At 60.5% G+C, this 56,233-nt stretch carries 57 protein-coding genes; 32 read left to right on the forward strand and 25 right to left on the reverse strand.

Annotated features, from left to right (window positions below; translation table 11 throughout):
* Positions 1–405 (forward strand): plasmid pRiA4b ORF-3 family protein (locus tag K288_RS46830; RefSeq protein WP_043160987.1); only part of this gene is annotated, 405 nt, incomplete at its 5' end.
* A 227-nt stretch (positions 406–632) separates the two neighbouring features.
* A complete protein-coding gene (locus tag K288_RS49755; RefSeq protein ID WP_027582658.1) occupies positions 633–1,550 on the forward strand; it encodes an AraC family transcriptional regulator in 918 nt (305 codons plus the stop codon).
* Between the two features lie 59 nt (positions 1,551–1,609).
* Here K288_RS49755 and K288_RS0128680 read toward each other — a convergent pair whose 3' ends face one another.
* Positions 1,610–2,296 (reverse strand): hypothetical protein, encoded by a 687-nt coding sequence (locus K288_RS0128680; RefSeq protein WP_152535721.1) that lies wholly within the window; start codon positions 2,294–2,296, stop codon positions 1,610–1,612.
* Positions 2,297–2,721: 425 nt separating this feature from the next.
* Between K288_RS0128680 and K288_RS46840 the strand changes: the two genes are divergently transcribed.
* From K288_RS46840 to K288_RS0128695, 3 genes are all read left to right on the forward strand, one after another.
* The gene (locus tag K288_RS46840; RefSeq protein WP_043160989.1) at positions 2,722–4,356 is read left to right on the forward strand and encodes a GMC family oxidoreductase N-terminal domain-containing protein; all 1,635 of its coding nucleotides are present in this window, start codon (positions 2,722–2,724) and stop codon (positions 4,354–4,356) included.
* Between the two features lie 345 nt (positions 4,357–4,701).
* Positions 4,702–5,445: a winged helix-turn-helix domain-containing protein gene (locus K288_RS46845; RefSeq protein WP_051334786.1), complete on the forward strand. Its 744-nt coding sequence runs from the start codon at positions 4,702–4,704 to the stop codon at positions 5,443–5,445.
* Positions 5,446–5,656: 211 nt separating this feature from the next.
* Complete coding sequence (locus tag K288_RS0128695) at positions 5,657–6,460, forward strand: alpha/beta hydrolase (protein ID WP_027582660.1); 804 nt, start codon at positions 5,657–5,659, stop codon at positions 6,458–6,460.
* A gap of 52 nt (positions 6,461–6,512) precedes the next feature.
* Here the strand turns inward: K288_RS0128695 and K288_RS0128700 are convergent, their stop codons facing one another.
* The 3 genes from K288_RS0128700 to K288_RS0128710 all read right to left on the reverse strand — a co-directional run bounded on the left by K288_RS0128700 (position 6,513) and on the right by K288_RS0128710 (position 10,621).
* Positions 6,513–8,039 carry a class I adenylate-forming enzyme family protein gene (locus tag K288_RS0128700; protein ID WP_027582661.1) on the reverse strand — a complete coding sequence of 509 codons (1,527 nt, stop codon included), beginning with the start codon at positions 8,037–8,039 and terminating at the stop codon, positions 6,513–6,515.
* A 44-nt stretch (positions 8,040–8,083) separates the two neighbouring features.
* Positions 8,084–9,397 (reverse strand): MFS transporter, encoded by a 1,314-nt coding sequence (locus K288_RS46850; RefSeq protein ID WP_051334787.1) that lies wholly within the window; start codon positions 9,395–9,397, stop codon positions 8,084–8,086.
* A 432-nt stretch (positions 9,398–9,829) separates the two neighbouring features.
* Positions 9,830–10,621 carry an SDR family oxidoreductase gene (locus tag K288_RS0128710; RefSeq protein WP_027582662.1) on the reverse strand — a complete coding sequence of 264 codons (792 nt, stop codon included), beginning with the start codon at positions 10,619–10,621 and terminating at the stop codon, positions 9,830–9,832.
* A 295-nt stretch (positions 10,622–10,916) separates the two neighbouring features.
* Here K288_RS0128710 and K288_RS0128715 point away from each other — a divergent pair, with 295 nt between their 5' ends.
* On the forward strand, positions 10,917–12,104 hold the full coding sequence (locus tag K288_RS0128715; protein ID WP_201449743.1) for a saccharopine dehydrogenase NADP-binding domain-containing protein: 1,188 nt from the start codon (positions 10,917–10,919) through the stop codon (positions 12,102–12,104).
* A 197-nt stretch (positions 12,105–12,301) separates the two neighbouring features.
* On the opposite strand, the gene K288_RS0128720 is transcribed toward K288_RS0128715, so the two are convergent.
* The 3 genes from K288_RS0128720 to K288_RS0128730 all read right to left on the reverse strand — a co-directional run bounded on the left by K288_RS0128720 (position 12,302) and on the right by K288_RS0128730 (position 14,793).
* Positions 12,302–13,426: a putative sulfate exporter family transporter gene (locus K288_RS0128720; protein WP_244443290.1), complete on the reverse strand. Its 1,125-nt coding sequence runs from the start codon at positions 13,424–13,426 to the stop codon at positions 12,302–12,304.
* A 63-nt stretch (positions 13,427–13,489) separates the two neighbouring features.
* The gene (locus K288_RS0128725) at positions 13,490–14,191 is read right to left on the reverse strand and encodes an SDR family NAD(P)-dependent oxidoreductase (protein ID WP_027582665.1); all 702 of its coding nucleotides are present in this window, start codon (positions 14,189–14,191) and stop codon (positions 13,490–13,492) included.
* A gap of 2 nt (positions 14,192–14,193) precedes the next feature.
* Complete coding sequence (locus tag K288_RS0128730) at positions 14,194–14,793, reverse strand: 2-hydroxychromene-2-carboxylate isomerase (RefSeq protein ID WP_027582666.1); 600 nt, start codon at positions 14,791–14,793, stop codon at positions 14,194–14,196.
* Between the two features lie 204 nt (positions 14,794–14,997).
* Here K288_RS0128730 and K288_RS0128735 point away from each other — a divergent pair, with 204 nt between their 5' ends.
* The 10 genes from K288_RS0128735 (at position 14,998) to K288_RS46870 (ending at position 24,211) form a co-directional block, all read left to right on the forward strand.
* Positions 14,998–15,846, forward strand: a complete 849-nt coding sequence (locus K288_RS0128735; RefSeq protein ID WP_084799766.1) for a TetR/AcrR family transcriptional regulator — start codon at positions 14,998–15,000, stop codon at positions 15,844–15,846.
* Positions 15,794–16,837 (forward strand): Phenylacetic acid catabolic protein, encoded by a 1,044-nt coding sequence (locus K288_RS0128740; protein WP_244443293.1) that lies wholly within the window; start codon positions 15,794–15,796, stop codon positions 16,835–16,837. The genes K288_RS0128735 and K288_RS0128740 overlap by 53 nt, the downstream gene beginning before the upstream one ends.
* Complete coding sequence (locus K288_RS46855) at positions 16,834–17,145, forward strand: iron-sulfur cluster assembly protein (protein ID WP_256378852.1); 312 nt, start codon at positions 16,834–16,836, stop codon at positions 17,143–17,145. Before K288_RS0128740 ends, K288_RS46855 begins: the two co-directional genes overlap by 4 nt.
* A gap of 11 nt (positions 17,146–17,156) precedes the next feature.
* Positions 17,157–17,411 (forward strand): phenylacetic acid degradation b, encoded by a 255-nt coding sequence (locus K288_RS0128750; protein WP_051334796.1) that lies wholly within the window; start codon positions 17,157–17,159, stop codon positions 17,409–17,411.
* Positions 17,411–18,181 (forward strand): Phenylacetic acid catabolic protein, encoded by a 771-nt coding sequence (locus tag K288_RS0128755; protein ID WP_152535723.1) that lies wholly within the window; start codon positions 17,411–17,413, stop codon positions 18,179–18,181. The genes K288_RS0128750 and K288_RS0128755 overlap by 1 nt, the downstream gene beginning before the upstream one ends.
* A 249-nt stretch (positions 18,182–18,430) precedes the next feature.
* Complete coding sequence (locus K288_RS49760; protein ID WP_051334790.1) at positions 18,431–20,014, forward strand: class I adenylate-forming enzyme family protein; 1,584 nt, start codon at positions 18,431–18,433, stop codon at positions 20,012–20,014.
* Positions 20,015–20,120: 106 nt separating this feature from the next.
* Positions 20,121–21,335 (forward strand): ABC transporter substrate-binding protein, encoded by a 1,215-nt coding sequence (locus K288_RS46865; RefSeq protein ID WP_084799768.1) that lies wholly within the window; start codon positions 20,121–20,123, stop codon positions 21,333–21,335.
* A gap of 175 nt (positions 21,336–21,510) precedes the next feature.
* Positions 21,511–22,308 carry an enoyl-CoA hydratase/isomerase family protein gene (locus tag K288_RS0128770; protein WP_084799769.1) on the forward strand — a complete coding sequence of 266 codons (798 nt, stop codon included), beginning with the start codon at positions 21,511–21,513 and terminating at the stop codon, positions 22,306–22,308.
* 1 nt (position 22,309) lies between these two features.
* Positions 22,310–23,575, forward strand: a complete 1,266-nt coding sequence (locus tag K288_RS0128775; protein ID WP_027582672.1) for a CoA transferase — start codon at positions 22,310–22,312, stop codon at positions 23,573–23,575.
* Positions 23,576–23,713: 138 nt separating this feature from the next.
* Entirely contained in the window at positions 23,714–24,211 is a 498-nt protein-coding gene (locus K288_RS46870; protein WP_084799770.1) for a helix-turn-helix domain-containing protein, read from the forward strand.
* On the opposite strand, the gene K288_RS0128785 is transcribed toward K288_RS46870, so the two are convergent.
* From K288_RS0128785 to K288_RS0128795, 3 genes are read right to left on the reverse strand one after another with little or no spacing between them, the layout of a single operon-like run.
* The gene (locus K288_RS0128785) at positions 24,194–25,042 is read right to left on the reverse strand and encodes a xanthine dehydrogenase family protein subunit M (protein WP_027582673.1); all 849 of its coding nucleotides are present in this window, start codon (positions 25,040–25,042) and stop codon (positions 24,194–24,196) included. The genes K288_RS46870 and K288_RS0128785 overlap by 18 nt on opposite strands.
* A complete protein-coding gene (locus tag K288_RS0128790; protein WP_043160993.1) occupies positions 25,039–27,408 on the reverse strand; it encodes a xanthine dehydrogenase family protein molybdopterin-binding subunit in 2,370 nt (789 codons plus the stop codon). Before K288_RS0128790 ends, K288_RS0128785 begins: the two co-directional genes overlap by 4 nt.
* 5 nt (positions 27,409–27,413) lie before the next feature.
* Positions 27,414–27,896 carry a (2Fe-2S)-binding protein gene (locus K288_RS0128795; RefSeq protein ID WP_027582675.1) on the reverse strand — a complete coding sequence of 161 codons (483 nt, stop codon included), beginning with the start codon at positions 27,894–27,896 and terminating at the stop codon, positions 27,414–27,416.
* Positions 27,897–28,055: 159 nt separating this feature from the next.
* Between K288_RS0128795 and K288_RS0128800 the strand changes: the two genes are divergently transcribed.
* Positions 28,056–28,553: a helix-turn-helix domain-containing protein gene (locus K288_RS0128800; protein ID WP_027582676.1), complete on the forward strand. Its 498-nt coding sequence runs from the start codon at positions 28,056–28,058 to the stop codon at positions 28,551–28,553.
* Positions 28,554–28,779: 226 nt separating this feature from the next.
* Positions 28,780–30,057, forward strand: coding sequence for a cystathionine gamma-synthase family protein (locus K288_RS0128810; protein ID WP_027582677.1), 1,278 nt, complete (start codon positions 28,780–28,782; stop codon positions 30,055–30,057).
* A 62-nt stretch (positions 30,058–30,119) separates the two neighbouring features.
* Here the strand turns inward: K288_RS0128810 and K288_RS0128815 are convergent, their stop codons facing one another.
* The 5 genes from K288_RS0128815 to K288_RS0128835 form a co-directional block, all read right to left on the reverse strand.
* Entirely contained in the window at positions 30,120–30,866 is a 747-nt protein-coding gene (locus K288_RS0128815; RefSeq protein ID WP_027582678.1) for an SDR family oxidoreductase, read from the reverse strand.
* Between the two features lie 152 nt (positions 30,867–31,018).
* Entirely contained in the window at positions 31,019–32,224 is a 1,206-nt protein-coding gene (locus tag K288_RS0128820; RefSeq protein ID WP_027582679.1) for an NAD(P)/FAD-dependent oxidoreductase, read from the reverse strand.
* 251 nt (positions 32,225–32,475) lie between these two features.
* Entirely contained in the window at positions 32,476–33,816 is a 1,341-nt protein-coding gene (locus tag K288_RS46875) for an ATP-binding protein (protein WP_051334793.1), read from the reverse strand.
* Entirely contained in the window at positions 33,809–34,252 is a 444-nt protein-coding gene (locus tag K288_RS0128830) for a response regulator (protein WP_201449739.1), read from the reverse strand. The genes K288_RS46875 and K288_RS0128830 overlap by 8 nt, the downstream gene beginning before the upstream one ends.
* Before the next feature lie 54 nt (positions 34,253–34,306).
* Positions 34,307–34,957: a response regulator transcription factor gene (locus K288_RS0128835; RefSeq protein WP_027582681.1), complete on the reverse strand. Its 651-nt coding sequence runs from the start codon at positions 34,955–34,957 to the stop codon at positions 34,307–34,309.
* A gap of 693 nt (positions 34,958–35,650) precedes the next feature.
* Here K288_RS0128835 and K288_RS0128840 point away from each other — a divergent pair.
* Positions 35,651–36,580 (forward strand): AraC family transcriptional regulator, encoded by a 930-nt coding sequence (locus K288_RS0128840; protein WP_043161010.1) that lies wholly within the window; start codon positions 35,651–35,653, stop codon positions 36,578–36,580.
* A gap of 23 nt (positions 36,581–36,603) precedes the next feature.
* Here the strand turns inward: K288_RS0128840 and K288_RS0128845 are convergent, their stop codons facing one another.
* Positions 36,604–37,530, reverse strand: a complete 927-nt coding sequence (locus tag K288_RS0128845) for a catalase family peroxidase (protein ID WP_027582683.1) — start codon at positions 37,528–37,530, stop codon at positions 36,604–36,606.
* A 417-nt stretch (positions 37,531–37,947) separates the two neighbouring features.
* On the opposite strand from K288_RS0128845, the gene K288_RS0128850 reads away from it, so the two are divergent.
* Positions 37,948–38,874, forward strand: a complete 927-nt coding sequence (locus K288_RS0128850) for a c-type cytochrome (RefSeq protein WP_244443291.1) — start codon at positions 37,948–37,950, stop codon at positions 38,872–38,874.
* Positions 38,875–38,910: 36 nt separating this feature from the next.
* Here the strand turns inward: K288_RS0128850 and K288_RS0128855 are convergent, their stop codons facing one another.
* Entirely contained in the window at positions 38,911–39,093 is a 183-nt protein-coding gene (locus K288_RS0128855; RefSeq protein ID WP_027582685.1) for a hypothetical protein, read from the reverse strand.
* Between the two features lie 286 nt (positions 39,094–39,379).
* Here K288_RS0128855 and K288_RS0128860 point away from each other — a divergent pair, with 286 nt between their 5' ends.
* From K288_RS0128860 to K288_RS0128875, 4 genes are all read left to right on the forward strand, one after another.
* Positions 39,380–39,826 (forward strand): host attachment protein, encoded by a 447-nt coding sequence (locus tag K288_RS0128860; RefSeq protein WP_027582686.1) that lies wholly within the window; start codon positions 39,380–39,382, stop codon positions 39,824–39,826.
* A 67-nt stretch (positions 39,827–39,893) separates the two neighbouring features.
* Positions 39,894–40,067, forward strand: coding sequence for a hypothetical protein (locus K288_RS53725; RefSeq protein WP_160169016.1), 174 nt, complete (start codon positions 39,894–39,896; stop codon positions 40,065–40,067).
* Positions 40,068–40,187: 120 nt separating this feature from the next.
* Entirely contained in the window at positions 40,188–40,355 is a 168-nt protein-coding gene (locus K288_RS54250; protein ID WP_201449740.1) for a hypothetical protein, read from the forward strand.
* A gap of 218 nt (positions 40,356–40,573) precedes the next feature.
* Positions 40,574–40,786, forward strand: a complete 213-nt coding sequence (locus tag K288_RS0128875) for a hypothetical protein (protein WP_027582687.1) — start codon at positions 40,574–40,576, stop codon at positions 40,784–40,786.
* A gap of 183 nt (positions 40,787–40,969) precedes the next feature.
* On the opposite strand, the gene K288_RS0128880 is transcribed toward K288_RS0128875, so the two are convergent.
* Complete coding sequence (locus K288_RS0128880; RefSeq protein ID WP_043161013.1) at positions 40,970–41,344, reverse strand: BA14K family protein; 375 nt, start codon at positions 41,342–41,344, stop codon at positions 40,970–40,972.
* A gap of 354 nt (positions 41,345–41,698) precedes the next feature.
* Here K288_RS0128880 and K288_RS0128885 point away from each other — a divergent pair, with 354 nt between their 5' ends.
* From K288_RS0128885 to cutA, 5 genes are all read left to right on the forward strand, one after another.
* Positions 41,699–42,670: a 2-oxoglutarate and iron-dependent oxygenase domain-containing protein gene (locus tag K288_RS0128885; protein ID WP_027582689.1), complete on the forward strand. Its 972-nt coding sequence runs from the start codon at positions 41,699–41,701 to the stop codon at positions 42,668–42,670.
* A gap of 12 nt (positions 42,671–42,682) precedes the next feature.
* Positions 42,683–43,447 (forward strand): alpha/beta fold hydrolase, encoded by a 765-nt coding sequence (locus tag K288_RS46885; protein WP_051334794.1) that lies wholly within the window; start codon positions 42,683–42,685, stop codon positions 43,445–43,447.
* A 138-nt stretch (positions 43,448–43,585) separates the two neighbouring features.
* Positions 43,586–44,464, forward strand: a complete 879-nt coding sequence (locus tag K288_RS0128895; RefSeq protein ID WP_027582690.1) for an FAD binding domain-containing protein — start codon at positions 43,586–43,588, stop codon at positions 44,462–44,464.
* Positions 44,465–44,992, forward strand: coding sequence for a (2Fe-2S)-binding protein (locus K288_RS0128900; protein ID WP_244443292.1), 528 nt, complete (start codon positions 44,465–44,467; stop codon positions 44,990–44,992).
* The gene (gene cutA, locus K288_RS0128905; protein ID WP_027582692.1) at positions 44,992–47,385 is read left to right on the forward strand and encodes an aerobic carbon-monoxide dehydrogenase large subunit; all 2,394 of its coding nucleotides are present in this window, start codon (positions 44,992–44,994) and stop codon (positions 47,383–47,385) included. Before K288_RS0128900 ends, cutA begins: the two co-directional genes overlap by 1 nt.
* Positions 47,386–47,409: 24 nt before the next feature.
* Here cutA and K288_RS0128910 read toward each other — a convergent pair whose 3' ends face one another.
* Genes K288_RS0128910 through K288_RS0128925 form a run of 4 tightly spaced genes read right to left on the reverse strand, consistent with a single transcriptional unit; the run spans position 47,410 to position 52,039 of the window.
* A complete protein-coding gene (locus K288_RS0128910) occupies positions 47,410–48,345 on the reverse strand; it encodes an ABC transporter permease (protein ID WP_201449741.1) in 936 nt (311 codons plus the stop codon).
* The gene (locus K288_RS0128915; protein ID WP_201449742.1) at positions 48,342–49,418 is read right to left on the reverse strand and encodes an ABC transporter permease; all 1,077 of its coding nucleotides are present in this window, start codon (positions 49,416–49,418) and stop codon (positions 48,342–48,344) included. The genes K288_RS0128910 and K288_RS0128915 overlap by 4 nt, the downstream gene beginning before the upstream one ends.
* 22 nt (positions 49,419–49,440) lie before the next feature.
* Entirely contained in the window at positions 49,441–50,943 is a 1,503-nt protein-coding gene (locus K288_RS0128920; RefSeq protein WP_027582695.1) for an ABC transporter ATP-binding protein, read from the reverse strand.
* Between the two features lie 16 nt (positions 50,944–50,959).
* Complete coding sequence (locus K288_RS0128925) at positions 50,960–52,039, reverse strand: BMP family ABC transporter substrate-binding protein (protein ID WP_027582696.1); 1,080 nt, start codon at positions 52,037–52,039, stop codon at positions 50,960–50,962.
* A 237-nt stretch (positions 52,040–52,276) separates the two neighbouring features.
* Between K288_RS0128925 and K288_RS0128930 the strand changes: the two genes are divergently transcribed.
* Positions 52,277–52,951, forward strand: coding sequence for an isochorismatase family cysteine hydrolase (locus K288_RS0128930; protein ID WP_027582697.1), 675 nt, complete (start codon positions 52,277–52,279; stop codon positions 52,949–52,951).
* Positions 52,952–53,055: 104 nt separating this feature from the next.
* On the opposite strand, the gene K288_RS0128935 is transcribed toward K288_RS0128930, so the two are convergent.
* Positions 53,056–53,451: a YciI family protein gene (locus tag K288_RS0128935; protein WP_027582698.1), complete on the reverse strand. Its 396-nt coding sequence runs from the start codon at positions 53,449–53,451 to the stop codon at positions 53,056–53,058.
* Positions 53,452–53,782: 331 nt separating this feature from the next.
* Between K288_RS0128935 and K288_RS0128945 the strand changes: the two genes are divergently transcribed.
* Positions 53,783–54,835, forward strand: a complete 1,053-nt coding sequence (locus K288_RS0128945) for an HAD family hydrolase (RefSeq protein WP_051334795.1) — start codon at positions 53,783–53,785, stop codon at positions 54,833–54,835.
* Between the two features lie 195 nt (positions 54,836–55,030).
* Here the strand turns inward: K288_RS0128945 and K288_RS0128950 are convergent, their stop codons facing one another.
* Positions 55,031–55,264, reverse strand: a complete 234-nt coding sequence (locus tag K288_RS0128950) for a hypothetical protein (RefSeq protein WP_027582700.1) — start codon at positions 55,262–55,264, stop codon at positions 55,031–55,033.
* Positions 55,265–55,592: 328 nt separating this feature from the next.
* Here K288_RS0128950 and K288_RS0128955 point away from each other — a divergent pair, with 328 nt between their 5' ends.
* Positions 55,593–55,949, forward strand: a complete 357-nt coding sequence (locus K288_RS0128955) for a hypothetical protein (RefSeq protein WP_027582701.1) — start codon at positions 55,593–55,595, stop codon at positions 55,947–55,949.
* 8 nt (positions 55,950–55,957) lie between these two features.
* Here K288_RS0128955 and K288_RS0128960 read toward each other — a convergent pair whose 3' ends face one another.
* The gene (locus K288_RS0128960) at positions 55,958–56,221 is read right to left on the reverse strand and encodes a hypothetical protein (protein WP_084799772.1); all 264 of its coding nucleotides are present in this window, start codon (positions 56,219–56,221) and stop codon (positions 55,958–55,960) included.
* Positions 56,222–56,233: the final 12 nt, after the last annotated feature.

A 56,233-nucleotide genomic window follows, 5' to 3' on the forward strand; every position in this document is an offset into this window, starting at 1 on the left:
CACAACGATTACGGCCACCAGCCCATGGATGCCAGCAAAGCGCGGCTTTGCGATGTCGTTCGCGAGACCGGCGCCAAGACGATCCATTATCTCTATGACTTCGGCGACAGCTGGGACCATGTGATCAAGCTCGAAAAATGGTTCGAGAACACCACGACGGAGGGACTTCCCTTCTTGCTCGAGGCCGCCGGTCGTTGTCCTCCGGAAGACGTCGGCGGTGCGCCGGGTTATGCCGAATACCTCGAAGCCATCAGAGACCCCGCCCATCCGGACCACGAACATATGCGCCTCTGGGGTCCGGAGCGGTTCGATCCCAACGTCGTCGACCGGAAGGCGCTCGAAGCCGCCGTCAACGCGTTGTCCGACACATGGAAACCGCGGCGACGCGCCACGCGAACAAAATAGGCGTCAAGCGCCATTCAAGAGGGCCGCAGAGCTCCGCTTACTTTGAAGCTAACGGCATCGTCGTTCGGAAGTCTGATGTTACAAAAGGATCAGGGGACCAGAGTTGTCTTGGCAAGCAATTCGGAATTGGGCCTTGCGGAATTCTAAGCAGTGCGGCGAGGTTCCCGTCGACATTGTGCACTATCGAGGAGACACGTGTTTTAGCCGTTCGTTAAAGAGTGAAGCGCATGTCACAGCTGGTTTCGCGCGCGAGTGGCGCAAGCAATATTGCAATTAATCGCTGCCCGTCGATCAACGTGCACGAATACTCTCCGCTCCTCGCGACCTTCGTCGAGGAAATTGTCGATTGGGACTTCCCGGATAGCGAGACGGCGCGCGGTGTTGCAATCAAAGTGCTGCCCAGTACGCGGCCGTACTTCATAGTTCAATACCGCGACCCAATGATCTCGTTGCGGAGATTTCGCGACACCGAGAACCGACATGGACGTTACCGGAATGTTATTATTCAAATGGAAACCGGCATCACCACGGTACGACCGTCGGGCCCGCTCGGTGCAATAATCGCGCGTTTCAAGCCGGAAGCCGCCGTGCACGTTCTTCGCGAACGCTTGCATTGTTTCGCGGACTCCAAGATCGACCTTGGCAACGTTTTCGACGCTCATGAAGTCGGGCTGCTTGAGGAGAGGGTATCGGAAGCACCGAGCAGCTCTGAGCGACTCGCGGCGGTAGCACAATTTCTCTGCGCTCATGCCTGTTCTCGCGAACCAGATCCCGTCGTATGCCAGGCGGTCGCCTGCCTGCGTCGTGATCCTTCGTTGCAGGTCGGGCGGCTCGCGGCAAAATTGGATGTGAGCGAGAGGCAACTTCTGCGCAAATTTCAAGCTCTATTCGGGGTGAGTCCAAAGCTATTCGCGCGGTCCGCACGCATAGAGAAGGTCTTGGCTGCGCGGCGAAATGGATCGAGATGGGCGGATATTGCCTATGGCTGCGGATTTGCGGATCAAGCGCACATGATAGGAGACTTCAACGCGGTCCTCGGTTCGTCGCCCGAACGCGCATTGCTGCCGGCTTCGGCCGAACAGCGTCGCATCGCGGACAAGGCGAGCGCCGCCGCCCCCATCGCGTACGACTATTTCCTGTGGTGACATCCGAATGCGGCGGCGGGCGACACGCGATGTCGCCGGCGAGTGACTGAACGCCGGCCTCATTCTCCGCTCGCTCCTGCAGTGGACAGGTGACTGGTTCGAAACGCGTTGTGCTCGCCAACATCTCGATCAAACTCGCCTGAGAATCTCAACACGGTCCAGAACGCGAGCCCTCCAAGGGCGCCGAGCAATCCGCAGTATATCAAAGGCGCGATATACCCGCTCCAGGTCGCGGAGCCGATCATCTCGGTTGTAACAATCGGCGCACTGCTGATCCATGAGTTGGCGTGGAACGCCGGGGACTGCGCCGGGTAGGACAAAAAGCCGGTCGCTACGGCCCCGATCAAGCCGCCGAAGAAAACGCACGCTCCGACGGTTAACCGTCTCCGCCACAGATAAACGAAGAAGAGCGGTAACCCGGCCGCAATCGCGTGACTGAGCGCAACAATCAATGTGAACGCGAACACCAGAGGGGCAAGCCTTGCTTCGTGCCAGATCGCTGTCATCACGACCGCCGGAGCGAGACCAGAAGAGAAGAGCGCCAGACCCACGGTTTCCGTGTGGCGAACCCATAAGGAGGTGCGGCGCACTTGGCCGGCCAATCTCGTGCTGTGGTGTGGTGTCGGCTGCGGGTAGGATTCGATCGTCACGTCCGAGCGAAGCGAATGATCGACAGTTGGCGTGTCACGCGGTGGTTGTATCGACGCGGTGCGCAGGGCATCGCTCTGATTTGTCGAAGAACGCATATGACGACCTCCACTTCATTTCTGCAGCATTCGGCCGACCACGATCGACCATGAGTCGTGCGGGACGGCTGATCTCATCATGTGCTGTGTGCTCCTTGGTGAATTGAAGAAATCGGACGCGCCTGTCAGCACGTCGAAGAGGCTCACCTGGCGCGGTCCGTGAGAGCGGCGAAGTCGCCGTGATCGTGACGCAAGATCGAGCTGGCTCGAGTGTTCTCTACGCTCGCGGCGTTCCGACAAGCGTGCTGGTCACCATTCGGGCGACAGGAGCGATCGCCGCAATGTCAGGGACGTGCGAGAGCGGTAGCTCTTGGCGGAAATCTCCAATCCCGCGTGCGAGGCCCTAGTTACAAAGGCAGCACGGATGGTCCTGCCTGAAAGCCGGCTTTCTACGGGTCGGCGATGCGCAACCATAGGGCATCAACATGGATGTAGACTCGGCTGAACTCGATGAAGCCGTAACGGCAAATCAGCTGAAGATTCGCGCTAGTCTTCGGCCGCGCTACGACTTCATCGTATGTGGATCCGGATCCGCGGGCTCGGTGGTCGCTAGGAGGCTGGCCGGGAATCCGGATATCTCGGTGCTGCTGATCGAGGCCGGCGGCAGCGACAGCACGCCGGAGGTGGAGATGGCAGCGGCTTGGCCGCTGAATTTGGGTAGCGCGCGAGATTGGGGTTTTACGGCCTTGCCCAATCCGCACCTCAATGGACGTGCGATCCCGATGAACATGGGCAAGGTGCTCGGCGGAGGATCAAGCATCAATGTCATGGTTTGGGCTCGTGGCCATAAGAGCGACTGGGATTACTTTGCTGCCGAATCCGGCGATCCCGCTTGGAGCTATGAGTCGGTTCTGGCGATCTACCGTGAAATCGAAAATTGGCAGGGCAGGCCAGATCCAGCACGACGCGGACGCGATGGTCTGCTGTACGTTGCGCCGCCGGTCGAGCCGAACCCCGTTGCAACCGCCATGCTCGGCGCCGCCGGCGAACTGGGCATAACTGTTTTCGACGATCATAACGGCCTCATGATGGAGGGCCCCGGTGGAGCTTCCTATGCGAACCTGTGCATTCGCGACGGCCGGCGGCAGTCAATTTTCAGATCCTACGCATACCCGATAATGAACCAGCCGAACCTTACTGTGCTGCCTGACACGCTGGTAAGGCGGGTGCTGTTTGAACGTGGCGCGGCAGCCGGTGTGGAGTGCCTCCTCGACGGTCAGAGCCGGCGCTTCCAAGCTTCGCAGGAAGTCGTCCTGTCTCTAGGGGCCATTAATACACCAAAGGTGCTGATGCAGTCCGGCATTGGCGACGCGGACGCGCTGGCAGCGCTCGACATCCCGGTGATCCAGCATCTTCCAGGAGTGGGTGCTAATTTTCAGGACCACATCATGGTCTCGAGTTGCATTTGGGAATATCCGGAGCCAATCGCTCCCCATGTCAATGGTGGCGAGCTCATCATCTTTGCCAAAAGCGCGGCAGAGCTGGAAAGTCCCGATATTCAACTGCTCCAGATGCAGTTCCCGGTCGTAACCCCCGAACTTGCGGCGCGCCAAACCGTGCCGGCCGGATCGTGGGGAATCTGCCCGGCGCTGGTGCGTCCGCGCAGCGTGGGCCGGCTGCGCCTGACGAGCGCCAGATGCGAAGATCCGATCCTGATCGACTCGCAGATACTTTCCCATCCCGCTGACCTGGTCGCTTTGCGGCGTTGCGTAGCGCTTGCCCGGGAAGTCGGCAACGCTCAGGCGCTTCGCAGCTTCGCAAAGCGTGAAGTCCTGCCGACCGAACTCGGTTCAGCAGCCATGGACGAGTTTATCCGCGACGGCGTGACGACGGTTTGGCATCAGAGTTGTACCGCAAAGATGGGACGGGATCACATGGCCGTTGTCGACAGCCGCCTCAAAGTCTACGGCGTCGAGCGCCTCCGTGTCGCCGACGCCTCCGTGATGCCGCGCACTACCTCGAGTAACACGATGGCCCCCAGCGTGATCATCGGCGAGCAGGCGGCGAGGGCGATCGTTCGTGAACGTAAACTGGCCTGTCCGGCGATCGCGCTCTTATGAGCCTGGCAAACGGATCAAATCAGCCGAAGCGATAGCCTCAGCCCAACACGACCAAGTGAAACTTGTGTCCGAAATATCCAATCGCTTGGTACCGCCAGGAACCAAACTGGTTCTCGAGAGGAGCTGTCTCAAACCGAGGGCACTCCGAGTCAGGTTCGGTACAGTCGTGGAGTGCGCGGCGGTTATAGGACGCGCGCCGGTGGCGTTGATCAAGGAGTAAAGGCATCCCGATCAGGTGCGTATGAGGGAGCCGTGATCGGAATTTCACGTAGCGTGGCGATGCGCTCGCCACGAACAACGACGGATGGAAATGCCGCGCCGTCAACAGGAGGCCGTTGTGTGGCGATGACGGCGTCAATATTCCAGAAGAAATTGGTCATCGTGCTGGCGACGAGACACGCCGAGATTCGACGAGAAGTGACCAACTATCTCGAAAGTTACAATATGCGTGTTGTCGCCGTTCAGGGCTGGCAACTCCTCTTGCAACAACTAACCTCTCTTACACCGAGCTTGGTCGTGCTCGATCTCGAGCCGAGTTGGGAGAACGACCTCGACATGCTGCGTGCGATCCGCGCTAACGACCTCGATATTCCCATCATCATCATAGGTGGCGCGGGGTGCAACGAAAGCTACCGCGCCGCTGTTCTGGACCTTGGTGCGGACGACTGCCTCACAAAGCCGGTCGGACTTAGAGAACTCGTGTCGCGCATACACGCGATACTGCGCAGGCGGAAAACGTCCTCCGTGCAGCCGACCGAAACGCGGAAGAAGAAGTTCTCCTACAGATTCGGCGATTGGAAACTTGACCTCCGCAGGAGGCGGCTGACAAATCCGAGTGGACGGTTGGTCAAGCTAAGCAAGGGTGACTATTCACTCTTGATTGCCTTTCTTGAAAGACCGCAACAGCTGCTCACCAGGTTGCAGTTAATACATGCGATCAGCAAGCATGAGAATCGAACGGACCGGAGCATCGATGTGGGCGTTTTGCGACTACGTCGAAAGCTGGAAGCCAACTCTGCGGGGACGTGTATCATCAAGACAGTGCGCGGCGTCGGTTATGTGTTCGATATGCTGGTCAAGCGCACTTGATCTGCACGAGAGCGTGCGTGGGGACGAGGCGGTTCTCAACACTGCCGGCGAGAGATCGACGGTGGATCCGTTAGCCGGCAATCGTTGAGGAGGTGTCGTCGAGTAAACCCAAGTCGTGTATATTACCGTCGTAATATCATCGTCATTCTCTTTATCAAAACGGCGGGCTATCATCTGCCGTACTATCGCAGGTGCGGATAGAGGATGAGCTATGCCGATCTTTCATCATGGCAATCAGACGTTGGCTTACGACGACACAGGGGGAAACGGCTCGGTGGTCGTGTTTAGCCATAGCTTCGGGATGAACGGCTCCATGTTCGCTCCGCAGTGCGATGCATTTCGGAGTCGATACCGTTGCATCACGTGGGATCAGCGAGGTCACGGCGGTAGCCTGACGGACCGAAACTTTACGTTCTGGGAATCGGCGGCGGACTGTCTCGCATTGCTGGACCATTTGAATATTCAGGCGGCTTCCTTTGTCGGTACCAGTCAGGGAGGATTTGTATCGCTCCGCATCGCTTTGTTGGCCCCGGATCGCGTGCGCTCGCTGGCCGTGCTCGGATCATCGGCGAGTGCGGAAGCGGAAGACCATAAAGCGAGCTACCTGCAGATGAATGCAGTATTCTCAGCTGCGGGCGAAAGCGGTCCACCTGATGAGATACTGGACGCTATGTCCTATATCTGCTTCAGCTCCAAGTCCGGGGCGGGTGGCTGGAGGGAGATTTGGCGTAGATGGCCGGTGCAGCAAGCTACTTTCGCACTTCAGGCACTTGTTCAGCGCGACGATCTGACGGATAGGTTGGGCGAAATCCGCGCGCCAACACTAGTGCTGCATGGAACGGCGGACCATTCCTACGCGGTATCGCATGGCGAAGCGATCGCCGATCGCGTCCCGGGCAGCGAGGGCTGTGTCGTCATCGAAGGTGGCGCACACTTTCTGAGCATCACCAACCCCGAGCCGATCAACGCCGCGCTAGAGCCATTTCTGTCCCGTCACGCCTCACGGCCCGTTTGACCTCACGCTGGACTCTGACGGCCGCGGCTCGAACGACAGATCCTCTATGAAGTTAGTCAATGGACGACGCGTTATTGTCCTCGCGAGCCATCGCTTCCAACCTCCGGCGGTCCACCTTGCTCAGAGCATTGAGCGGCAATGTCTCGAGCACCGTCAGAACCTCGGGAACTTTATAGGGCGCAAGATGCTTCGCCAAATTATGTAATATCTCGTCAACCACAGCGTCGCCGGCGCCTTCGATCAAAGTAATAAAGCCGACCACGCGCTGGCCCAGCGCCGGGTCTGGTTTGCCGACAACAGCTGCCGCTTTGACCGCCGGATGGCACGCAATCAGCGCTTCTTCAACTTCGATGGGTGAGATGTTCGTGCCGCTGCGAATGATAATATCCTTTTTGCGCGAGAGGAACCAAAGCTCGTTGCCTTCACCACGTCGCATCACATCGCCAGTGTGATACCAGCCATTCTTGAGGGTTTGCGCGGTTGCGACAGGATCGTCCCAGTACCTGACGAACACATTAGGCGCACGGATCAAGAGTTCGCCTGCCTCGCCAGGGGCGACATCCACTTCCTGATTGTCGACAAGCCGAATCTGTGCCTCATCGACGACGCGCATGTTAGGGCCTGGTGCCAACCCGAATGCGAGGTTGCCAACTGCCTCAGTTGCGTTCCAAAGATTATACAGGGGGGCGCCAAGAGTGGACGTAGCCTGTTCCTGAAGCTCAATCGGACAGGCATCGCCTCCAGTCGTACAGAACCGCAAAGACGACAAGTTCCTCGATCTTGAGCGTTGAGCCTTGATCAGGGCCGCGTATTGGGCGGGGAAGCCGAGCAGGCAAGTTCCGCGATAGTGCTCTACGTTATCAAGGACGGCATCAGCATCAAAGCCTTCCAGCAGGACGAACGGCGCGCCGCACCGAGCAAGAGCGAGCGACCGGAAGAGACCGCTGGCGTGCACCATGATCAACGATAGAATGACGACATCGTCGGCGGAGAGGCCCCCATGTTTGCAAATGAGGTCGGTTGCTGCCGCCAGCGTGTTGAGGGTGTGCGTGACGAACCGAGGTCGGCCGCTGGTCGTTCCGGATGTGTTGAGTAACACGGCTGGTTCATCGGAAGGTGGCGTCGGCAAATTCGTGAGGGAAGTTTCCCTCAGAACATTCCACTGCCGGTCGCGAGGAGCGCCGGCATCGACGAGTATACAGCTAGCTTGCGGGGGCGATTCGATGTCAAGTGACCTGACATTCTCGTAAAGTGAAGTCTGGCCAATGTAGAGCGCCGGCCGTAATCTCTGGAGGAGAGGCCCCAGCTCGGCCGATGTGAACGCGGTACGCAGTGGAGCGGCGATTGCTCCCAATCTGAAGCATGCGTAGTACGCAACCACAAGTTCGGGGCAGTTCGTCATATGAAGCGCGACACGATCGCCCTGTTTGACACCACGCGCGGCCAGACCACATGCAACGTGTTCGACTTCGGCGGCGAGCCGCCGATAGCGCCACACGTCTTCTTTGAAGACAAAGGCCGTATTTTCGGGACGCTCGCGCGCTTGATGAACCAACACTTCGGTAGGATTCAACGACATAAGCGGACTCCGAAATGTTGTGCTGTCGCGGGCGCCGAGTGTTCTCAGGGCGAATCATTGCTGCGCGCCGGTACAAAAGAGCTTGTACGGCTATTGATTAGCCGCGCTGCAGCGATGACAAAAACGACCGCACATGCGAGCATGACCGCATGGGCGTGCGCGAGCGGATCTACGCGAAGCACCAGCGCTATGAGAGGCGGAGTGGTCCCGCTAAATACGGCATAGGCGACATTGTATGAGAAGGCGACACCGGTGTAGCGCACCGCCGGAGGAAAGCTTTGCACGAACATCGACGGTATACCCGCTATGACCCCGACAGAAGTGCTGGCCAGCGCATAAAGGGCGAATAGCTTGTCCGGATGTTGGGCGAGTTGAGTGAAGAAGATATAGACGCAAGCCGCCAAGACGGGCGTGCCCCCGATCAAGAGTAAATCGACACCCAATATGTTTGCCAGCAGTCCACAGCAGATGCAGCTCACACCAAGGCAGGCTGTTGCCAGACTGACGGCTTGGAACGACTTACTGATACCGATTGAGTAGTTGGTTTGGAGCAGAGTGGGGGTCATGACGAACATGACTACGATCGTCACCGCGGAGAGTGACGTCAGTGCTGCGGAAGCAACAACACCACGTAAATGTCTGCGAAGCACGATCCTCAGAGGCAGCTCGGTGGCGAGCTTTCCTTCGCGTTGCAGCGCACGAAACACGGGGGTTTCAACCAACGAGCGACGCACGTATGCCGCTATAATCGCGATAATCGCGCCGGCGAAAAACGGGAGCCGCCATCCGAAAGCCAGAATCTCTGCAGGCTTGTAAAACCGAGTTAATGTCACTCCAGCCACTGCTGCGAGAAGATTGCCCATCGAGAGAGCGCCGCTCAACACGCTGCAAGCGAAGCCAACGCGATGCGCAGCGACCTGTTCGGCCACAAATGTCCAAGCGCCCGGTAGCTCACCGCCCATCGCAACGCCTTGGATTATCCGCATCGTCAACAATATGATCGGTGCGACGCTGCCAATAGTTGCGTAGGTTGGCGCGCAGGCAATACCCAGGGTGGCAGCGGACATCAGCATCATGCTGAAGACAAACGTCCGCTTCCTGCCAAGTAAATCACCGTAATGGGCCAGGACGAGGCCCCCGAGAGGTCGTGCCAAATTGCCAGCGGCGAAGATGCCAAACGTCTGCGTGATAGCTAACCATTCGGGCATTTGGGGAGGGAAGAACAATTGTCCTATGACTCTTGCGAACAACGCGAACACAATGAAATCATAGTTCTCCAGAACACCGCCTAGTGCGGCAAGCACCAATGCCCGGTATTTGCTCTCATTGGTGAGGTTCAGCGATTCTGACGCGCTCATCTATTCCCATCCAACTGTTGTCGATCGTGCGTTTTCTGGTGATTGGGGGACAGATCGAATTGCATTCAGCGTTCGCTTTTATCGTCACTGGTGGAAAGAACTACGGTCCACTCAGTTACGGCGGTGATAATCCCGCGGGAATTGCGTTACAGCTGTGTTCTGGCGCGACTTCGGGCGCAGGCCGGCTGGGCTAATTCCAGCGATGCTTGTGTTGCAAATGCTCTGCTCGCGAACGATCGCAAGTCAGAGAGATCATGCGGCTGCTTTGCACTCGTGAGTGCAAGCGTTGAGCTTGTAGAGCGTCTCGATCTTGAGTGATGGTGGCTGAGCCACTGGCCGAGAGCGGCGTCTCTACGCCTCGGCATCGGCGACAAGGAATCCGTTTCGAAATCCGGTGCCATTCGAGTTGATCAGGTCGGGAGGGAGCGGTTTTTAGGACCCCGACAACACGGCCGTCAGGCCTCCGTCTACGCATAGTATCTGGCCGGTGATGTGTTTGCCTGCATCGCTGGCAAACAGCAAGGTGGCGCCCTTCAGATCGTCCTCATCACCAATACGCTGAAGCGGCACGTTGGCGGTGAGCTTGCTGATGCCGATTTGATCGATTGTGCCCTTCGTCATTTTCGACGGGAACATCCCGGGGGCCAACGCATTGACCGTGATTACGTAGCGGCCCCATCCCCCAGCAAGCGATCTTGTAAAATTGACGACGGCGCCTTTGCTGGTGTCATACGCGATCGTCTGGATCTCGCCCGTGCTGCCACGCAGGCCGGCTATTGACGCCAAGTTGATGATACGGCCGTATCGGTTGGGTATCATCGAACGTTTTCCAATTTGCTGACTGAGAAGGAATAGTGACCGGACATTCAGGTTCATCACCTTGTCCCACGCTTCGATAGGGTGATCTTCCGTTTTGGCACCCCAGGTCGCACCCGCATTGTTCACCAATATGTCGACCCGACCGAGCCGTTCGATGCTTTGCTCGACGAGCCGTGTAATGTCCTCTTCCTTGGAGTTGTCTGCGGCAATCCAGTCAACAACGATTCCGCGTTGCTTGAGATGCTCAGCTGCGGTTTCAAGGTCTGCAGCCTTGCGGGATGACAATATGATATCGGCACCTTGTTCGCCCAGCGCCTCGGCAATTTGCAACCCAAGTCCGCGGGACCCTCCGGTCACGAGCGCTTTCTTGCCGGTCAGGTCAAACAAGCCTTTCAAACTGGCCATCGTGTTCTCCAAGGGTTGGTTGGGCGGCATCGATTCATCCGCCGCCTTCGAATGTCATCTCGGGCGCGGCTGATCCGTTGATCGACCCCTGCGAACGCTCGAACGCGCTTGATGAGAGGCGACAACAGATTTTCGCGATTGACATCGCAAGTATTTAGCTTACTGTCCAGTCAGAAACTTATCATGTTTGGAAAAATGTAAGTCAGAGCAGCATGTTAAAAGGCATAGCGTTTCTAGCGCTGTGCTCCCGCTGGCGCGGGCCTGTTGTGCTGGTGACCACTGGAGCTCAAGGATGGTGCGCGTGAGCGAATGCGATCTGGTGGTCTTTGGTGCAAGCGGCTTCACGGGGCGCTTGGTCGCCGAATACGTCGCTGCACGATACGGAAATCAACTCAAGTGGGGAATGGCGGGGCGCGACGTCGGCAAACTTGCGTCGGTGCGCGATGAAATTGGTGCCCCCAAGGATGTGCTTCTTATACCGGCAGACTCCTCCGACGAGGATTCGCTGCAAGCGCTGGTCCGAAGTACGCGCGCCGTTATTTCTACGGTAGGACCATTCCAGCTCTATGGATCGAAACTGGTCGCGGCATGCTCGCGTACGGGTACCGACTATCTCGATCTCAGCGGCGAAACGGTGTGGATGAGGAACATGATCGATGCTCACCAAGATGACGCGAGATCGAGCGGTGCGCGTATCGTGTTCTCCTGCGGCTTCGATTCAGTTCCGTTCGAACTTGGGGTGTACGTCCTGCAGAGCGCGGCAAGAGATGCATGGGGCGCGCCTGCGGAGAGTGTGAAGGGATGCGTTCGTCGAATGAAGGGCACATTCTCTGGTGGAACGGCGGCTAGTTCAAAAGCCACGATGGCCGCGGCCAAGGAAGATCCAAACGTATTGGCGCAGCTTAAGGATCCGTTCCTTCTGACGCCGGGCTTTGTGGGTCCGGCACAGCCGCATGGGATGAAGGTCGAAATGGACGAGGACCTCGGTGCGTGGGTGGCGCCTTTCGTCATGTCGACCATCAATACTCGGAACGTCCACCGTTCAAATGCGCTGATGGGGCATCCATATGGAACCGATTTTGTCTACAAAGAGATGATCGTTGCGGGTAGGGGGAGCGAGGGGCAGGCGGAAGCCGCGCGGATCGTTGAAGAGAACAAGACCCTCAGCGGCGCGAATAGCCTGAAACCCGGCGAAGGGCCGTCAAAGACCGAACGAGAAGCGGGATGCTATGACATTCTTTTCCTCGGACATAACAAAGATCACGGCAGGATCTCCGTCGTGGTGCGTGGCGATAGGGATCCAGGCTACGGTTCGACGTCCAAGATGATCGCTGAATGCGCGCTCTGCCTCTTGCAAGATAGTCCCGACGTTCCGCCATGCATCTGGACACCTGGCGCCGCGATGCGGGAAAAGCTCGTAACGCGATTAAGCAGGAACGCCGGCGTTACTTTCGAAGTCGAGCGGATCGACCACGCGCGCTGATATTCAGCCAGGGGTAGGGGACGTATTCAAGAAGGCAGGCGACCTGTAATGATGCATTCTTCCTGAACGCATGCTCTGCACAAAGTCTCCACGGGAGCGATGTGGAGGCGTTCCTGATAAACTCTGGGTTCCTCTCTCCCAGACTTGCCCGAGATGGATCATCTCGGGCATTTTTTTCCAGCGCGAACGGCATTGTGTCAGATTAGCAGCTTGATGGCTGTGAGGCTGAAGACTGCCACGAACAGGCAAGCCAGCGCTCCGACAAGCGCGGGACGAAATCCTCTGGTCCTCAATCTAGCCAGGTCTGTGTGCATTCCCATCGCAGCCAGAGCCGCCGTCAGTAGAAACGTCGTCAGGATCATGAGGTGCGATTTCAACTCGGCGGAGATCGCAACCAAACTGTTGATTCCGACCGCTACGATGAAGCCAACTACGAACCAAGGGATCGCGGAAGCGCGCAACGTTCGGGTCGAGATGTTTCGGTTTCCCGCATCGCGCCTGGCCAGAAAGTCCAGGCCAATGACGAGCGGCGCGAGCATCATCACGCGCGATAATTTTGCGACAGTTCCCATTTCGCCGGCGACCTGGCTTTCGCCGAAGGAGGCGGCGACGACTTGGGCAATCTCGTGAATGGAGGCTCCGGCCCAGAATCCAAATTCGCTGGAGTTGAGATGCAGCAGTCCGGGTAGAACCGGATAAGCAAACATCGCGATTGTCCCGTAGATGGTGACGCACGCTACGGCATAAGTCACATCTTCTTCCTCTCCGCCCACAACTGCGTTGGCCGCAACGACCGCAGACGCACCGCACACAGCTGTCCCCGCCGCGATCAACTGGGCTAATCTCGCTTCCACCTTTAGAACCCGCGCCAGCCGAACGGTGAAGACGAAGGTGAACCCCAATGTCGCCGCCAGAATAAGCAGGCCGATGACGCCTAGTTGCGCGACTTCAGTGAAGGTGAGTTGCAGGCCGAGCAGGATGATGGCGAGCCTGAGTAACCGGCGCTGACTAAACTCAAGTCCGGCATCCATCCAATTCGGCAACTTTGTCGTGTGATGGAGCGTGACGCCGAGCAGCACTGCGGGCATCATCGGGCTGATGGCCGACAATAGGGGAAGTTTATGCAAGCCAAATGCCGCGACTGCAATCGATAACGTGAGGACTAGGCCTGGCGCGAGCCGAAGGGCGCTATCGACCAGCAATCTGAGTGAGACGACAGAGTGGTGAGGCGCCTTGAGCGCCTTCGGGCGGCGGGGCACGTCCAACATGTCTAGCCTTGTCGTGCATGATTGTTCATGGCGAAACGCGAGAACCGTCGCCAAGGTGGGACGGCTCCCGGTTCGATCGGATTCTGCGAACAGGGGGAACTCAGGCTATCCGAATTGTCACCACCTCTCGGCGTAAGGCCGGAGCTCGTAGTTGAAGGACCATGCCGACCGAGGTTGATGAGCGATATGCCAAATCTCGTCCGCAATAGTGACGGGATCGGCGAAGAACTCGTCTGGCTTGTCGTGGAACATCTTGCGTGCCCACGGCACATTGATGATCGCATCGATCATCAAGAATGAAACGTGGACACCTCGGGGGCCACAGTACCGCGCGATCGATTCCGACAGAATGCGCTGGGCCGCTTTGGAAGGAGCGAATGCGGCGTAGCTGTCGATCCCGCGATAAGCCGACGTATTGCCAGTCGCGATGATGACGCCTTTCTGCGCGTTTATCATCGCGGGAGCTACCGCGCGCGCGAGATAAAGCATTCCCATCGTATTGACCCTGAAGTTGGTCTCCAGCGCTGCGGGGTCGACTTCGAGGAAGTTGCCGAATGTTCCGCCAATCGCGTTGTGGATGGCGATAGTCGGTGCGCCGAATTCGCGTGTGATCTTGGCCACGGTCTCGTTGACCTGGGCCTCGCTGGTGACGTCGCAGATATGGGCGGAAGCGTCAGGCAGCTCCGTCTGAAGCTTGGGAATGCGCTTTTCGGAGCGCGCGATGAGTGCGACGTGATAGTCGCCGCGGGAGAAGCGGCGAGCCAAAGCGCTACCCGTTCCCGGACCTACCCCGGTAATGATGCAAACTGGTTTCTTCATGATCATGCCTGTGCGTTTGCTGAGGCTTCAACAAATGGAAGCCGGTCGTTGCCAAAGAAGATCTCGTCCCCAACTCGGAATGTTGGTAGGCCGAACAGGCCCTTTTCCAGTGCGGATGCATTGCGAGCCTTGAGCTCCTCGAACGTTTCTTCCGTGTTCATCAGCTCAACGATCTGATCCCCTGGAAGGTCGTTGTTTCTGAGAAAGTCTTTGAGAATGGTAGCGTCGCCGAGATTGAGTGACTGCCGGTACAGGCCGTCGAACACCTTGGGTACGAAGTCGGCAATGACACCGAGCTTGATTGCTGCAATTGCCGCGCGCAAAAGAAAGCTGAGATCGATATGCCGGAAGTGCGGATTGAACTCCCAGCCGATGCCGTATCTCTTCACCCACCGCTGCAAGTCGGCTTTGACGTACTGCTTCTTGGGTTTGCACTCGATACTCGTTGGGCTGTTGCCAACTGCCTTCATTAGATCGATCACGCTGGTAGGCATGAAGATGATCGAGTGTCCGGTGCCCGCCGCGAGCTTCTTGAGTTGCGACTGAGCGAGGTAGCTGTAGGGGCTACCGAAGTCGAAATAGAATTCGATTTGTTTGCCCATCCTTGGTCCTTTTGCCTCGTCTGGTGTCGTCAAGATTCCGCTTTTTGGCTGGAGTTCTTGCCTTTTTCTCTCATGTATCTCGTTGAGTTTTAAGAAGAAAATGATGTGTACTCCTTAGCCAAACAAACATATTAACTGGACAGTAAGTAAAATATACAACTGGACCCAAGTCAACTGACGAGCGCGACAAGTGCAGGTTCGCCGATGACGGTGGTGACGGATATTGCAGGCGAATGGACGGAGCGCGCTCGACCCGTGGGCGAGTCATTCGGGAAGACCGCTGCGGCGTCATCTGCACGAGTAAATTCTTTGCGCCGGGACTCGTCTGATAATACGGTCGAGCGCATGAAAAAGCGCAAGAAACGACTGACAAATTCCGAGCACCGCGAGCTGAGCCAGGCGGCGGTGATGGCCGCTGCTGAGTTTCTCTTCGTCACGCAGGGTTACAACGGCACGACGACCGAGAAAATCGGCGAGCTGGCGGGCCTAACCAAGGCCAGTGTGTACTTCTACTATGGTACCAAGGAGGGTGTTCTCCTTGAACTGTTGAACCGGGTGCGTGCAAACGTTCTGGTGCCGTATGTGCAGGTGCTGCGAGATAACGAGCGCTCGCCGACCGAACGCATTACGACATTCCTGGAAATGACAGGCAAGGTGGCGCTGGAACATCCCGGATCGATGCTGTTGCCTATCGTCGTCTCGATTGAGTTCGCGGGTACGGAGTCCGAGGCCAGCCGGAGAGTCAAGGCCGGCTACAACCGGATTGCAGAAGAGATTCGGCGGGTTCTCGAGCTGGGGCAAGCTTCTGGAGTGTTTCGCTCTGACCTCAGCAGCGGAGATATGGCGAGACTCCTCATCTCAACTTGCGATGGGATGATGCTCGAGTGTTTGCGTCACAATCTTCGAATCCAGGTCGATCGTCTCGTTCGCGCGCTTCAGGCGGTTGTCCTGTCAGGACTTCAGGATGCATCACAGACGCCGCGGGAAATCAGCGTTGCAGATGGGCCGTCGGTGCTCGATGTGTTGCGAGGCAACCTTCAGATCGAAGACTAAACAAGGTCGCAATTCTAACAACGGAAGATTGACGATGGCTCAGGTGGCACTTGCGCGCGACACTCGGGACGAGCCGAACGAGGTGGCCCTGCAAACTCGCGTGAAGGCTGGCGGCACGCTCGAAGATATCAGCGAGATGACGCCGCGTTACCGCGATGTTCTCGTTGCGACCATGTCGATTGCTGCCGATCTCGAGATCATGACCTTGCCTCTCGATCTCGATGCGATGCAATTCGCGCCGTGCATCGGCGACAGGATTGCCGTAGCCTCGGCGCTACAGGACGAGATGGGTCATGCCCAGGTCATGTTCCGCATGCTCGAAGAGTTTGGCTTCGATGCATATGAGCGCGTATTCGAGCGCGATCCGGCGACCTTCAAGACATTCTTCATGCTGGAGTGGAACCTGAAGGATCCGATTGACATGGCGATGAGCCATCTCATCGGCGATCAAGCGGGTTACATCACGACTTGCGATCTCGAAGAGCACTGCTCCTTTGGTCCTTACAGCAGGTCGCTGAGGAAAGTGAACTTCGAGGAACAGTTTCACGTCAAGCGTGGCGAGTATTCGGTTCGCCACTACATGCAGCTGGGTCCCGAAGTGAGAAAGCGTGTCCAGGAATCGCTGGACTTCTGGTTTCCGCTTGGTGCCGAATGGTTCGGGGCGACCGATGATGTGAAATCGAGAATGGACCAGCTCCACTACAAGATTCGCGGCAGCAGCAACGACCAGCTTCGTCAGATCTGGCTGTCCCGCGTCGTTCCGTTCTGCGAGCAACTTGGTCTGAAGGTGCCGGCGCATTTTGACGGCGAGAAGGGCATCTACGTGCTCGATTTCGAGATGCCGATCCTCTTCAATGAGGAGACCGGCAAATGGGATTTTCGCAAGGTGACCTGGGCAGAGAAGCTTGCCCAATGGAAGAGGGGTGGTTCAAAGAAAGTGCCCGGACTTCGTCGTATCCAGTCGGAGTTGTGGGGGCATGACCTGTGGTGACCGGGGAGGAAGTTCGGGCGGCGCTACTTTCGGTGAACGATCCACATATTCCGATCGCGATCGAGCGGATGGGAATGGTTCGGGACATCCAGGTTTCGGACATGGGCGTGGTGGACGTCGAGCTTGCCATTCCCTGTCTCGCTTGTCCCGGTGTGTCGATGCTGAAGCAGTCGATCAAGGAAGCCGTAGGCCGGCTCGAGGGAGTCAGGGAAGTCAAGATCAATGAGGGTTGGCACCACGAGTGGACCACCCAGTCAATCGATCCCCTTGCGCGTGAGCATATGCGCCGCTTCGGAATTCAACTCTGAGAGTGTTGCAGATGAAGAAGGTCATTGACAGAAGGTTGGAACTGGGGGGCGACAAGCCCGAGTTCTACGAGATTTTTGCTCGCCGCAGTTCAGCAGAAGCGTTGACCCACATCGGCTCGATCGAGGCGCCGAACGCGGAACTGGCCGAAGCCCGTGCCTGGTTCGTCTACGATCACGAGCCGTGGAAGGAAATGTGCATCGTTCCAACATCGGCGATTATCCCGATTACGGAGCGCGGCAGCGATGTGAAGGTGAAGGTGGTGTGATGACCGACGCAACGTCTGCCGGAAGACTCTCCCAAACCGACCAGCTCCTTCGCGACGAGTTATATTGTATTGCAGATAGCAAGCTCGTTCTGGCGGGTTGGTACATGATTGTTCTGCCCAACGGGCGAGCCATCTCCGACTGGAGTGCGATGTGTGCGATGATGCAGGGACAATACGGGCACGCCCGCGCCCTGTATCAATACCTGGGACATTTTGGCGTGACGCGCGAAGAAGCCGAATGGACGCGCGGAGCGGCGGATATCCGCTCGCCCAAGCTGCTGGACCAACCACCTCGATCATGGTCCGATTTCGTGGCGACGATATTCCTGGCGGAACAGGCGATCTCGACGCAGCTGGGGGCGTACAGGAGTAACCAGGCAGACCGAACGTTGGCGCGCTTGGCCGAGAAGGTTCACAAGGAATCACGTTTCCACGTCAGCTATTCGACCGGTTGGATCAAGGCGTTGAACAAGGATCCGTCGTCCACGATCAAAGCGGATATCCGTCGGCGCTTTGCCGAGACGCTTGAATGGTGGGATGAGAACGATCAGCCCGATGGGCTATTCCGCGCTGGATATCGGGAGGCATCGGACGCCACATTGCGGAAGAGATTTATTGAAGCGGTGGAGGCGACAATCGATGTTTCGGGCCCAGACGTGCCCGCACCTGTGTCGTGGCAGCGTTCGATCCGTCGCAGCGGGAAGCCCGGCATTCCGGACAGCCTGTTCGAACTGATCCGTTTCAAGAATCATGAGCTGGCGCTTCCGTGACCCGGCAAAGGCCAGACTTCGATTTGCCGATAGACATAAGCGAAGTTGTTTGCCCGCACTGCGAGAGCAGCGCGGTGGAAGTCGAATCTCCATTCGGAGGCAGCGTATCGGAAGTCCTGTTCCGGTGCTCCGAGTGCAAGTCGTTCTTTCATTGGGTGAAGTGGCAGCCGGCGGCGAGCGGCTGAACGCACGGCGAACACATCCAAGAGCAGCAGAAGCTGCCGGATCTTCATAACGGGGAGGGTTAGTATGCTCAACCGGGCTATTTCCGTGTCGGATGTTCTCAGGATAACGTCGCGCGCGACGCCGAAGAGCATTGCAATATTCGATGAACAGGGCTCGCTGAGCTATTCCGAGTTCGATAAGATCGTCGATCGCCTTGCTACCAGGCTCTGGAGTCTCGGGGTCGCCAAAGGCGACAAGGTCGCATATCTGCTTTGGAACCAGCGCGAACTACTTCAGTCCTATTTTGCGATCGGGCGCATAGCAGCACTGACCGTTCCTCTGAACTTTCGTCTCAGTGTTGAGGAGATGTCGTACCAGCTTGCCACAGCGCAATGCAAGGTCATCATTGTCGACGAGGACTTAACGGATCTGGCGACCCAGGCAATCAACTTGGCTGGTTCGTCGATTCTGCAAATCGTAGTCGGGTCCGAGGTCAAAGCTGACCAGATAGCCTTTTCCGATGCTATTGGTGACGATGTCCGTGACATTGCAGCGTTTCCGGTCGTTAAGGGTGAGGACGATAGCGGGATTTGGTTCACGTCCGGTACGACAGGACGGCCCAAGGGCGCCGTTGTGAAGCATCGTTCAGCAGTCGCGACAGCGACGTTCTCAGCCATGTCTTACGGCTTCACCTCAGAGGTACGAGCCCTGGCTGTTGCTCCTCTTTTTCACCGGGGCCCGATGGAGAACATCGCCTTGGCTGTCGTCCTGTGCGGCGGAACAAACTTTCTCTTCAGGAAGCTCAGCGCTGCCCAGACGTTGGCATGTCTGGACAAGTATAAGATCAACACCGCATTCATCGTGCCCACGATGGCATGGCAACTTCTCAGCGATCCCGGCTCCAAGGAAAGAGCTTTTCCGTATCTCACGAACTGGATCTCCGCCTCGGCTCCTCTTCCGGCGGCACTTGGTGAACAAATCTGTGAGGCTTTCAAACTCCCAAATGGGGTCACGAACGCTTACGGCATCACGGAGATGTTGTTCGTTTCGAAATGCCCGCCGGCGATGCTGTCGAAGAAGCCCGGGACTGTGGGGTTGCCGGCACCAGGTGCGCAGATCATCATTTATGACCAGACGCGTGGTGTCCTTCCGGCCGGCGAGGTCGGTGAAATTCTCGTCAGCGGGCCGACGGCGTTCTCGCACTATCTCAACAACGACGAAGCGACCCAGGCGGCGATCATCGATATTGACGGGAGTCTTTGGTATCGGAGCGGCGATGTCGGTGTCATCGACTCGGACGGCTATCTAGCGATCAAGGATCGCCTGAAGGACATGATCATCTCGGGCGGTGAAAATATCTACTGCGCGGAGGTCGAACTGGCACTGAGCGAACATCCTGCGGTCCGTGAAGTCTCGGTCGTGGGTGTTCCGGACGAGAAGTGGGGCGAAATTGTTGTTGCGGCGGTCGTTGCGAGCAGCGGCTGCAATATGGACCTTGGCGAGCTCTCGAAGAGTTGCGGCAACCTGGCTGGCTACAAGCGCCCCCGAGAGGTTGTGTGTCTCGATGAATTGCCAAAGAACTCCTTTGGCAAGGTCCGCAAGGACGCGCTCCGCAAGATCGTTTTGGAGAAGCTAGTGAACACGCGGCAGCAGCTGCGCGCTTCCTGATCAAATCTGCTTCTATCGGTCTCAAGTTTCGGTCTCAAGTTACGTACCGGTCGGGCCGCGATCGGCGCGCGTGGTGGTGTTTTGTGCGGTTCAGAGGAGGGAAGGAATGGGTAATCAGTTTGTTAGTAACATACGACGAGCCGTCCTCGTCGGCGTGCTGGCGCTCGGAGCCTGCCAAAGCGAGGCTGCCGAACTGGTCGTCGGCAATACCGCGCCGTATAGCGGGCCGGCATCCGCATACTCGACCATCGGGAAGGGTCTGAGCGCCTACTTCGACATGGTCAATGGAAAGGGGGGCATCGAGGGACGAACGATCCGGTTCCTGTCATACGATGATTCATACAGCCCTCCAAAGACGGTCGAGCAGGTGCGTCGGCTGGTGGAAGGTGACGAGGCTGAGGTGCTGCTTGGTTTGCTCGGCACCGCGACGAATGGTGCGATACAGAAATATGTGAACGCCAAGAAGATACCGCAGCTGTTCTCCGTCACCGCGAGCGGCAAGTTCAACAATCCAGAGAAGTATCCTTGGACAATGGGGTGGCTGCCGACGGTCGTCCTCGAGGCCAAGATCTTCGGCCGATACATATTGGCAACGAAGCCCGATGCCAAGATCGGCGTTCTCTACCAAAACGACGATCTTGGCCGAGACGCCTTGAATGCGCTGAAGTCTTCTCTCGGACCACGAGCTTCGGAAATGATCGTGTCGACCCAGAAGTACGAGGTCACAGATCCGACCATCGATTCCCAGATCGTCTCGATGAAGACGGCGGGGGCAAACGTCTTCTATAACGCAGCGACGGCCAAGTTTGCAGCGCAAGCGATCAAGGCGGCCCATGCTGGTGGATGGAAACCACTGCAGCTGCTGTCGTCGATCTCGGCGAACATCAATACGGTACTGAAGCCCGCCGGCATTGATGCGTCGCGAGACATCGTCTCGGCCTTCTACCTGAAGGATCCGACCGATCCCCAATGGGCAAATGATCCTGCGATGGTCGACTACCGTGACTGGATGAAGAAGTACTACGCCGCGGGCGATCCGGACAATCCTTTCAACGTGATCGCGTACAGTATTGGTCAAACCTTCGAAGTGGTTCTCAGGACCTGCGGGAACGACGTATCCAAGGCCAACGTCATGGCAAAGGCGGCGTCTCTCAACGATGTCGAGCTATCCATGTTTTTGCCCGGCATCAAACTTAAGACCTCCAAGTCCGACTATTTCCCGATCCAGCAATTGCAGTTGGGGCGCTTCGACGGGGAGCGTTGGGCGCTGTTCGGCAATGTTTATGCAGATGAAACAGAGGACGTGTCGGATAAGGACTAAAGAACCTCTTTCGACCTGTTTCCTGTATCAGTCGGCCGGGCTTGGTGCTTTGTCCGGGCAGGATCTGTCATTCGGACAACGACTCGTGACTTGCAAAATGCAAGTCACGATGTATTCTCCTCATAAATGAGAAAGCGGCCGTTTCGAAAGCAGCGCCGACACACAGGAGGCAAGTTTGTCCGAGGACGTGCTCGTGACGCGCGAAGAGCGCGGCAATATCTCCGTCTTGACCATGGTTTATCGGCCATACAACCTGCTCGGCCCAAAGCTCATCAATGCGCTGGTGGAGCAGGTCGAGGCGGCCCAGAAGGCCGGCAGCCGCGCCATCGTGATCCGCAGCGGACTGCGCCATTTCTCCGCCGGCGCGGATCTGGATATCTTCGATAAGCGGGTCGCCGCAGGTGCCGTTGATCAGGCCAGCGAAAACAGGCGGCTGAACGGTGTCGAATTCCTGCGTTTCATGGAGTTGTTGCCGATTCCGCTGATCGCCAGCGTTCACGGTGTCTGCCTTGGTGGCGGACTCGAGCTTGCGCTCTCCTGCGACTACATCATCGCCGCCTCTTCGGCAAAGATCGGATCGGTCGAGGCGACGCTTGGGCTTCATCCTCTGCTCGGCGGAATCCAGCGCCAGGTACAGCGGATCGGTGCTCAGCGCGCCAAGGAGATGTCGATGCTGGCACGGCGCTACGACGCGCCGACGCTGGAGAAATGGGGCCTGATCAATCTCACCGTGCCAGAAGAGTCGCTGGAACAGGCCACGATGACGCTTGCGGAGGAGTTCGCGCAAGGCCCGACCGTGGCGCATGCGGCCACGAAGCAGCTTGCGTATATCGCGGTCAATGAAGGCGTTGCTGCTGCCGATGAGGCGATGGCAAGGGTGCAGGCGCCGATTTGGGCCTCGGAAGACCTGAAGACCGGTCTCGCGTCATTCCGCAAGAATGGCCCGGGTCTGGCAAAATTCGCGGGGCGCTGACATGAGCGGCCCTTTGAGCGGAATCCGTGTGGTCGACTTCTCCCGCGTGCTCGCCGGCCCGTTATGCGCACGGACATTGCAGGATCTTGGCGCCGAGGTCATCAAGATCGAGCCGCCAAGCCCTGATGTCTCGCGCTTCGCATTTCCGTCGACCGACGGCATGTCGGGCTATTACGCGCAGCAAAATGCGGGCAAGCGCAATGTCAGTATCAACCTCAATGTGCCCGGCGCCTATGAACTGGCGCTGAAACTCTGCGACACGGCCGATGTCGTCGTCGAGAATTTCCGTGCGGGCACGCTGGGTTTCTTCGGTCTCGACTATGAGACTCTCTCAAAGCGAAATCCGCGATTGATCTATGCCTCGATCACTGGTTATGGCCAGGGAGGACCGTGGCGAAGTCGGATGGCATACGCACCGACCGTACAGGCCGAGGCCGGCTTCACCGAAAACAGCGTTCGCCATTATGGCAGTGCGCTGACTGAACCACGCACGGACAGTCTGTCGCACGCGGACGTCTATGCTGGAATGCAGGCTGTGATCGCTATCCTGGCAGCGCTCAACAGCCGTCAGAAGTCCGGGCGCGGCCAGTACATCGATGTCGCGATGGCTGCGACGCTGCTGGCGGTCAACGAACGCGCGCATGTCGATCTCTCCGACGATGATATCGGTGCCGAACCTGCCGTGCTCGGCGCCACCGACTGCTCGTTCTTTACCGGACCGCAAGGGGAGCACTTCACGGTCGCGACCAGCATTGTCGGGAGCCGGACCTTTCCATCGTGGCTGCGCGCGATGCGCCGCGCGGACCTGATGGACGATCCGCGGTTCTGCAATGCGGCCGCGCGCCGGCTGAATTTCGGTGCGCTGCACCAGATCATCCAATCGTGGATACTGACCTTCCCGGACATGGCAACGCTGGACGCCCAGTTCGACGAGGCCAAGATCGCGATGGGCGAGATCCGCTCGATCAAGGAACTCACGGCGTCCGAATGGAGCGACTATTGGGGGGCCGTGCAATACGTATCCGACCGCAGCGGCGGCCAGTATCGCCTGCCCGGACGTCCCTGGCGCTTTTCGGCCGAAGAGCTGACGCCGATCGGGACGCCGGCCTTTCAAGGTGAGCATAACGTTGCGGTGTTCAGCGAACTCGGCGTCAGCGAGACCGAATTGAAGCGCTTGAGCGAAGCCGGCGTTCTGGTGACACATCGGCGCGCGCTCGAACCTGACGTTGCCGCCAAACCGCAGACCGAGCCAGGTCAGGCAGCCTGATCGACCGAGAAACAGGCCAAGGTACGTGAGACTGGACATACGCGAGCTCGGCCCAATATGGTACGGGGGTCGCGTTCGGAGCTGAAAAGAGCCATGTCCGGCGTAAAGCAAGGCCGCCTCGCAAACAAGGAATGCTCCATGGCGCGAGCCATGGAAATCGTCGGCGATCGCTGGACGATCCTGATCCTGCGAGAGGCTTATTATGGTGTGAAGCGATTCGACGAATTCGAGTACTACGTCGGCGTGGCCCCCAATATCCTAAGTAGCCGGCTGAAGAAGCTTGTCGAGGCAGGCGTCATGGCTCGTGTGCCGCTGCCCGAGCACGCCGGCCGATGCGAATATGTTCTGACCGAAAAAGGACGCGACTTTTTCCCTGCCTATCTTGCGTTGAAGAAATGGGGTGACAGCTGGCTGGCGGAGCCGGCCGGCCCGCAAGTGGTTTTTCGTGACCGGCATGCCGGACGTCCGATCGAGTATCCGGAATTGCGGACAGCCGGCGGCAAGGCGCTACGCCTCGAAGACGTCGAGGTGGTCGCGGGAGCCGGCGCCGTGCCGTTCAACCGCAGGCGGTTTGGCGCAGCTTCAGCCGGCAAGGCGACCGAAGCGCCAAGGCGCGCCTCACGCAAGGGCAAGTAGCGCGCGCCTTGTCTCCGTCCTGACCAGGCTCGCGCGATACTCAGCCGAAGCGTAGCGGTCCGACAGGCACTCGGTCGCTGCGCTCTGGAGCCTCGCGGCTTCCTCGATATTCTCTCGCGACAGTGGCTTGCCCACCAGGAATTTTGCCGCGACATCAGCCGGAAATGCATGGCTCGCCGCGCCGGTCACGCCGATCGATACGTCGGCGGCGACGCCAGTGACGGCGACACCTGCTGCGACGCCGACAACGGCATAGCCGCTCGCAGGATGGCGGATTTTTCTGTAGGTGAAGCGCATGCCTGTCGCCGGGCGCGGGATATGGATGGTCGCGAGCACCTCGCCAGGCTCCAGCGCGGTGGAGAAGATATCGACAAAGAAGTCAGTCGCTGCCACGCGTCGTGATCCGTTGACGCTTGCGATCTCCAGCTCTGCCTTCAACGCGATCATGACGGCCGGCCAATCGGCGGCGGGATCGGCATTGGCGAGCGATCCACCAATGGTGCCGCGGTTGCGCACCTGCGGATCGGCGATCAAATTGGCGGCCTGGCGGAAGATCGGCAGCACCTGGTGGAGCGGTTCGGATACAAGGAGCTCTGCATGCGTCGTCAGCGCACCAATGCTGATGCTGTTCTCGCTGACCTGAATTCCTTTCATTTCTGCGATGCCGCGGATATCGACCAGCAGCGCGGGCGAAGCCAGCCGAAGCTTCAGCGTCGGGATCAGCGTATGACCGCCGGCGACCAGCTTCGTGCCCTCCGGATCACGCTGCAATAGATTCATCGCCTCCGCGAGCGAGCCCGCGCGGACATAATCGAAAGCTGCGGGGATCATTGGCCTGCTCCGTTGCGTGCGTTCTGCACCGCCGCCCAGATGCGCGGCGGCGTCAGCGGCATGTCGAGGTGGCGGATGCCGAAGGGCGACAGGGCGTCGAGCACGGCGTGAACCATGCAAGGCGGTGCTGCGATCGAGCCGCTTTCGCCGATGCCCTTGACGCCGATCGGATTGGTCGGGGAGGGCGTCTCCTGGAACAGCGAGGTGATATCAGGCACATGCTCGGCGCGCGGCACGGCGTAATCGAGCAGCGAGCCGGTTAGGAGCTGTCCGTTGTCGGGATCGTAACTGACTTCCTCATAGAGCGCCTGCGCGATGCCTTGCACGACACCACCGTGGATCTGCCCCGCCGCGAGCAGCGGATTGATCAGCGTGCCCACGTCGTCGACCGCGACATAGTCGATGATGTCGACGATCCCGGTCTCGGGATCGACCTCGACATAGGCCAGATGCACGCCGGATGGCGCGCTCATGCCGATCGGATCGTAGAACTCGGTTTCGTCGAGGCCCGGCGCGACACCGTCGGGGAGCTTGTGGCCGACATAGGCCATGCGTGCGACCTTGCCGAAGGTCAAGGGCGCAATGTCAGTGCCGGGCACGCTGAACTGGCCCGCGGCATAGGTAACGTCCCTCTCGTCGACCTCCAGCATGCCCGCGGCGATCTTCTTTGCTTTTGCAATGATGCGCTGCGAGCAGACATGCAGGCTCGATCCGCCGACCGCCATCGAGCGGGAGTTGAAGGTGCCGTGGCCGGCCTGTACCTGGCGGGTGTCGCCCTGGATCACGTCGATGTTCTCGATCGGAATTTGCAGCACGTCGGCGGCGATCTGCGACAGCGAGGTGACGTGGCCATGGCCCTGGCTCATCGAGCCCGAATAGACCGTGGCGCGACCGCTGGAATCGATCGCAACCCGCGCGCTCTCCCAGCCGCCGCGATCGAATCCGATCGACGCAAGACGCCGCGACGGCGCCATGCCGCACATATGGGTGTAGGCGGCGACGCCGATGCCGCGATAGATGCCGTTGCGTCGCAATGTCTCGCGCTCGTTCCGGCGAGCGTCGTAGTTGAAGGCGGCGAGTGCCTTGTCTAGAAGGCCCTGATAATTGCCGCTATCGTAGATCACGGCCATGCCGCCATAGGGCCGGTAGGGAAAATCGGCGGGCTGAATGAAATTCTTCCGCCTGATCTCGACCTGATCCAGATTCAGATGACGCGCCACGACGTCGATGGCACGCTCGGCGATATAGGCGCCTTCCGGCCGGCCATAGCCACGATAGGCATCGACGGGCACTGTGTTGGTAACGACGACGCGCGACGTCGCCTCATAGTTCGCGATTCTGTAGTTGCCCGTGCCGAAATTGACGGTGTTCACGGTCGGCCCACCGCTCGCCATGTTGGAGAGATACGCGCCGACATTGCCTAATGTTTCGACCTTCAGTCCGAGAATGGTGCCGTCGTTCTTGATCGCGACCTCGATATTCTCGGTGTGGGCGCGGCCATGGCTGGTCGATTGATGGCTCTCGGAACGGCTTTCCCACCATTTCACCGGCGCGCCGAGTTCGCGCGCGAGATGCGGACAGAGCAGTTCCTCCGGATAGAGATGCATCTTGGCACCAAAGCCGCCGCCGATATCGGGCGCGACGACGCGCAACAGGTGTTCCGGAATGCCGACAGTCTCGGCAATCCAGCGCCGGTGCATGTGCGGCACCTGGCTTGGCATGTACACGGTCAAGGTGCCGTCGGGATCTGGATGGGCGACTACGCTGCGGGTCTCCATGCAGGTCGGGATCAGGCGGTTGTTGACCACGCGCAACTTGACCACCTGGTCGGCGTCAACGGCCGCCTTGGCATAGTCGCCGCCGCGCACCTTGTAGATAGTGGTGATGTTGCCGGGCACGTTGTCATGGAGCTGGGGCGCATCGGCGGCGATCGCGGCTTCTTCGTCAACGACGGCGGGCAATACCTCATAATCCACGTCGATCAGGCCGACGGCGTCATAGGCTTGGGCAAGCGTTTCCGCGACCACCAGCGCGACGCATTCTCCGACGAACCGTACGCGATCAATGGCGACCACCGGACGGAACGGCACTTTCGTGCCTGGCATGATCCAGTTTGGAACGATCGGGCCGATCTTGCCCTCAAGGTCACGGCCGGCGAGGGCGAGGCGAACGCCTGGCGCTGCCTTGGCCGCGCCGAGGTCGACGTTCCTGATGATGGCATGCGCATGCGGCGATCGTGCGATTGCCATATGGAGCACGCCGGGCAGCTTGATGTCGTCGACATAGCGGCCCTTGCCGGTGAGGAACTTGAAATCCTCGCGGCGCTTCAGGGGCTTGCCGATGTAGTGGAGCACGGTTGCGTTCATGGCGATCAGCCTTTCGCGACAAGGGATTCAATGGCGCGCACGATGTTCTGATAGCCGGTGCAGCGGCAGATGTTGCCGGCAATGCCGTGGCGGATGTCGTCGTGGCCTGGATCGGGGTGGGCGCGCAGCAATTGGCGCGCGCTCATGATCATGCCTGGCGTGCAGAAGCCGCATTGCAGCGCGTGATGCTCATGGAAGGCAGTCTGCACCGGATCCAGGGCCGATCCGGCCGGCGACACGCCCTCGATCGTCGTGATCGAGGCGCCGTCAGCCATGACGGCGAGCACTGTGCAGGATTTTGTCGCCAGTCCGTCGACCTCGACGGTGCAGGCACCGCATTGCGAGGTGTCGCAGCCGATATGCGTGCCGGTCAGGCCGAGATCGTCCCTGATCAAGTGGACCAGCAGCTTGCGGCTCTCGACCTCGAATGTCCGGCGCGTGCCATTGATCTCGATCGTCACTGGGTGACGCTTCTCCGCTTCGGCCATGGATCCTCCGATCGCGGCCCGACGACCGCGTGCTCTTTGTCGAGCAACCCGATACCACTAACTCTAATAATAAGAGTAACTAAAAAGCAAGGTCTTTTCGGAGGTTGTTCGCACAATAAATTTACTCTAATGATTAGAGCGATATGCGGAGTGATGACGATGCGGTCGAAGAGTTTCGAGGGAATGGTGTGCTCGATTGCGGGCGTTCTGGAGGCCGTGGGCGACCGCTGGGCGATGTTGATCCTGCGTGATCTCGGCCTTGGGCTCCGTCGCTACGACGACCTGCGCAAATCGACCGGCGTCACCCACGCCACACTGTCCGATCGTCTCAAGCATCTTGAACAGAATGAACTGATCGAGCGGCGTCTGTATCAGACGGGTCCTGATCGCTATGAATACGTTCTGACGCCAAAGGGCGTTGACGTTATTCTCGTGATCCAAGCTCTCGCGCAGGTCGGCGACAAATGGCAGATCGCGGGAGAGCAAGGTCCGCCGCTGAAATTCGTCGATCAGAGCACCGGGCGGGCGGTCAAGCTTGCGCTTGTCGACGAGAAATCGGGTGAAGTTGTTCGTCCGCGCGATGTGCGGCCGCAGGCCGGCCCGGGTGCCGACGATCTCGTACGCTGGCGGCTGACGAAGTTCGACAGATCGCGGTAATCGCTCTCTCTCTCTCTCTCTCTCTCGAGCGCTCGTGCCGATCGATTTGCGGTTCGGGTTCAGGTCCGCGACCTCTGTCGAACGGCCGCTCGGCGCAGAAGCTCAGCATTATGTCCGCGCCGGCGGGCTCGATCTGGCCATTCCGGCGTTATAGCCATAGGAGACTTTCATACCGCCGTAGACAGGCGCGGGGTAGGATGTTCCCTCAAGAGAGCGAGGACAGGCCATGGTGAAACCGTCGAAGACCCGCATTGGCAACCACACCCTGCACCCGGAAACGCTGATGCTGAACTACGGCTACGATCCGCAGTTATCGGAGGGAGCCGTCAAACCCCCGGTCTTCCTGACGTCGACGTTCGTCTTCAGGACCGCGGAAGATGGCAAGGACTTCTTCGATTTCGTCGCGGGCCGGCGCGAACCACCGGAGGGGATGGGCGCGGGCCTGGTCTACTCGCGGTTCAATCATCCCAATAGCGAGATCGTGGAGGACAGGCTCGCCGTCTACGAACGCACGGAGAATTGCGTGCTGTTCTCGTCCGGCATGGCGGCAATTTCGACCACGATCCTGGCATTCGCGCGGCCTGGCGATGTGATCCTGCATTCTCAACCGCTGTATGGCGGGACGGAAACGCTGTTTGCAAACACGCTTGCGAAGCTCTCCATTGGCGCCGTGGGCTTCGCCGATGGTCTCGACGAGACCGCAGTCAGGCACGCGGCGGAGGACGCCATGCGCAGGGGCCGAGTTACGATGATCTTCATCGAAACTCCGGCAAATCCCACCAATGGCCTGGTCGATATCGCGATGATCCGCCGTATCGCCGAGCTGATCGGCCAGGTCCAGGGCCACACGCCGATCGTCGCATGCGATAATACCTTGCTCGGGCCGTTGTTTCAGCTGCCGATCGAGCATGGGGCCGATCTCTCCCTGTACTCGCTGACCAAGTATGTCGGAGGCCATTCCGACCTGATCGCCGGTGCCGCGCTCGGCTCAAAGGCTCTGATGAAGGACGTCAAGGCGTTGCGGGGCGCCATCGGCACGCAACTGGATCCCCATTCCTGCTGGATGATCAGCCGGTCGCTCGAAACCCTGAGCTTGCGGATGGAAAAGGCCGACAGAAATGCGCGCCTCGTGGCTGACTATCTGCGTGATCATCCCAAAGTGGAGAAAGTCCACTATCTTGCGCACCACGCAGCGGATTCTCCGGCTGGCCGTCTGTTCGCGAGGCAATGCAGTGGCGCAGGCTCCACCTTTTCATTCGATATTGTCGGCGGCCAGCCGGCTGCATTCAAATTCCTGAACGCGCTGCAAATCCTCAAACTGGCGGTGAGCCTGGGCGGCACCGAGTCGCTTGCCAGCCACCCTGCGACCATGACCCACTCAGGCGTCCCGGCCGACATCCGTCAAAGGATAGGCGTGCTCGACTCCACGATCCGGTTGTCTGTTGGCATCGAGCACCCTTCCGATCTGATCGCAGACATCGCGCAGGCTTTGATCGAGGCATAGCTACCGCGCAACGCGAGGCGCGGGCCCAGCCGCGATGCGGCCGGCCAGCGCGTCAGCAGCAACTAAGCCAGTCCCAAGCCGCCGTCTACAGCGATCACCTGACCAGTGATCCATTCCGAACCGGGGCCGGCAAGCCGCACGATCCATTCCGCGACGTCGTCCGGAACGCCGCGCCGCCCGAGCGGAATGCGCGCGCGCTCCTGTTCCTTGATGGCCGTAGCCTGTTCCGGCGACAGGCCCATCATGCCTGTCAGAGCGCCGGATTCCGTGGGGCCCGCCGCGACGGCATTCACGCGTATGCCGAGTGGCGCAAGCTCCAGCGCCCAGCAGCGGGTCAAGTGCTCCAAAGCTGCCTTGCTGGCTGCGTAGTGGGACAGTCCGGCCGCCGGCCTGTGACCGAAGATGCTCGATATATTGACGATCGTGCCTCGCGTTTCCGTCAGGTGAGGGAGGGCAGCAGCGGCGAGCAAACTTGGGCCGAGCACGTTGACGGAGAAAATGTCCATGATCCGATCGGCCGTTGTATGGGCCAGCGGAAGGATTGCACCCGCGCCCGCGTTGTTGATCAGCGCATCAATCCTGCCCCAGGTATCGAGCGCCATGGTGATTGTGCGCTTGGCATCCTCGGCGGAGGCGGCATCGGCAACCAGGCCGGCGATGTTCGCATGCTCGGCAACCGTTTCTTCGATGACACCGGCACGCCGGCCGGTGATGAGCACCTTATCGCCTTGCCCGGCGAAACGCAGCGCCGCAGCCCGGCCGATGCCGGAGCTGCCGCCCGTTACGATGACCACCTTTTCACTCTGCATATTCGATTCCTCTCTCACTGCGCGGCAAGCCGGTTGAGTCAGGCATGTCGACGAATTCGTAATTCTCGTGTTTCATCGTGGTGAGCACCAGATTGGTCGATGGTGAGGGGAGCCGCGCTCCTGCCCGGAGCGCGGCTCATATCGCGTGAGGCCTAGAGGTCAGTCACACGCTCCGGATCGGCCGACGCCAGTGCTGCGGCGCGCTCGGGCCGCGGCGGATAGATCCAAACGGTGTTGATCTCCTGCTTGGTCTTCTTTGCCTGCTCGCCGACTATCTCGACCTTCCGCTCCCAGCCTCGCGTGAAGAGCGCGCCGGCCTCGCCCAGGTCGAGGCAGGTGACGTAAGCCTTCTGGTGATATGGCTTGGTCGGGACTCCGAGCAGTTCGGCGGCCGCATTGTTGCCGGCAAAGGCGCCCATCCGCGTCGCGTGCTGGCACGACATCAGCGCGTAGTTGCCGACATCGTCGCAGGCTGCTCTCGCGGCATCGCCGGTGGCAAAGACGCCAGCCACCGACGTCACGCGCAGATCGCGGTCAACGAGCAGTCGGCCGAAATTGTCGCGTTCGGCGGGGATTTGCGCGGTCAGCGGGGCGGCGCGAATGCCGGCCGCCCAGATCACGGTTGCGCACTCGATGTGCACGCCGTTGGAAAGCGTGACGCCGGATTTGTCGAGCGAGGCGACGCCGGCGCCGAGCTGGGTCTCCACACCGCACTTGCGCAGTGCGTCCTCGATGACGGGGCGGGGGCCCGCGCCCATATCCGGGGCGATCGCATCGTTTCGATCGACGATGATGACGCGCGGCTCGGCATCCTTGCCAAGGATCGCACGAAGCCGCGTGGGGATCTCCGTGGCCGCCTCGATGCCGGTGAATCCGCCGCCGGCAACGACGACCGTGTCGCGCGCCTTTGATGGCGGCTGAGCGGCCAGATTATGCAGGTGCCGGTCGAGGGCGATCGCGTCGTCGAGCTGGTCGACGCTGAACCCGTGTTCGGCGAGGCCAGGAACATTCGGACGGAACAGCCGGCTGCCGGTGGCCACGACCAACCGATCGTAGGGGAGCGTCTTTCGTGTGCCCTTGGCCGTGACGATTTGCACGGTGCGAGACTTGGTATCGACCGTCTCGGCGCTGCCCTGCACGTAGACAACATCGATCGCGTTGAGCACATCCAGCAGAGGCGCCGTCAGGGTCTCCGGCTTCGGTTCGTAGAGCCGCGGGCGCACCACCAGCGTCGGCTCCGGTGAAACCAGCGCGATCTCGAGGTCCTCGGGCGAGACGCCCTGGATGTCGCGAAGGCGGGCCGAGGAAAGTGCGGCATACATGCCGGCGAAGCCGGCGCCGATGATGACGAGTCGCATGTGATTTATCCCTTTGGTTGGTTTTTTCCCAGACGTACCTGCGCGCCGCCGCTGCGCGTCAACGGCGGCAAGGCGTCTCGGCGGAGCCGTCGCCGCTCGTGTGCCTGCAACAATGTTGGCAAATGCTGCGCGGCGGTATCGTGCAGCGAGCCTGGTCGCGCAGGGTCCCGGGGTAGATTGACCTGCACCTTGGGATAGTACGGCGGATGTGCATCATCGCGCAGATGATCGCCCGATGAGACAACAGCCCATTATTTGGACTGATCCGTCTGGTGAATGAAGTCGGCAATGCCAGGATCGGTCCCAACAACCGTTGGCGCTGGAAGCGTGAAGCGAAAATGGGCGCCGCAGTTGGGACGATTTGAGCCCGAAATGCTGCCGCCGTGCGCGGCGATGATCGATTGGCAAATGGCCAGGCCGATACCAATGCCGGCATCCTTGGTGCTGAAGAAACTGTCGAAAATATGCGCGAGGTCCGCTTCCGCAATGCCTGGTCCATTGTCAAAAACGGAAAAGACGGCCGAACCGTCCTCATCGATCGCAGTCTCGATATCGATCCGACGTGTTGGCTGTCCCGACAGCGTAATCGCCTGGATGCTGTTGACCAGCAGATTGATGATTACCTGCTGCAACTGGATCCGATCGCCCATAACGCGAGGAAGCCCAGGGCGAAACGTTGTTGACAGGGTGATCAACTTGGTATCCACGTCATGCCGAATGAACAGAAGGGTCTCTTCAACGATCTCATTGAGGTCGATGAGACGTTTCTCGGGTTCTTGCTTCGCTGCCATGCCCCGCATGCGTTGAATGATCTCACTGGCACGCCGAGCGTTCGATACGATTCGGGAAGTGAGCTCTGTAACTTTTTCAATGTTTTGATCGGTGCGCGCCAGCCACCTCAGGCTCGTTTCACCATTCATGACGATTGCCGCGAGCGGCTGGTTGATTTCATGCGCGATCGAAGTCGCTAGTTCACCGAGCGTTGCGATGCGTGCGGCATGCGTGAAGTCCGCCTGCAACTTTCGAAGCTGCTGCTCGGCATTCAATCTCTCGCTGATGTCCTGGATGGTTATGAAAGTCGTGTCCAGTTGCTCGGGCGGCCTCGGATAGGTGACCGTGAACAAGACATCGATCATGGTGCCATCGAAGGCGAGAATCCTGGTTTCTTCGATGAAATTCCGCCGACCTTCGAAGTGTGCAACCATGACCCGTTTGGCGAGCCCGGGAGCTGCGGCAAAAAGGTATCGAATAGGCTTTGTGAGATCGGCAGCCTTGTCGGCGCGAAACAGCGATACCGCATCCCGGTTGACATCAGTCACACACACAACGCTTCCGGCATGTCGGATAAGGTCCCGATGCTGGTCGAGGTAAGCCGCGATATCGCGCACGCCCTTTGCCCTCAGCTGGTCAAAGATTTCACCCGCGCTGCGGGAATCAACCTGCCAGAGAGCAGTCGGCAGATATTGAATCAGATTGCGGTATCGCTCCTCGCTTGCCCGCAGTTCACAGGATGTGCAATCGGTCGATTCGGACGCCGCTTCTGCATTCCGTCCGAACTCAACGATGTCGACAAGATTGCCGGTGCTAGCCATCGGAAGGCGCCTCCTGTCCATCATCGTCCAGGGTAGGGCCCACGCGCGCCAGAGCGGACTGCAAGTGACCAATGAGCGCTTCACTGCTGGCTGGCTTGGTCAGATATGCGTGGGCGCCGCCACCTATCGCGCGCAACCGGGTCGTCAGGTTCGTGTCGGCGGTGACGACGATGACCGGAATCGATGATCCGATGCTCCGCAGCCGTTGCAGCAGGTCCAGCCCGCTATGGCCGGGCATGCTCACGTCGGTAATCAGGCAATCGAAGCTACCCGGGACGTATTCCGCCATGAAGGCCTCCGCTCGATCGAAAGTGCGACACGACAGATCCAGCACCAGAAGGAGATCGGAAAGGGCCTCTCGGACGGCTTCGTCGTCATCGACAATCGCGACTATGGGCGCTTTGGACAAACGGAAGACCTTCGCTCGAATGGCCAAACGGGCATCCCCTGATCTGCCCGATTGCCCGCCCGATCGTAACCATCCTTTGGTCTAGGCCGACCTCTCGGTTCGAATCTCACTGGGTAACAGTTCCCAGATGCGAATGAGCTGACCAATGGACGTGACCTGCATCTTCTTCGTCACGTTGCCGCGGTGCAGCTTGACCGTGATTTCGCTGATGCCCAGATCGAACGCGATCTGCTTGTTAAGGCGCCCCTTGACCACTTCGCGCAGGACCTCGCGCTCGCGCGGCGTCAACTTTGCGTAGCGGTCGACGTGTTGCTTGACCAGCCGCGCCACGGCTCTTTGCGAGACATCCTTCTCGATCGCGGCGGTGACCGCATCGAGGAGCGTCTGGTCCCTTACGGGTTTTGTGAGGAAGTCAACGGCACCCGCTTTCATCGCCTGGACCGTCATTGCGATGTCGCCATGGCCAGTGAGGAAAATGACCGGTCTCGTGTTGCCATTCAAGGTGAGGTGCTGTTGGAGATCCAGGCCGCTTGCTCCGGGCATGCGAACGTCGAGAATCAGACAACCCGGCCGCTCCGGAAGATCGGCATGCAAGAGTTCTTTCGTCGATCCAAAGCAGCATGCGTCGATTCCCACCGACAGCATAAGTTCTCGAAGCGCGGAGCGCATATCCTCGTCATCGTCCACGATCAGGACAAGCGGGCGGTCCATAGTGTCGGCAGCTATACTCATGGGGAGGCGCGGTAAGGGCGGTAAAACAGGTGAGGCGGTGAGTGCGGTTGTCCCAACCATTGCGTGGCCTCCTTTGATCGCTTCTGCTCTCAGGTCTGGCGCCGTTCTTGGGTCAGAGCATTCGGCAGGTGTTCTAAGCCCCGTAAAAGTCCGGCGTCTTTCCCAAAGCGGCCATGCTTTGCCCGATCCTGCTCCAAGTGCACCATTGCGACACTTTGCGATTTTCGTGATTTTCCGCTCGAACTTCTGATCAAGACGACCAGGCGACGCAGTAGCGCACTCGCATGCGACCAAAGTTGTAGTCAGGTGCGGCGAACGCCACCGTTTTGCCGCTATCGAACCGAGGCCGTTGCGCGAGTTCGCGCGCCGAAAAATCAAGCGTCGAGCTCGACTCCCGGTTGAGAGCGGAGCTGCTGTCGCCGTTTTCACAAACGCACGCTGGAATCGAGCAGTGATTTGCCACCTTGCCAGGCGGAATATTTCACGCCAGCAAGTCGCAAAGTGCCGAATCAAATTGAAATCGCTTTGAAATTCATTTTGTCGTGATTGGCCTGGTATGCTGTCAGAACAGCTACGCATTCAGCGAGCGAGCGTGGACAGTCGCTCGCTGATCTCCGATAGTGCAGTCGCGACCTTGCGGGACAGCACAACGATGACCTGCCCGGTCCAATTCCACTGATGAGGTTGACCGATATGAGACAGGCACGCGCCTTTGGGCAGGGGCTCGGGCGACGCTTCCGTCTGAAGGACGCGCCCTCGCTGGTTACGCGTACATTGCGCAGCGCCGAACTGGCTGTGACCGAAACGCGGGATGATGATCCCGTGCCGGGTCTTTCCGGCTCGATGCCTTCCGAGGATGCCTATCTCGTCAGCCTCAAGTTTCGCGATTACCCGGATTGCGAGTGCTGGGAGAGCGGACGATGTGTCATCAAGACGGACGTCCGTGGCGGGGCGACCTATCTGTACGACCTGAAGCGCGATCCGCGCTACGTGATCGACAAGCCGTTCCACTCCATCTTTTTCTATCTGCCGCGCTCGGCCCTCGACGACGTCGCCACGCAGACCGGCGCGCCACGCATCGGCGAACTCGCCTATGAGGCAGGCATCGGCCATGATGACACGGTCGTTCGTCATCTCGGTGCGTCGCTGGTGGAAGGACTGCGTCGGCCGGACGAGACCAACCAGCTTTTCGTCGATCACATGATGCTCGCGCTCACTGCGCACGTCGCCCAGACCTATGGCGGAATGAAGCGCGCCACCGAACCGAGCCGCGGCGGTCTTGCCCCGTGGCAGGAAAAGCGCGCCTGCGAAAAGCTCGAATCCGACCTCGCCGGAAAGATTTCATTGGAGCAAGTCGCGGCTGAGTTCGATCTCTCGGTCAGCCACTTTTCACGCGCGTTTCGCATCTCCACCGGCCTGCCGCCGCACCAGTGGCTGCTTCGCCAGCGCGTGAAGGCGGCCAAGCAGTTGATGACCGTCCGCGACCTGCCGCTGTCCGAAATAGCGATATCGGCCGGCTTTGCCAACCAAAGCCACTTTACGCGGGTGTTTTCGTCCGTGGTCGGCGTCAGCCCTGGGGCGTGGCGCCGCGATGCGCTCGGCGCTTCGCCAAGCGAGACGTGATTCAAGCCGGGCGCTTGGTCCGATCAGCGTCGCTTCGCCAGTGAGATGGTGTAGGCGGCGTGGCGCGCCGCAAAGATCTCGTCCGGCGGATGACCGATGCCTTCGGCGAGATTTGCCGGATCGAAGATGGTTGGGTCGCAGGCCTCGTTCGCTTCTAGACCGGTGATAACGATCGTTCCGAGCCGTATCGCTTCGCGATTGTCCTCATCCGGCCACCGGATGGTCACGTTCATGGTGGGGTCGCCGGGACGGCCGAGGAGCGCCATCACGTTGAACCGGACATCGCCCGCCGCGATCCGGCTTTCGAGGTCGTCATGCAGGAAGTCGGCGGACTTCGTTTTGGCCTCGTCCTCGGTCAGTGTGACGTCTCCGCCGACCGGAACGACCTTGAACTTGATGAACCGTGTCTCGCCTTTCGAATTCGTTGCGGGAAAGGAGTGCACGCCCCAATAGGTCGTGCCGGCAAAACTCGCGGGCAGCGGGCGCGCGGCGATGTAGTTTGCCTGATGCAGCGTTTCCGGATTGGCGGCGGAGAATGCCTTGACCTTCGCCATATCCGGTTTGCTGTCCCGACCCGGAAGCCGCGCCTTGAGGAAAGCCAGCATCTGGTCGAGCGTCCTCGCAAAATGCACCGGAGCGCTTTCAAGGAGAATGTCGGAGCGATGTCGATCGTCGCCGAGCTTGAAGCTGAAGCCGCGCAGCACGAGGTTGTTGGTATCCGCCACTTTGGGATTGCCGCCGCCCACCGAGAAGCGCGCCAGCACCCGTGATGGTTTGGTGAAACTCGGGGATTTCGTAATCTCCTCCGCCCAATCCGACGGGGCATAGGTGCCGCGAACGCACCGGCCCTTGGCAAAGCTCGCGCGCACCTTTGGCGGATCACCAGCCACCGCTTTCAGGGCATCGACGATGGACGCGGGTGTGGCGGCGCCGGTCGGGAACCGGGGCATGGCGGAACCTTGGCTTGAGTGGTCAGTGGGCGTTCTAAGCGGTGTGCAGGTTCGGTGTCTTTCCCAAAGCGGCCATGCCTTGTCCGATCCTGCTGCTACTAGCCATCGCTTCCCTGACGGCGAAGTGGGCGAGATTGTCGGCGTTCCCTGCGCCACCGTCAAAAGCCGGATGTCCTATGCGCGCAAGCACCTCGCGAGAATGCTTCTAAGCACAGGTCTCGAGGCCGCAGCAGTCTGAACAAACTCTAGGAGAGAACCAAGGCCGTCTGGCGAACTACATCTGTAACACGATCGGCCGATCTCGAAATTATTCCGTATCGCGCTCCCCCTACCGTCTGTAACGGTCGAGATTTCATCGTCCTGCGCATCGATTTTGATTTGGGGCAATACAGGATGTTCGAGTGGTTTGAGCCCGCGGTGTTGATCGCCATCGCGGGGTTGCTGGCGTGGTCAGCTATTCGTAGCCGGCGATCGAAGAAACCAATTGTCAAATGGGGCGGAGCAGGTTTGGCGGCTTTGGCCTCTGTCATTGCCATCTCGATCAGCGCGCTCCTGACCATTGGACTTTTCAAGCTGCAGGCGCGCAGCGCGCCAGCCGTCGATTTGAAGGTTGCAGGGACCGCGGAGCAAATTCGGCGCGGCCAGACGATCTCGGACAGCTTTTGCAGCGGCTGCCATACCCGGACCGACACGCTCACCGGCGGTGCGGATCTCGGCAAGGAGATCTCGTTGCCGATCGGTTCATTTGTAGCCGCCAACCTCACGCCGGTCGGGGCGGTAAGCCGATGGTCGGACGGCGATATTTTCCGCGCTATTCGCAACGGTGTCGATCCTGACGGCCGTTGGCTGGTCATCATGTCGTACACCAACGCCGGAAAGCTGAGTGACGAGGACACCAAAGCGGTGATCGCCTATATCCGCAGTCTGCCCGCTGCGGGAGAAAAGACGATAAGCCCGGCCGATCATCTCACGACACTCGGCATCGCGATGTTGGGCGCCGGCATGCTGCCTACGGGCAAGCCGGTCTCAACAGAACATGTCACCGCGCCACCAAAAGGTCCCACGCCGCAATACGGCGAATATCTCATTTCGTATCAGGACTGCCGCGAATGCCATGGCAAGGATCTGACCGGCGGCAAGCCTGGCCAGCTCGCGCCGCTAGGGCCTGACCTCAATGTCGTAAAGGGCTGGAAATTTCAGGAATTCGTCGCCACCATGCGAACCGGTATCGATCCGAACGGTCACACCCTCGGCAATCAGATGCCGTGGCGGCCGATCGGTCGGATGGAAGATGAAGACCTTCGTGCCCTCTATGAGTATCTGACGCATCTGCCCGGAGCCTGAACCACTCCGCACGGCGTTCGCATTTCGGAACGAAGGCTAGTTCTTCGGGGTTGAATCTGCGCCCAGCAATTGGCCGGTCTTGCGGCTGAGAAAATGCAGTCGCGTGCAGGCAGGGCAGCTTACCGCAGTGAATTCGTTCTGGTCGGTACCATCGTCCTCGTCCAGGCTGTGCTGAACGTTGAGATGGGTATTGGGACAGACGAAGATGAAATGTCTCATCCGCCCTTTGTCGAAGATCTGTATTCCGACGATTTGATCCAGCGCAAGGTTTTGGCCCCGCGGAGGCGAAATTCCCCCGACGGCGCGGCGAACTTTCCGCGGCGGTTCCCTCAGGCGGTCGACGCGCGCCGCTGCCCGGTCCGGTCATATGGCGCACGATGCATCCGGATGGTTTGATCCAGAACAAATGGCGGAGAAGGGCTCCGAGATAGGCTGTCGTCGTTGTTGAATCGTGTGCAGCTACGGTGCCGTTCAGCAAATTGAAGACAAGTGCCGGAGGTTCATCATGGGCAGACTCAAGATTCCGCATGACGCCATCGTGTTCGTGGGCGACGGACGGAAGGCGCTGTTCCTCCGCAACGAAGGCGATGAGAAGTTTCCCAATCTGAAGACCGAGCAAGTCTTTGAGCAGCTAAATCCCTCGACCCATGACCAAGGCAGCGAGCGGCCCGGACGCACGAGGAAGCCGGCGTCGGGGCAGCGAAGTACGGTCGAGCCGGTGGACTGGCATGATCTCGAAGAGCACCGGTTCGCGCGACAGGTGGCGGCCGCAGCCGAGCAGGTCATCCGCAGCGGCAAGGCAAAGGCGCTCGTCGTCGTGGCCCCGCCTCGAACTTTGGCAGAGCTTCGAGTTGCCTTTCATCCTGACGTGAAACGGCATATCCTGGCTGAGTTCGACAAGGATCTCACCAAGCATCCTGTCGGTGAAATCGAAAGGCATCTGGTTGGATGATCCGCGGGCGCCGCCCGCTGGCTGTTGATGCATAACCCGTTCTCACGCGTCCTTGCGGGAGAAGACCATGTTCTCTGTTCCTCGAAAGCGACGCGGCGAACCGGCCGATCAGGCGGATGAGGCGCCGGGCTTGATCGATCAGGATCAGGTTGACGTTGAGCGCGATGAGCCGCTCGGCGAGAATGAGCCGGTCGAACGCGATCCGCGTGAGGCGCCGGAGTCGCCATCATTCGAGGAGTGATATGCTTGCCATGCAGTGTGGCTAAGCGCCGCTCGGAAATCGTCTGGTCGCGCGGACATCCATGCGGTAACATGTAATACTTGTTGTGATGCTCGGATCCCGCGGATGGAGGTGGGTCCCGTGGAGAAATTCATTCACAATCAGAACCTCGCGCTGTTCAGGAAGAAGCTGAACGATCCGCAGATCAGCGAGGCGGAGCGCGAGGTCGTTCGCAAGCTGCTGGCGGACGAGGAAGCGAAGGAAGGCAGCCTGCCGCGTTCCACCCGAGCGGATCGCAAGCCGTCCTGATCCAACGCAATTTTCCGAAAATCACATCGCGCTTTGATGCCGCCGCCTTCGAAAGCGGATAATTCGGGCATGGGGGACGCCATCCACCTGCGGTTCAGCACCTGGCGGGGATCTGCGTTGCAATTTCAAATCAGGTCATCGGCTATTCGGTTTGCGCGAGATCAACGCGAGGCCTCGCGGGCTGGCTCAGCTAGCAGAGGAAAAGAGGAGCTACGCGGATGGCGCGCTTCATTGCCCGATTTTACAAACGTGTGCTCGGCGAGAACGGCCAGGTAGGCGACATCTGCCAATGCACAGTGGACCTCGATGTCCCCGACAACGCACAAGCGGTGGACGTCGCCAAGCAGAAATTCTGCGAGATGCACGGGGTTCACGATTGGACCCTGCATGCCGATCGGCTCGAGGTTAAGCAGGCCGACTTTCCGTCGTAAACGACGGAAGTGTCGCGGCGCACCTCGGCTTGCCATCATTCCGAGGCGCGCAAAAGCGCGAACTATGATGTGCACTTGCACATCAGAGAATCCATTTCACCACCTGCGAAACGGGCGACCGAATTCCGGGCCTGCGTGCTATGCACGCATCCCGGAATGACAGTTTGGGACTGCTAGCGCTCGTTACGGGCAGGGGTGACGATAACCGTCGGTGCCGAGATAAGTGCCCGAGGCGGGATCATAGGAGCGGAAGCGCTGCGCGCAGTAAGCTTGGGCGTTTGCCGCTTGTGCCTGGCTGGATGCAATGGCCCCGCCAATGATGGCGCCCGCGGCGAGTCCGCCAAGCACGGCAGCGCCGGTTCCGTATCCGCCGCCCCCATACCCGCGCCGGTAACCGTAGTGGCGGTAGCCGGGACCACCATGCCAGCGACGGTATTGCACCTGCTGTGCCGAAGACTCCTGTGCCACGGGGGACGGCATCATGGGCGCGGCTCGAACAGGTAGGGATGCCGATATCGTCATCGCTGTGGCGGCGGCCATCAAGAAAATCCTACTCATGTTCACGGCTTGCTCCTTTTCTTGTTTAGTTGGGAACACAACGGCCGTGCTGCCGTACGGTTCCCGGGACTTACCGCTCGCGACGAGAGAGTCAGCCAAGCGTCAACTCCCAGTACAAGATTCCGACCCTTGGGTCACCACAAGATCAGTCGGCTGTCACGTACGAATATGAAGGGCTCCGTTGCATCTCTGCCGTACCATCCGATTCGCCCTCGGATGCTTTTTTGGGCCGAAAACGCTATTATTTGCCGAAACTTTCAGCGCGCGTGATCGCGCTTGCCGCGCTACCTAAAGGCTGCGGGCGAGCGTGCGCTTCATGGTCGTGAGGCGGACGCGCAAGGGAGAGTAGCGAACATGCTTGAAGCGGCGCGGGTTTCGCAGTCCAGCCTGCCGGTGATCGATATCTCCGGCCTATCGTCGCCAAACCTGTCGGATCGCAAGGCGGTTGCTGCCAAGCTGCGGGCCGCCTGTCTGTACAACGGCTTCTTCTACATCTCGAACCATGGCGTCGACGAAGGCCTCGTTGCCGACGTTTTCACTGAGGCTGCCGCCTTCTTCGATCTGCCGCCCGAGACAAAGGCCGAGGTCGACAAGTCGCGCTCGAAGGTCAATCGCGGCTATGAGCCGCTGCAGGGCCAGACGCTGGAGCCCGGCGCGCCGCCCGACCTCAAGGAAGGTTATTATGTCGGGCCCGAGCATGCGCCGGATGATCCGCGCGTGCTCGCCGGCATGTTCAATCACGGCGCCAACCAGTGGCCGTCGTCGCGGCCGAACTTCAAGCCGGTGATGGAGGCCTATCTCAACGTGATGCTGGATCTGTCGGCGCGGATGATGGGCGGCATCGCGCTGTCACTCGATCTGCCTGAAGGCTATTTCAAGGGTTATTGCACCGACGCGATGGCGACGGTGCGGTTGCTGCACTATCCGCCGCAGGCTGCCAACGGCAATCCGGATCAGAAGGGCGCCGGTGCGCACACCGATTTCGGCGGACTGACCTTGCTGCGCCAGGGCGATGTCGGCGGCTTGCAGGTTTGGGACCAGGCAACCGGCGGATGGATCCATGCCGACCCGGTGCCCGGCACCTATGTCGTCAATCTCGGCGACATGATCGCGCGCTGGAGCAACGACAGATACCGCTCGACGCTGCATCGCGTGGTGAACGCGTCGGGCCGCGAGCGCTATTCGGTGCCGTTCTTCTATACCGGCAATTACGCGCACAAGGTCGAATGCATCCCGACCTGCCTTGCGCCCGGCGAGGAGCCGAAATACCCGCCTGTAACGGTCGAGGAGCATATGCGCGCGATGTACAAGCGGACCTACAAGTAGCCCGTCGCCGCCATGACTGCTTCATCGACACGCTACACCTTCATCCTGATCCACGGCGCCTGGCAGGGCGCCTGGGCCTGGGACACCATCGTTCCGCGCCTGAAGGCGCTCGGGCACGAGGCGACCGCCGTCGACCTGCCGGGCAACGGCCACAACCCGCTGCCACCTGAGCAGGTCGATCTCGACCGCTACGCCGCGCATGTCGTGGACGTCATCGACAGGACCGAAGGTCCGATCATCATGGTCGGGCACAGCATGGGCGGCACGGCGGCCGCGCAGGCCTGCGAGCTGCGCCCCGAACGGATCGCGCTCGCGATCTTCCTCTGCGCGTTCATGTTGCCTGACGGGATGTCCGTGCTGCAGTTCTACGAGCGCTATCTGGAACCCTGGATGCGCGGCGCGCATGCGCGTGTTACCTATGACGAAGCAGGTCTCTTGTCGCGCATCGATCCAGCTTCTGCTGTCGAGGTGTTCTACCAGAAGGCGGATCGCGCATTGGCCGAAGCCGCGGCGCATCGCCTGACGCCGCAGCCCGAAGGCGGCCGTCGCTCGCAGCTGAAGCTATCGCCGGAGCGCTTCGGCACCGTGCCGCGCGTCTATATCGAGGCGCGCGAGGATCGCTCGGTGCATCTGCCGCTGCAGCGGAAGATGCAGGAATTGTCGCCGTGCCTCGAAGTCTACGGCCTCGACAGCGACCACGCGCCGCAGCTCTCGCAGCCGGATGAGCTGGTTGCGTTGTTCATGAAGGCGGTCGCCGCGCACGCCCGCACGCTGTGACGGATCTTGCGACCGCGCTTCAGTTGCGGCGGGCAGGTCGATGCTTCATTTGTGGGCAAACGGTGCTCATTTCACTTCGTTGACAGCATTTTCGCGCCACCTATCCTGACTCCGGTTTTGGCGAGCTGAAGAGTTCAGATGAAGCCCTCCATCTTTGGCTACCAGGCGCCAGCATCGATCGAAGAGGCGATCAGCATTCTGGCCGGCGATCCCGACGCGGTCGTGCTCGCCGGAGGGCAGACTTTGCTGCCCGCGATGAACTTTCGCGCCGCCAATCCGTCTACGCTGGTCGACATCCAGCATGTGGCTGATCTCCGTGGCATCGAGGTCGGCACCGAAATCATCGTCGTGAAGGCGATGACCCGCCACCGCGAATTCGAACTCGATGCGGCGGTTGCACGCGTCAATCCGCTGGTTGCCGAGGTCATGCAACATGTCGCCCATGTGCCGATCCGCAACCGCGGCACGGTGGTCGGCAGTCTCTGCCATGCCGATCCCTCGGCGGAAATGCCGCTGCTGCTGGTTCTGCTCGGTGGCTCCGTGATCGCGCAAGGACCTTCGGGGCGGCGCGAGATTGCGGCCGAGGATTTCTTTCAGTCGTTCCTCACCACCGCCCGGGAGCGGGACGAGATCATCACCGAGGCGCGCTTTCCGGTGCTGCCGAAAGCGGCAGGATGGGCCTTCGACGAGGTGACGCGGCGTCACGGCGACTACGCGATTGCGGGCGTCGGCTGCGTGCTGTCGCTTGACGATCGCGGCCGTGCGTCGCGCGTGCAGCTTGCGGCCTGCGGCATTGCCGATACGCCGGTGCGCCTGAGGGACGCGGAGAATGTCCTCACAGGCACGGTGCTCGATGCGTCCGATCTCGACGCCGCGGTGGCAGCTTCCACTGCGGCCGTGACTCAGCCCGACGAGATGCATGTGTCGCAAACCTATCGCCGCAGGGCGCTCGGCACGCTGATCCGCAGGATGGTGACGACGGCCGCGCAACGCGCCACGCAGATGGAGATCGCCTGAATGGCGCGAACGATGAGAGCCGCGATCCCCGACCGCTCGGCGGATCCCGAAGTCGACGTGTCGATGACAGTCAACGGCGAAGCGGTCAGCCGCACCGTCAGCGTCCGCATGCTGCTGAGCGACTTCCTGCGGCATGAACTGGGGCTGACCGGCACCCATGTCGGCTGCGAGCATGGCGTCTGCGGCTGCTGCACCGTGCTCATCGACGGCAGGGCCGGCCGCTCCTGCCTGACGCTGGCTGTGCAGGCGAATGGTTACGATATCCGCACCATCGAGTCGGTCGCCGCCGCCGACGGCACGCTGCATCCGGTGCAGCAGGCCTTCAAGGAATGTCACGGCTTGCAGTGCGGCTACTGCACGCCGGGCATGGTGATGAACATCGTCGCCCGCTTCGAGGAGCCAGGAAAGCTCGATCTTTCCGACGAGGGCATCCGGGATTTGCTCTCGGGCAATCTCTGCCGCTGCACCGGCTATCTCAACATCATCGCCGCGGTGCGCCGCGCCGCCGAGCTGCTGGGACGGGCCTGATGTCGACACGCCAGTTCGGGGCCCGCGTTGAGCGCAATATCGATCCCAAGCTGCTGCGGGGCGAGGGCGCCTTCGTCGACGACATTCCGCTGCCGGACGCGCTGCATGTCGCTTTCTTGCGCAGCCCGCATGCTCGGGCGCGGATTGTCGCCATCGACACATCGGCGGCGAAGCGCTATCCCGGCGTCGCCGCGATCTATACTAGCGACGATATCGGCGCGCTCGATGTCGAGATGCCGCTGTTGATTCCGCACCCCTCGATGAAGAACCCGAAGACCCAGCGCCCGTTGGCGCGAGGCGATGTCCACTATGTCGGGCAGACCGTGGCGATGGTGGTCGCGGTCGACCGCTATACCGCGGAAGACGCTGCAGCCCTGATCGAGGTCGAGTATGCGCCATTGCCGCTCGAGATGGACCTGACGAAAGCGCTGACCGACGATGCGCCGCTTGTGCATGCCGACGTGCCGAACAATCTGGCAGCGCATTTCGTCCAGACCAGCGGCAATCCGGACGACGCCTTTGCGCGTGCCGAGCACGTCACCAGGATCACCGTGCAGGTTGACCGTTCGACTGCGGCCCCGATGGAATGCCGCGCGGTGGCGGCGCGCTGGGACGCGGTATCGGGCGAACTAACGGTCTGGGATGGCACGCAGACGCCGATCTCGGTGCGCGGCGGGCTTGCGTCCGTATTCGAGCTCGATGAGGATAAGGTCCGCGTCATCGCGCCCGATGTCGGCGGCGGCTTCGGGCAGAAGGTGCTGCTGTTCTATCCGGACGAGCTGCTGGTGCCGATGGCGGCGATGCGGCTCGGGCGTCCCGTGAAATATATCGAGGACCGTCGCGAGAATTTCCTTGGCTCCTCGCAGGAGCGGACGCAGATCCACACCATCGAGCTCGCCGCGCTGAGGACCGGCGAGGTGATCGGCCTGCGCGATTTCTTCCTGCACGACACCGGCGCCTTCATTCCCTATGGCATCGCAGTGGCGCAGGTCGCCTCCACCTCGATCGCGGGACCGTATCGCATCCCCAACATCCTCGTGGAGTTCAAGGCGGTCTATACGCCGACCGTGCAGGTGACGCCCTATCGCGGCTGCGGCCGGCCGCAGGCCTGCTTTGCCATCGAGCGCGCGATGGATCAGCTCGCAGAAGAGCTCGGGCTCGACCGTTTCGAGATCCGCCGCCGCAACCTGATCGAAGAAAGCCAATTTCCCTATGCGCGCGAAGGACTGCTGTTCGCGGATGGACTCAAGGTCACGCTCGACAGCGGCCGATATGGCAAGGCGCTGGCGATGGCCGCAGCCGAGCTTGGCGCGGAGAATTTCGCCGCCGAGCAGGCGAAAGCACGCGCCGAGGGACGCTATCTAGGGCTGGGGCTTGCCTGTTACGTCGAAGGCACCGGCCTCGGTCCCTACGAGGGAGGCCACGTCAAGATCCACCCGATCACCGGTAAGGTCTATGTCAACACCGGCCTCAGCACGCAGGGGCAGGGCCACGACACGGTGTTCGCGCAGATCGTCGCCGATCAGCTCGGCGTCAGCCCGCAGGACGTCATCGTGGTCGAGGGTGACACCAAGGCGTTCGAATGGGGCGTGGCGACATTTGCAAGCCGCGCCGCTGTCGTCAGCGGCAACGCGATCCACAAGACCGCGATCATCGTGCGTAACAAGGTGATCGAAGCCGCCGCCAACATGCTCGATGTCGATCCGGACCAGATCGAGCTGCGCGATTCCGCGGCGTGGGTGAAAGGCTCGAACCGCTTTGCTCCGCTGGCCGCGATCGCGACCGCCAGCAATCCGCTGCGTTACGCTTTCAACAAGGCTGCGCAGGCGGCAACGCAATTCGCGCCGGCGAGCAAGCATGACGGCCCGCCGCTCGCCGACGGCCAGGCGCCCGGACTGGAGGCCACCGATTATTACAGCCCGTCGCGATCGACCTGGGCCTATGGCGTGCACGGCGCGATCATCGAGGTCGATCCGGGCCTGTGCACGGTGAAGATCAGGAAATATGTCTGCATTCACGATTGCGGCAACATGATCAATCCGATGATCGTGGAGGGGCAGGTGCTCGGCGGCATCGCGCAGGGGATCGGCGGCGCGCTCTACGAGCATCTCGACTACCAGGCCGACGGCAACCTCGCCAATGCCAGCCTGATGGACTTCCTGGTGCCTTACGCGACCGAGATTCCCAACGTCTCGATCCTGCATTTGGAGACACCGACGCCGCTCAATCCGCTCGGCGTCAAGGGCGTCGGCGAAGCCGGCTGCATCGCGGTCGGTGCGGTCGTCGCCTCAGGCGTCGAGGACGCGCTGCGTCCGTTCGGCGCGCTCAAATTCCACCAGGTGCCGCTGTCGCCGAACATGATTTCACGCGCGCTGGAAGCCGTCGGATGTTGACGTGGAAGGACAGGCGTGAGGTTGCTACCTTCGCTCTTCCCGCACATGCGGCTGGCCGAGTGCGCCGGGCTCCTGCGTGATGCCGGAATCCTTGGTGCCGACCCAGATCATGACGGCGATGGTCGCCAGATACGGCGTCATCAGCATCAGATATTGCGGCACGCGGATGCCGGCCGCTGCGATCTGCGGGATCAGCGCCTCGATGCAGCCGAACAGGAGTGCGCCGGCGAGGGCGGGCCACGGCGCCCAGCGCGCGAACACCACGAGCGCCACCGCGATCCAGCCGCGGCCGCCGGTCATTCCCGTCACCCATAGCTTGACACTGACGACGGAGATGTAGCCGCCGGCCAGCCCGATCAACGAGGAACCGGCGACGATCGCGAAGATGCGATGCAAGGTAACGCTGACGCCGGCGGCGTCCGCAGCGCCCGGGTTCTCGCCGACCGAGCGAATCCGCAAGCCGAGCATGGTGCGGAACAGCAGGAAGTTGACGGCAAAGAAGATCAGGATAGTGAGATAGACGATCGGATCCTGCTGGAACAAGATCCGCCCGATGCCGGGGATTTCGGACAGCGGCCAGATCTTCAGTGGCGGAAGGCCCGTCAGTTGCTTGTTCTGCCATTTCGCCAGCGTGCCGACGAGGCCGGTAAAACCTTGGCAGAAGAACACGACTGACAGGCCCGCGATCACCTGGTTGATGCGCAGCACCACCACCAGCACTGCAAACAGCAGCGAGACTGCGCTCGCCGCCACCATCGCGGCGACCAGCGCCAGCGCTGGGTAGCCGCCGAGCGCAAGGCAGGTTCCCGCGCCCGCGAGCGCGCCGACCAGCATCAGGCCTTCCGCGGTGAGGTTCAGCACGCCGGAACGTTCGGCGATGATCAGGCCGAGCGCGGCAAGCGCGTAGGGCGCCGCGGTGACGGGCGTGTTGGCGAGCCAGTTGACGAGGAAATCGATCATCGAATCCACCTGATGCGGTGGCGGATCAAAAATTCCGACGACGCGACCGCCATCACGATGATCGCCTCGATCATCTGCACCATGGTGAAGGGGATCTGGTAGAACACCTGCAGCGTCTGGCCGGTGATGAAGAGCACCGCGATCAGGAAGGCCACGATCGCGACCACGATCGGGTCGTTGCGCGACAGGAACGCGATCAGGACGCCGGAGAACACATAGCCATTGGCGTAGGATTGCGTGAGCCGGCCCTCCTGGCTGGCGACATTGACGAACCCGGCGAGTCCTGAGCAGGCGCCCGAGATCGCGATGATCCAGATCGTCGCCGTCTGTACGGGGACGCCGACGACCTTCGCCATGCGCGGATTGGCGCTGATGAAGCGGGTGTAGAAGCCGATGCGGCTGAGATGGATCAGCCAGCCGGCCGCGAGCACGCCGGCGATCGCGATCAGCAAACCGCTGTTGACGCCATAGCCGATATCGGTCAGCCGCTCGAACGGACGGAACGGTGTGGATTGCGGAAACGCCGTCTTGGCGTCCTGCCAGGCGCCGTAGAGCAGGTGGAACAGGAAATACATCGCCACATAATTCAAGAGCAACGTCGCTATGATCTCGTTGACCCGGAAGCGCAGCTTCAGGAACACCACAAGGAGCACCCAGAGCGCGCCGCCAAGCGCGGCGGCCATTCCCATCAGGATCAGCCGCGTCGCCGGCGGGCCGATGTCGTAGATCGAGATCGCGGCGGCAAAGATGCCGCCGAAGATCATCTGGCCCTCGATGCCGAGATTCCAGAAGCCGATGCGGAAGGCGACGCTTGCGCCCAGGCCGACCAGGATCAGCGGCGCGGCCTGGATCAGCACGCCGCGCAGGTTCTCCGCCGTCAGCACGCCGGCGAGTTCGCTGGCGAGCGTCAAGGGCGGGATGCCGGCGAGAGCGAGGATCGCGACTGAAATCGCAAGGCCGAGGATCAGCGATGATCCGACGAACACCGCCTGCTTCCACGGCGGCAGGTTCTGGCGCACGTCGAGCGTGAGGCGGCCGAAGCCGCGCGGGGATGCGGGGACAGGCGAGGTCAATGGCTCGGCTCGGCGCAGGATGTCATGCATGGTCGACCATGGCGCGGCCGATCGCCTGGCGGTCCGCGGGGCGTTCGAATTCGGCGACGATCGCGCCGCGGGTCATCACGCCGATACGGTCGGACAAACTCAGGATCTCGTCGAGGTCCTCGCTGATCAGGACGATGGCGGCGCCGCGTTCGCGCGCCGCGATCAGGCGCTGGTGCACGGCGGCACAGGCGCGCGCATCGAGCCCGCGACTCGGGCTGTGCGCGACCACAACCTCCGGCTCGAGGCTGAACTCGCGCGCGATGACCAGCTTCTGCGCATTGCCGCCCGACAAGAGCGAGGCCTTCTGCTTGACGCTGCGCACGCCCTGCACGTCGTAATCCTTCACCGCCGCGATGGCGTCGCGGCGCATCGCCGCGCGGTCGAGCCGGAAGACGCTGCCGTAGCGACCGGAACGGATCTGTGCCACTGCGAGATTGTCCTGTATCGGCAGGCTGCCGGCGAGCGCATAGGCGTAGCGGTCGGCGGGGATCGCGGCGATCGCAGCTTCCCGCCGCCTGGCCTGGCCGGCGTGGCCGATGTCGCCGGCGCCATCCACCCAGATCTCGCCCAGGGAGGGCTCGATCGCGCCGATCAGCGCTTCCGCAAGCTCGGCCTGGCCGTTACCGCTGACGCCGGCGATACCGTAGATCTCGCCAGCACGGACAAAGAAGCTCGTGTTGTTGAGCATCGTGCGGCCGTCGGCGCGCGTATAGGTGAGGGCGCCGACATTGAGCCGGGTCTCGCCGCCCTGGTGCGGCGTGCGCTCCGGCAGCGCCGAGGTCTGGCCAACCGTGAGCTCGGTCAGTTCTTCCGCAGTCGATTGCCGGGGATCGAGCGTGGCCACCGTCCTGCCGCCGCGCATGATGGTCACGACATCGGCGTAGCGCTTCACGTCCTGCAGCTTGTGCGTCACCAGCACCACCGCAGTACCGGATCGCGCCAGCCGCTGCACGATCTCGAGCAGGCCGACGGCTTCGGCGTCGGTCAGCACCGCGGTTGGCTCGTCGAGGATCAGGATCCTGGCGCCGCCGACCAGCACCTTGACGATCTCGGCCTGCTGCTGCTCGGCCACGGTCATGCTGTCGATGCGGCGATCGGGATCGATCGAGAATTTGAGTGCATCGACCTGCTTCTTGATGGCATCGCGGATGTCGCGCAGGCCGGAAGCGAAATGCGGTTGCGGATTGGCGAGCAGCACGTTCTCGGCCACGGTGAAAGGCCGTACCAGCTTGAAGTGCTGGTGCACCATGCCGATCCCGTGCGAGCGGGCCGAGGCAGGCCCACTCAGGGAGATCGGTGCACCGTTGATGGAGATCGATCCGGCATCCGGCGCGTAGAGGCCGGCGGCGACGTTCATCAGCGACGATTTGCCGGCGCCGTTCTCGCCGAGCAGGGCATGGACCTCGCCGGAGCGGCTCTCGAAGGACGCGCCATCGAGAGCCAGAGCCCCGTCAAAGGATTTCCTGATCCCGGCAAGTTGCAGGGCCGAATTCATCACAAGCTATGCTCGCCTATTTCTGCGTGATGACGCCGGGGATGAACCAGTCCATCTTCCAGAATCCGGCATCGTCGAGCGACTTGCCCTCGGCGACGCGGACGGTGCCGGCGGTGTCCTTGATCGGACCGGCGAAGATCTGCTTGCCGGCAATGATCGCATCGCGCTCGGCCATCATTTTGTCGACGACATCCTTCGGTACCACGCTGTTGCAGCAGGCGATGTCGGTGCCGCCATCCTTGATGCCGGGGAAGGCGCCGTAGGGGTTGGGCTCCCAATTGCCCGCCGCGATCTTCTTCAGTTCGGGCCCGAGGAATTTTTCCCAGGTCCAGGCCGATGAGCAAAGCGTTGCCTTCGGTGCGAACTCGCGGAGGTCGCGGTGATGGCCGGTGCCGTAGATGCCGCGCTCCTGCGCAACGATCTGCGGGGTGGGGGTGTCGACGTGCTGGCCGATCACGTCGATGCCCTGGTCGGCCATGGCCTGCGCCGCGGCGCGTTCCTTGACCGGATCGTTCCAGGCGCCGGTGAAGATCACCGTTACCGTGGCCTTCGGATTCATCTTCTGCGCGCCTAATTCATAGGCATTGATGGTCCAGTTCACTGGGCCGATCGGATGTGCGGCGACGAATCCGAGCTTGCCGGACTTCGACATCGCGCCGGCGACCATGCCGCAGAGATACTGGCTCTCATAGGTGCGGCCGTAGAAGGATTCGAGGTTCGGGCCGTTGGTGGTGCCGGAGCCGTTGAGGAACGCGACCTTCGGGTATTTCTGCGACAGCTCCTTGAACGTGTCGGAATAGCCGAATGCGGTGCCGATGATCACGTTGTAGCCGCGCTGGATGAAGCGCTCCGCGGCCGGCGTGATCTGTCCTGCAACCTCAGGCACATTTTCGACGAAGGGAATCTGCATACCGACTTCCTTCTCAATCTTCGGGCGCGCCTCGTCATAGGCCTGCGTCCACCCGCCGTCGGTCTTGTCGGCGAAATAGAGGAACGCAATCTTGGCCGGCGCCGGAAGCGTGAACCCCGCGGCATAGGCGACTGCCGCGCCGCCGGTCAGGGCAGCAGCAAGAACAGGAATTGTAGTCCAGCGCATCACGCGGATCCTCTCGATATGCGAAAATTCGTCGACCGTTCAGGACGGGTTCCGAAAAAATCTTCGCATTGTTGTGAAAAATAGCACGCCAATTGTTTAGTCACAGTCGAGCCAATCGATGAGCAGTCCTCCCTGCATCCTGTTCGTCATGCTGTAACTCGCTGTTGCCGTAAACAATGAGCGGCCTGGATATTGCTTTGCGTATCACGGGAAAATGTTTCGGCGACAGGAGAGTTGATGAAAGCTTATGTGTATGGCGAAAGGCGCGAGCTGCCGCAGGGGTTCGAGGATTTCACGCAAGCCGCGCGGACCGCGATCATCTCCGTCGACATGCACCAGGGACACCTCGCCGATACGCCGGATTGTCCCTGTCCGGCGCCGCGCGCGCGAGAGATCGTCGCGCCGATCGATCAGTTCCATGTCGCGGCGCGCGCCATCGGCGTGCCGGTGATCCACGTCAAGTCGGTGCTGCGCAAGACCGGGGTCGACGATATCGCCGGCATTCCTTCGGCGTGGCGGCGCACCTTTCCGCTCTATGTCGGCGCGATCCCCAACTCCGATGCGCATGCGATCGAAGGTTCGCGCTGGACCGAATTCGTCACCCATGTCGAGCCGCAGGACCTGGTGGTCGCCGGCAAGAAACGGCTGTCGCCGTTCTTTGCCACCGATCTCGATTTCCTGCTGCGGCAGATGAACGTGCGCACCGTGGTGCTCGACGGCGGCATGACCGATTGCTGCATCCTCAACGCAGCCTTCGATGCCAGCAATCTCAGCTATCGCGTCGTCGTGCTGCGCGACCTCGTGCGCGGCACCAACGAGGAGATGGAGGACGCCGCGCTGAAGATGGTGTCGCTGCATCTCGGCATCGTGACCGACGCCGCCGATCTGCTCGCGGAATGGCGTGCCCGTTGAGGGAGACCAGGCGGCTGTTGCAGTTGGCGGATGCGCACGCCGATCGCGGCAAGCATGCCCGCGGTGGTCTCGGCGATTTCCTCCGACAGATGGCAACGACTGATCTATTCGCCGTCGCCTGCGGCCTCCGTCAGCGGAAAGGCTGTCCCCGGAAGATAGAGCGTGATCGGCCGGATCTCGTACACTGCGGTTGGATTGACCCGGCGCAGGTCGCGCGCGGCTTCGATCGCGGCCTCCTCGCTGGCGCAGTCGACGACGTAAAGGCCGAGCAGTTGCTCCTTGGTCTCGGCGAAGGGGCCGTCGATTACAACGCCTGCGCCCGGACCGCGCAGCGTGCGGGCCTTCCTGGTCTCGCCGAGCCGTGCCGCCGGCCCAAGGCGGCCTTCCTCCGTCAAGCGGTCATGGACCTCGTGCAGGTCAACCATCAGCGCGGCATCTTCCTCCGGCGTCCAGGACATGACCTCCGTTTCGACGTGATAGGCGAGGATGGCGTAGAGCATCGGTACCTCTCGTAGCTGGGTGGCCAGGCAAAGGACGTTTGGGGCAGGCCGAATCCGACAAATTGCCGCGGCTGTGTTCGGTCAACCTCTGAGCCGCCGGCTTTCAGCGTCGCTTCGGGCGCGCCAAGCGCGAACGCCGAAATCCAGAGGCTGTGGATTCGCGACCCTTTCTAGCGTGATTTCAAATGTAGCGCGAGGGCCGCATTTTGAAACGAGTCCGAAATGCACTCCTCGCTATCAAATCGACCCAAACGAATTGGAGCGGTTGATCGCGCGGCTGAATGCATGAGTGACGCGCGGCTTCGAGCCCTTGTGACGGAGAGAACGGAACATGCTGAAATTCGAGATCAGGAGTTTCCGGGCGCATGGTTTCTTGATGGTGCGTCGGCTCGCATGCTCACTGACGTTGCTGACCTTCATCGGCGTTGTATCGGCGCAGGCGCAGACCGATTCTTTGCCCTCATGGAACGATGGTGCGGCCAAGACAGCGGTCAAAAGCTTCATCGCGGATGTTACCACGCCGGGAAACGCAAAATTCGTCCCGCCGGAGGATCGTGTCGCAGTATTCGACAATGACGGCACGCTGCTCGCGGAGATGCCTAACATCAATCTGGCCTTTGCTCTGGACGAGGTCCGTCGTCTCTCCGGAGCGCATCCAGAATGGCGGACCAACGAGCCCTTCAAGGCGATCCTCGACAACGCTCGTGCTTACCTATCGAAGCTCAGCCGGGACGACACGGTAAGCCTGGCTCTCGCCGCCTTTGCTGGCACGGATGAAAAGACTTTCGAACAAACGGCGAGCGCGTGGCTGCAGACCGCCAGCAATCCCACACTTCATCGACCGTACCAGAGCCTGGTCTACCAACCGCAGCTTGAACTCCTTCAGTTGCTCCGGGCGAACGGATTTAAGGTCTATCTGGTCTCCGGCGGAGAGGTTGATTTTCTTCGCAGCTTTGCCAATGCGGAGTATGGCATTCCGCCGGAACAGGTGATCGGCAGCAGCGTGCGGTACGACTACAAGGTCGTGGACGGTCAACCGACCATCGAGCGAGTGGCGCAGCTCGGCAGCCTTAATGATGGTCCCGGCAACGTTGCCAATATCCAGCTTCACATCGGCAAGCGGCCAATTTTGGCGTTCGGCAACTCCGATGGCGATGAGCCGATGCTTGCGATGACCGCGGCGAACGACAAGCCGCATCTCGTTCTGATCCTGCACCATGACGATGCCGAGCGGGAATTCGCCTATGACAGGGCCGGGCCCAGTTGGGGTCGCCTGGACAAGCTGTGGGACGAGGCCAACGAGCGCCACTGGCAGATCGTCAGTATGAAGAACGACTTCAGGCTCATATTTCCACCGCTGACTAAAGCAAATGAAAGCAAATGAAATCGCGTGCGGGTGCGGGTCGCTGCCCTTAGCCGGGTTAAGGAACTCGCCACGCCCAAAGACTCAGCCGCCTGCGTCATCGCACCACAAGCGAAAAGTTCCTGATGAGCTGGAGAAAACTGGGGAACGGCAGCCACTAGCTGCGCGCCGGACTAGGTCAAGCAGGTAGAGCGCCCGCATTGTAGGTGGGCCCGGTCACAGCCCCTGGTTCTGGACCAAACCCAAAAGGGTTTCGGATTGTGTGTCGCGCATTGGCGCGCCACTTATGTATTGGGAAAACGCGGCGCCGTTTTTCGCTGCGCGCAAGGTCGCCGTGGCATCGCCAAGGCTGTTGAAGGTTTTTGGTCGGTGCTCCATGAATAGCTGACCGCTGACCAGCAACAATGCCGCGAAGAAAACAACTAAGGCCAGTTGAGACACTTCGTCCATTTCGACCCAACGCCTCCGCAATGCTCTGGCTGCATAACGAGGCTAGGAGCATGTACGTTCCCCGGATGTCGGGAAATAGCTGCAATTTTGTACGGATTGCTGTGCGCCGTCATTAGGAACGTGCGGCGAGTCCTCCCATCGCCCTAGTCCAAGCTGGAACTTGCCGTCGATCCTATCGGTCAATTCGCCGGGTGCCTGCGTTCACTTTTGAACAGAATGCGGCTCGACCGAAGGCTACCGTTGCCGGTGGCGCGGTCATGGACATCCTGCTGCGTGCTGACACAGGTAGCTGATCCTCGCGCTGTTCTACCCCTAAAGACAGGCCTGGTTGACTCTCCGCATCGACGAAATTGACGGCGGCTCGGATCACGTCTTTGCAGCCAAGAAGGCAATGATAATGGAAAAGAAGAAGACCTTCTTGGCGATCTGGGATGGCGAAGTGGTCGGCACCCGTACCAGTCGGCATTACCGCTACGCCGTCATCATCGGTAAGCGCGGTGACTTCACTCCGACTGTTGGCGGCTTCACGCGGACCCATGACAGTGCAGCCAAGCTGAGCAAGGCCTTCGGGCCTCACCACACGGTGCTCGGCATCGTCGAACTGCAGATGATCGAGGGTGCGTTGCCATATCCTCCGTTATCGTGCCAATCGATAACGAGCAAAACCGGAGATCGTGGCAAGTGAATCGCCCGCTATCCCGCCCGGTCATCAATCAGGTGCTTCAGCATCTCCTCGCAGGCCTTCTCGGCTTCGGCAAAAGTCTTGAATGGCGAACCGCCCACCCTGATCGCGGGCCGGTTCAGATCGATGGGACGCCATGATGCAACAAAGCCGGGCTGCCCGTGAAGGCCGGGGCCGCTACGACTCTCGTTACTGATCACGAACGAGAAGCCATGGCTGCTGGCGCTCCACATCTGGAAGTCTTCCGTCGGACCGATGATGCGGTTGAACTGCATGAAGCATCCGAT

The organism is Bradyrhizobium sp. Ai1a-2 (assembly GCF_000426245.1).
In the GTDB taxonomy this organism is placed as follows: domain Bacteria; phylum Pseudomonadota; class Alphaproteobacteria; order Rhizobiales; family Xanthobacteraceae; genus Bradyrhizobium.

What these genes read in the sequence shown, in the direction of transcription:
- K288_RS0128950 (WP_027582700.1), bottom strand. Translation starts at nt 55,264, where the DNA reads ATGGACGAAGTGTCTCAACTGGCCTTAGTTGTTTTCTTCGCGGCATTG.
- K288_RS0128945 (WP_051334795.1), top strand. Translation starts at nt 53,783, where the DNA reads ATGCTGAAATTCGAGATCAGGAGTTTCCGGGCGCATGGTTTCTTGATG.
- K288_RS46865 (WP_084799768.1), top strand. Translation starts at nt 20,121, where the DNA reads ATGGGTAATCAGTTTGTTAGTAACATACGACGAGCCGTCCTCGTCGGC.
- K288_RS0128810 (WP_027582677.1), top strand. Translation starts at nt 28,780, where the DNA reads ATGGTGAAACCGTCGAAGACCCGCATTGGCAACCACACCCTGCACCCG.
- K288_RS0128755 (WP_152535723.1), top strand. Translation starts at nt 17,411, where the DNA reads ATGACCGACGCAACGTCTGCCGGAAGACTCTCCCAAACCGACCAGCTC.
- K288_RS0128910 (WP_201449741.1), bottom strand. Translation starts at nt 48,345, where the DNA reads ATGATCGATTTCCTCGTCAACTGGCTCGCCAACACGCCCGTCACCGCG.
- K288_RS0128920 (WP_027582695.1), bottom strand. Translation starts at nt 50,943, where the DNA reads ATGAATTCGGCCCTGCAACTTGCCGGGATCAGGAAATCCTTTGACGGG.
- K288_RS0128835 (WP_027582681.1), bottom strand. Translation starts at nt 34,957, where the DNA reads ATGAGTATAGCTGCCGACACTATGGACCGCCCGCTTGTCCTGATCGTG.
- K288_RS0128960 (WP_084799772.1), bottom strand. Translation starts at nt 56,221, where the DNA reads ATGCAGTTCAACCGCATCATCGGTCCGACGGAAGACTTCCAGATGTGG.
- K288_RS0128695 (WP_027582660.1), top strand. Translation starts at nt 5,657, where the DNA reads ATGCCGATCTTTCATCATGGCAATCAGACGTTGGCTTACGACGACACA.
- K288_RS0128855 (WP_027582685.1), bottom strand. Translation starts at nt 39,093, where the DNA reads ATGAGACATTTCATCTTCGTCTGTCCCAATACCCATCTCAACGTTCAG.
- K288_RS0128710 (WP_027582662.1), bottom strand. Translation starts at nt 10,621, where the DNA reads ATGGCCAGTTTGAAAGGCTTGTTTGACCTGACCGGCAAGAAAGCGCTC.
- K288_RS46845 (WP_051334786.1), top strand. Translation starts at nt 4,702, where the DNA reads ATGACGGCGTCAATATTCCAGAAGAAATTGGTCATCGTGCTGGCGACG.
- K288_RS0128815 (WP_027582678.1), bottom strand. Translation starts at nt 30,866, where the DNA reads ATGCAGAGTGAAAAGGTGGTCATCGTAACGGGCGGCAGCTCCGGCATC.
- K288_RS0128935 (WP_027582698.1), bottom strand. Translation starts at nt 53,451, where the DNA reads ATGCTCTACGCCATCCTCGCCTATCACGTCGAAACGGAGGTCATGTCC.
- K288_RS0128840 (WP_043161010.1), top strand. Translation starts at nt 35,651, where the DNA reads ATGAGACAGGCACGCGCCTTTGGGCAGGGGCTCGGGCGACGCTTCCGT.
- K288_RS46850 (WP_051334787.1), bottom strand. Translation starts at nt 9,397, where the DNA reads ATGAGCGCGTCAGAATCGCTGAACCTCACCAATGAGAGCAAATACCGG.
- K288_RS0128820 (WP_027582679.1), bottom strand. Translation starts at nt 32,224, where the DNA reads ATGCGACTCGTCATCATCGGCGCCGGCTTCGCCGGCATGTATGCCGCA.
- K288_RS46875 (WP_051334793.1), bottom strand. Translation starts at nt 33,816, where the DNA reads ATGGCTAGCACCGGCAATCTTGTCGACATCGTTGAGTTCGGACGGAAT.
- K288_RS49760 (WP_051334790.1), top strand. Translation starts at nt 18,431, where the DNA reads ATGCTCAACCGGGCTATTTCCGTGTCGGATGTTCTCAGGATAACGTCG.
- K288_RS46840 (WP_043160989.1), top strand. Translation starts at nt 2,722, where the DNA reads ATGGATGTAGACTCGGCTGAACTCGATGAAGCCGTAACGGCAAATCAG.
- K288_RS0128790 (WP_043160993.1), bottom strand. Translation starts at nt 27,408, where the DNA reads ATGAACGCAACCGTGCTCCACTACATCGGCAAGCCCCTGAAGCGCCGC.
- K288_RS0128750 (WP_051334796.1), top strand. Translation starts at nt 17,157, where the DNA reads ATGAAGAAGGTCATTGACAGAAGGTTGGAACTGGGGGGCGACAAGCCC.
- K288_RS0128725 (WP_027582665.1), bottom strand. Translation starts at nt 14,191, where the DNA reads ATGAAGAAACCAGTTTGCATCATTACCGGGGTAGGTCCGGGAACGGGT.
- K288_RS46885 (WP_051334794.1), top strand. Translation starts at nt 42,683, where the DNA reads ATGACTGCTTCATCGACACGCTACACCTTCATCCTGATCCACGGCGCC.
- K288_RS0128730 (WP_027582666.1), bottom strand. Translation starts at nt 14,793, where the DNA reads ATGGGCAAACAAATCGAATTCTATTTCGACTTCGGTAGCCCCTACAGC.
- K288_RS0128700 (WP_027582661.1), bottom strand. Translation starts at nt 8,039, where the DNA reads ATGTCGTTGAATCCTACCGAAGTGTTGGTTCATCAAGCGCGCGAGCGT.
- K288_RS0128895 (WP_027582690.1), top strand. Translation starts at nt 43,586, where the DNA reads ATGAAGCCCTCCATCTTTGGCTACCAGGCGCCAGCATCGATCGAAGAG.
- K288_RS0128925 (WP_027582696.1), bottom strand. Translation starts at nt 52,039, where the DNA reads ATGCGCTGGACTACAATTCCTGTTCTTGCTGCTGCCCTGACCGGCGGC.
- K288_RS0128930 (WP_027582697.1), top strand. Translation starts at nt 52,277, where the DNA reads ATGAAAGCTTATGTGTATGGCGAAAGGCGCGAGCTGCCGCAGGGGTTC.
- K288_RS0128875 (WP_027582687.1), top strand. Translation starts at nt 40,574, where the DNA reads ATGGCGCGCTTCATTGCCCGATTTTACAAACGTGTGCTCGGCGAGAAC.
- K288_RS0128785 (WP_027582673.1), bottom strand. Translation starts at nt 25,042, where the DNA reads ATGATCCCCGCAGCTTTCGATTATGTCCGCGCGGGCTCGCTCGCGGAG.
- K288_RS0128900 (WP_244443292.1), top strand. Translation starts at nt 44,465, where the DNA reads ATGGCGCGAACGATGAGAGCCGCGATCCCCGACCGCTCGGCGGATCCC.
- K288_RS0128845 (WP_027582683.1), bottom strand. Translation starts at nt 37,530, where the DNA reads ATGCCCCGGTTCCCGACCGGCGCCGCCACACCCGCGTCCATCGTCGAT.
- K288_RS0128680 (WP_152535721.1), bottom strand. Translation starts at nt 2,296, where the DNA reads ATGCGTTCTTCGACAAATCAGAGCGATGCCCTGCGCACCGCGTCGATA.
- K288_RS0128860 (WP_027582686.1), top strand. Translation starts at nt 39,380, where the DNA reads ATGGGCAGACTCAAGATTCCGCATGACGCCATCGTGTTCGTGGGCGAC.
- K288_RS0128735 (WP_084799766.1), top strand. Translation starts at nt 14,998, where the DNA reads ATGACGGTGGTGACGGATATTGCAGGCGAATGGACGGAGCGCGCTCGA.
- K288_RS0128885 (WP_027582689.1), top strand. Translation starts at nt 41,699, where the DNA reads ATGCTTGAAGCGGCGCGGGTTTCGCAGTCCAGCCTGCCGGTGATCGAT.
- K288_RS0128800 (WP_027582676.1), top strand. Translation starts at nt 28,056, where the DNA reads ATGCGGTCGAAGAGTTTCGAGGGAATGGTGTGCTCGATTGCGGGCGTT.
- K288_RS0128740 (WP_244443293.1), top strand. Translation starts at nt 15,794, where the DNA reads ATGGGCCGTCGGTGCTCGATGTGTTGCGAGGCAACCTTCAGATCGAAG.
- K288_RS0128880 (WP_043161013.1), bottom strand. Translation starts at nt 41,344, where the DNA reads ATGAGTAGGATTTTCTTGATGGCCGCCGCCACAGCGATGACGATATCG.
- K288_RS0128795 (WP_027582675.1), bottom strand. Translation starts at nt 27,896, where the DNA reads ATGGCCGAAGCGGAGAAGCGTCACCCAGTGACGATCGAGATCAATGGC.
- cutA (WP_027582692.1), top strand. Translation starts at nt 44,992, where the DNA reads ATGTCGACACGCCAGTTCGGGGCCCGCGTTGAGCGCAATATCGATCCC.
- K288_RS49755 (WP_027582658.1), top strand. Translation starts at nt 633, where the DNA reads ATGTCACAGCTGGTTTCGCGCGCGAGTGGCGCAAGCAATATTGCAATT.
- K288_RS0128775 (WP_027582672.1), top strand. Translation starts at nt 22,310, where the DNA reads ATGAGCGGCCCTTTGAGCGGAATCCGTGTGGTCGACTTCTCCCGCGTG.
- K288_RS53725 (WP_160169016.1), top strand. Translation starts at nt 39,894, where the DNA reads ATGTTCTCTGTTCCTCGAAAGCGACGCGGCGAACCGGCCGATCAGGCG.
- K288_RS46870 (WP_084799770.1), top strand. Translation starts at nt 23,714, where the DNA reads ATGGCGCGAGCCATGGAAATCGTCGGCGATCGCTGGACGATCCTGATC.